Annotated in this window: 56 protein-coding genes (1 of these 56 cut by a window edge); 16 read left to right on the forward strand and 40 right to left on the reverse strand. The window is 68.1% G+C overall.

The genetic code is table 11. The features are described 5' to 3' along the window. From A9X00_RS20755 to fadD5, 7 genes are all read right to left on the reverse strand, one after another. A partial coding sequence (locus A9X00_RS20755) for a virulence factor Mce family protein (RefSeq protein WP_156772211.1) occupies window positions 1-1,644 on the reverse strand: 1,644 nt, incomplete at its 3' end. Next, entirely contained in the window at window positions 1,641-3,230 is a 1,590-nt protein-coding gene (locus A9X00_RS20760) for a virulence factor Mce family protein (RefSeq protein ID WP_067157737.1), read from the reverse strand. The genes A9X00_RS20755 and A9X00_RS20760, both read right to left, overlap by 4 nt. Then, on the reverse strand, window positions 3,227-4,267 hold the full coding sequence (locus A9X00_RS20765; protein WP_067157740.1) for a virulence factor Mce family protein: 1,041 nt from the start codon (window positions 4,265-4,267) through the stop codon (window positions 3,227-3,229). The genes A9X00_RS20760 and A9X00_RS20765 overlap by 4 nt, the downstream gene beginning before the upstream one ends. Further along, window positions 4,264-5,610 (reverse strand): MCE family protein, encoded by a 1,347-nt coding sequence (locus A9X00_RS20770; RefSeq protein ID WP_067157743.1) that lies wholly within the window; start codon window positions 5,608-5,610, stop codon window positions 4,264-4,266. The genes A9X00_RS20765 and A9X00_RS20770 overlap by 4 nt, the downstream gene beginning before the upstream one ends. A gap of 2 nt (window positions 5,611-5,612) precedes the next feature. Beyond that, window positions 5,613-6,482, reverse strand: coding sequence for an ABC transporter permease (locus A9X00_RS20775; protein ID WP_067157746.1), 870 nt, complete (start codon window positions 6,480-6,482; stop codon window positions 5,613-5,615). Window position 6,483: 1 nt separating this feature from the next. Continuing rightward, on the reverse strand, window positions 6,484-7,290 hold the full coding sequence (locus A9X00_RS20780; protein ID WP_067157750.1) for an ABC transporter permease: 807 nt from the start codon (window positions 7,288-7,290) through the stop codon (window positions 6,484-6,486). Between the two features lie 247 nt (window positions 7,291-7,537). Then, complete coding sequence (fadD5, locus tag A9X00_RS20785) at window positions 7,538-9,175, reverse strand: fatty-acid--CoA ligase FadD5 (protein WP_067157753.1); 1,638 nt, start codon at window positions 9,173-9,175, stop codon at window positions 7,538-7,540. A gap of 161 nt (window positions 9,176-9,336) precedes the next feature. Between fadD5 and A9X00_RS20790 the strand changes: the two genes are divergently transcribed. Next, a complete protein-coding gene (locus A9X00_RS20790; RefSeq protein WP_197515223.1) occupies window positions 9,337-10,017 on the forward strand; it encodes a GntR family transcriptional regulator in 681 nt (226 codons plus the stop codon). Window positions 10,018-10,235: 218 nt separating this feature from the next. On the opposite strand, the gene A9X00_RS20795 is transcribed toward A9X00_RS20790, so the two are convergent. From A9X00_RS20795 to A9X00_RS20860, 14 genes are all read right to left on the reverse strand, one after another. Next, the gene (locus A9X00_RS20795; protein WP_067157759.1) at window positions 10,236-10,670 is read right to left on the reverse strand and encodes an SRPBCC family protein; all 435 of its coding nucleotides are present in this window, start codon (window positions 10,668-10,670) and stop codon (window positions 10,236-10,238) included. 29 nt (window positions 10,671-10,699) lie between these two features. Further along, window positions 10,700-11,152 (reverse strand): thioesterase family protein, encoded by a 453-nt coding sequence (locus A9X00_RS20800; RefSeq protein ID WP_067157762.1) that lies wholly within the window; start codon window positions 11,150-11,152, stop codon window positions 10,700-10,702. Window positions 11,153-11,156: 4 nt separating this feature from the next. Then, window positions 11,157-12,464, reverse strand: coding sequence for a hydroxyacid-oxoacid transhydrogenase (locus tag A9X00_RS20805; RefSeq protein WP_067157765.1), 1,308 nt, complete (start codon window positions 12,462-12,464; stop codon window positions 11,157-11,159). 19 nt (window positions 12,465-12,483) lie between these two features. Continuing rightward, window positions 12,484-13,428 carry an alpha/beta hydrolase gene (locus A9X00_RS20810; protein ID WP_067157768.1) on the reverse strand — a complete coding sequence of 315 codons (945 nt, stop codon included), beginning with the start codon at window positions 13,426-13,428 and terminating at the stop codon, window positions 12,484-12,486. Next, window positions 13,425-14,900 (reverse strand): NAD(P)/FAD-dependent oxidoreductase, encoded by a 1,476-nt coding sequence (locus A9X00_RS20815; protein ID WP_067157771.1) that lies wholly within the window; start codon window positions 14,898-14,900, stop codon window positions 13,425-13,427. Before A9X00_RS20815 ends, A9X00_RS20810 begins: the two co-directional genes overlap by 4 nt. Beyond that, window positions 14,882-15,610 (reverse strand): SDR family NAD(P)-dependent oxidoreductase, encoded by a 729-nt coding sequence (locus A9X00_RS20820; protein ID WP_082975414.1) that lies wholly within the window; start codon window positions 15,608-15,610, stop codon window positions 14,882-14,884. The genes A9X00_RS20815 and A9X00_RS20820 overlap by 19 nt, the downstream gene beginning before the upstream one ends. Then, window positions 15,607-15,999: a nuclear transport factor 2 family protein gene (locus A9X00_RS20825; protein ID WP_067157774.1), complete on the reverse strand. Its 393-nt coding sequence runs from the start codon at window positions 15,997-15,999 to the stop codon at window positions 15,607-15,609. Before A9X00_RS20825 ends, A9X00_RS20820 begins: the two co-directional genes overlap by 4 nt. Then, on the reverse strand, window positions 15,996-16,733 hold the full coding sequence (locus A9X00_RS20830; RefSeq protein WP_067157776.1) for an HpcH/HpaI aldolase/citrate lyase family protein: 738 nt from the start codon (window positions 16,731-16,733) through the stop codon (window positions 15,996-15,998). Before A9X00_RS20830 ends, A9X00_RS20825 begins: the two co-directional genes overlap by 4 nt. Then, window positions 16,730-17,698: a zinc-binding dehydrogenase gene (locus A9X00_RS20835; protein ID WP_067157780.1), complete on the reverse strand. Its 969-nt coding sequence runs from the start codon at window positions 17,696-17,698 to the stop codon at window positions 16,730-16,732. The genes A9X00_RS20830 and A9X00_RS20835 overlap by 4 nt, the downstream gene beginning before the upstream one ends. Before the next feature lies 1 nt (window position 17,699). After that, window positions 17,700-18,908, reverse strand: coding sequence for a cytochrome P450 (locus A9X00_RS20840; protein ID WP_067157784.1), 1,209 nt, complete (start codon window positions 18,906-18,908; stop codon window positions 17,700-17,702). Continuing rightward, window positions 18,905-19,609, reverse strand: coding sequence for an NIPSNAP family protein (locus tag A9X00_RS20845; RefSeq protein ID WP_067157786.1), 705 nt, complete (start codon window positions 19,607-19,609; stop codon window positions 18,905-18,907). Before A9X00_RS20845 ends, A9X00_RS20840 begins: the two co-directional genes overlap by 4 nt. A 3-nt stretch (window positions 19,610-19,612) precedes the next feature. Next, a complete protein-coding gene (locus A9X00_RS20850; RefSeq protein WP_067157789.1) occupies window positions 19,613-20,170 on the reverse strand; it encodes a hypothetical protein in 558 nt (185 codons plus the stop codon). Window positions 20,171-20,260: 90 nt separating this feature from the next. Beyond that, the gene (locus A9X00_RS20855; protein ID WP_067157792.1) at window positions 20,261-21,430 is read right to left on the reverse strand and encodes a CaiB/BaiF CoA-transferase family protein; all 1,170 of its coding nucleotides are present in this window, start codon (window positions 21,428-21,430) and stop codon (window positions 20,261-20,263) included. Window positions 21,431-21,486: 56 nt separating this feature from the next. Beyond that, the gene (locus tag A9X00_RS20860) at window positions 21,487-22,401 is read right to left on the reverse strand and encodes an NAD(P)H-binding protein (protein ID WP_067157795.1); all 915 of its coding nucleotides are present in this window, start codon (window positions 22,399-22,401) and stop codon (window positions 21,487-21,489) included. 90 nt (window positions 22,402-22,491) lie between these two features. Between A9X00_RS20860 and A9X00_RS20865 the strand changes: the two genes are divergently transcribed. Beyond that, window positions 22,492-22,986: a helix-turn-helix domain-containing protein gene (locus tag A9X00_RS20865; RefSeq protein ID WP_067157798.1), complete on the forward strand. Its 495-nt coding sequence runs from the start codon at window positions 22,492-22,494 to the stop codon at window positions 22,984-22,986. Then, entirely contained in the window at window positions 22,983-23,657 is a 675-nt protein-coding gene (locus A9X00_RS20870; RefSeq protein ID WP_067157801.1) for a DUF427 domain-containing protein, read from the forward strand. The genes A9X00_RS20865 and A9X00_RS20870 overlap by 4 nt, the downstream gene beginning before the upstream one ends. Here A9X00_RS20870 and A9X00_RS20875 read toward each other — a convergent pair. After that, window positions 23,654-25,165: a LuxR family transcriptional regulator gene (locus A9X00_RS20875; protein WP_067157804.1), complete on the reverse strand. Its 1,512-nt coding sequence runs from the start codon at window positions 25,163-25,165 to the stop codon at window positions 23,654-23,656. The genes A9X00_RS20870 and A9X00_RS20875 overlap by 4 nt on opposite strands. Before the next feature lie 257 nt (window positions 25,166-25,422). Between A9X00_RS20875 and mdlC the strand changes: the two genes are divergently transcribed. After that, window positions 25,423-27,024, forward strand: a complete 1,602-nt coding sequence (mdlC, locus tag A9X00_RS20880) for a benzoylformate decarboxylase (RefSeq protein WP_067157818.1) — start codon at window positions 25,423-25,425, stop codon at window positions 27,022-27,024. Window positions 27,025-27,031: 7 nt separating this feature from the next. Here the strand turns inward: mdlC and A9X00_RS20885 are convergent, their stop codons facing one another. Genes A9X00_RS20885 through A9X00_RS20895 form a run of 3 tightly spaced genes read right to left on the reverse strand, consistent with a single transcriptional unit; the run spans window position 27,032 to window position 29,985 of the window. Further along, a complete protein-coding gene (locus tag A9X00_RS20885) occupies window positions 27,032-28,183 on the reverse strand; it encodes an acyl-CoA dehydrogenase family protein (RefSeq protein ID WP_067157821.1) in 1,152 nt (383 codons plus the stop codon). Continuing rightward, window positions 28,184-29,098: an LLM class F420-dependent oxidoreductase gene (locus A9X00_RS20890; RefSeq protein WP_067157823.1), complete on the reverse strand. Its 915-nt coding sequence runs from the start codon at window positions 29,096-29,098 to the stop codon at window positions 28,184-28,186. 5 nt (window positions 29,099-29,103) lie between these two features. Then, window positions 29,104-29,985, reverse strand: coding sequence for an acyl-CoA thioesterase II (locus tag A9X00_RS20895; RefSeq protein ID WP_067157827.1), 882 nt, complete (start codon window positions 29,983-29,985; stop codon window positions 29,104-29,106). Between the two features lie 96 nt (window positions 29,986-30,081). Between A9X00_RS20895 and A9X00_RS20900 the strand changes: the two genes are divergently transcribed. From A9X00_RS20900 to A9X00_RS20915, 4 genes are read left to right on the forward strand one after another with little or no spacing between them, the layout of a single operon-like run. Continuing rightward, complete coding sequence (locus tag A9X00_RS20900; protein ID WP_067157830.1) at window positions 30,082-30,573, forward strand: SRPBCC family protein; 492 nt, start codon at window positions 30,082-30,084, stop codon at window positions 30,571-30,573. A 33-nt stretch (window positions 30,574-30,606) separates the two neighbouring features. Continuing rightward, entirely contained in the window at window positions 30,607-31,425 is an 819-nt protein-coding gene (locus A9X00_RS20905; protein WP_067157833.1) for an SMP-30/gluconolactonase/LRE family protein, read from the forward strand. Window positions 31,426-31,442: 17 nt separating this feature from the next. Next, window positions 31,443-32,276 carry a thioesterase family protein gene (locus tag A9X00_RS20910; RefSeq protein WP_067157836.1) on the forward strand — a complete coding sequence of 278 codons (834 nt, stop codon included), beginning with the start codon at window positions 31,443-31,445 and terminating at the stop codon, window positions 32,274-32,276. Between the two features lie 31 nt (window positions 32,277-32,307). Beyond that, complete coding sequence (locus A9X00_RS20915; protein ID WP_067157839.1) at window positions 32,308-32,847, forward strand: TetR/AcrR family transcriptional regulator; 540 nt, start codon at window positions 32,308-32,310, stop codon at window positions 32,845-32,847. A gap of 82 nt (window positions 32,848-32,929) precedes the next feature. Here A9X00_RS20915 and A9X00_RS20920 read toward each other — a convergent pair whose 3' ends face one another. The 4 genes from A9X00_RS20920 to A9X00_RS20935 are packed head-to-tail and all read right to left on the reverse strand — an operon-like array spanning window position 32,930 to window position 36,531. Continuing rightward, entirely contained in the window at window positions 32,930-33,280 is a 351-nt protein-coding gene (locus A9X00_RS20920; RefSeq protein ID WP_067157841.1) for a hypothetical protein, read from the reverse strand. 34 nt (window positions 33,281-33,314) lie between these two features. Then, on the reverse strand, window positions 33,315-34,655 hold the full coding sequence (locus tag A9X00_RS20925; protein WP_067157844.1) for an FAD-binding oxidoreductase: 1,341 nt from the start codon (window positions 34,653-34,655) through the stop codon (window positions 33,315-33,317). Between the two features lie 16 nt (window positions 34,656-34,671). Continuing rightward, window positions 34,672-35,412: a glucose 1-dehydrogenase gene (locus A9X00_RS20930; protein ID WP_067157846.1), complete on the reverse strand. Its 741-nt coding sequence runs from the start codon at window positions 35,410-35,412 to the stop codon at window positions 34,672-34,674. A gap of 18 nt (window positions 35,413-35,430) precedes the next feature. Continuing rightward, complete coding sequence (locus A9X00_RS20935; RefSeq protein ID WP_067157849.1) at window positions 35,431-36,531, reverse strand: diacylglycerol kinase; 1,101 nt, start codon at window positions 36,529-36,531, stop codon at window positions 35,431-35,433. Window positions 36,532-36,625: 94 nt separating this feature from the next. Between A9X00_RS20935 and A9X00_RS20940 the strand changes: the two genes are divergently transcribed. Beyond that, window positions 36,626-37,522: an alpha/beta hydrolase gene (locus A9X00_RS20940; protein WP_067158082.1), complete on the forward strand. Its 897-nt coding sequence runs from the start codon at window positions 36,626-36,628 to the stop codon at window positions 37,520-37,522. A gap of 122 nt (window positions 37,523-37,644) precedes the next feature. Continuing rightward, window positions 37,645-39,138: a PE-PPE domain-containing protein gene (locus tag A9X00_RS20945; protein ID WP_067157852.1), complete on the forward strand. Its 1,494-nt coding sequence runs from the start codon at window positions 37,645-37,647 to the stop codon at window positions 39,136-39,138. Between the two features lie 3 nt (window positions 39,139-39,141). On the opposite strand, the gene A9X00_RS20950 is transcribed toward A9X00_RS20945, so the two are convergent. Beyond that, window positions 39,142-39,765, reverse strand: a complete 624-nt coding sequence (locus A9X00_RS20950) for a TetR/AcrR family transcriptional regulator (protein WP_067157854.1) — start codon at window positions 39,763-39,765, stop codon at window positions 39,142-39,144. Between the two features lie 137 nt (window positions 39,766-39,902). On the opposite strand from A9X00_RS20950, the gene A9X00_RS30870 reads away from it, so the two are divergent. Beyond that, window positions 39,903-40,028 (forward strand): hypothetical protein, encoded by a 126-nt coding sequence (locus A9X00_RS30870; RefSeq protein WP_108637325.1) that lies wholly within the window; start codon window positions 39,903-39,905, stop codon window positions 40,026-40,028. Here the strand turns inward: A9X00_RS30870 and A9X00_RS20955 are convergent. Genes A9X00_RS20955 through A9X00_RS20970 form a run of 4 tightly spaced genes read right to left on the reverse strand, consistent with a single transcriptional unit; the run spans window position 40,025 to window position 43,392 of the window. Beyond that, window positions 40,025-41,449 carry an NAD(P)(+) transhydrogenase (Re/Si-specific) subunit beta gene (locus A9X00_RS20955; RefSeq protein WP_067157857.1) on the reverse strand — a complete coding sequence of 475 codons (1,425 nt, stop codon included), beginning with the start codon at window positions 41,447-41,449 and terminating at the stop codon, window positions 40,025-40,027. The genes A9X00_RS30870 and A9X00_RS20955 overlap by 4 nt on opposite strands. Next, on the reverse strand, window positions 41,446-41,772 hold the full coding sequence (locus A9X00_RS20960) for an NAD(P) transhydrogenase subunit alpha (RefSeq protein WP_067005120.1): 327 nt from the start codon (window positions 41,770-41,772) through the stop codon (window positions 41,446-41,448). Before A9X00_RS20960 ends, A9X00_RS20955 begins: the two co-directional genes overlap by 4 nt. Further along, complete coding sequence (locus A9X00_RS20965; RefSeq protein WP_067157860.1) at window positions 41,773-42,873, reverse strand: Re/Si-specific NAD(P)(+) transhydrogenase subunit alpha; 1,101 nt, start codon at window positions 42,871-42,873, stop codon at window positions 41,773-41,775. Between the two features lie 57 nt (window positions 42,874-42,930). Then, entirely contained in the window at window positions 42,931-43,392 is a 462-nt protein-coding gene (locus A9X00_RS20970) for a nuclear transport factor 2 family protein (protein WP_067158085.1), read from the reverse strand. A gap of 139 nt (window positions 43,393-43,531) precedes the next feature. On the opposite strand from A9X00_RS20970, the gene A9X00_RS20975 reads away from it, so the two are divergent. From A9X00_RS20975 to A9X00_RS20995, 5 genes are all read left to right on the forward strand, one after another. Next, complete coding sequence (locus A9X00_RS20975; RefSeq protein WP_067158088.1) at window positions 43,532-44,752, forward strand: acyl-CoA dehydrogenase family protein; 1,221 nt, start codon at window positions 43,532-43,534, stop codon at window positions 44,750-44,752. After that, window positions 44,745-45,569: a tyrosine-protein phosphatase gene (locus A9X00_RS20980; RefSeq protein WP_067157862.1), complete on the forward strand. Its 825-nt coding sequence runs from the start codon at window positions 44,745-44,747 to the stop codon at window positions 45,567-45,569. The genes A9X00_RS20975 and A9X00_RS20980 overlap by 8 nt, the downstream gene beginning before the upstream one ends. Window positions 45,570-45,680: 111 nt before the next feature. Continuing rightward, window positions 45,681-47,336, forward strand: coding sequence for a PE-PPE domain-containing protein (locus A9X00_RS20985; protein ID WP_067157865.1), 1,656 nt, complete (start codon window positions 45,681-45,683; stop codon window positions 47,334-47,336). Window positions 47,337-47,493: 157 nt separating this feature from the next. Beyond that, window positions 47,494-49,224, forward strand: a complete 1,731-nt coding sequence (locus A9X00_RS20990; protein ID WP_067157868.1) for a PE-PPE domain-containing protein — start codon at window positions 47,494-47,496, stop codon at window positions 49,222-49,224. 65 nt (window positions 49,225-49,289) lie between these two features. After that, entirely contained in the window at window positions 49,290-51,017 is a 1,728-nt protein-coding gene (locus tag A9X00_RS20995; RefSeq protein ID WP_067157872.1) for a PE-PPE domain-containing protein, read from the forward strand. Here the strand turns inward: A9X00_RS20995 and A9X00_RS21000 are convergent. The 6 genes from A9X00_RS21000 to A9X00_RS21025 all read right to left on the reverse strand — a co-directional run. Further along, the gene (locus A9X00_RS21000; RefSeq protein WP_067157875.1) at window positions 51,014-51,982 is read right to left on the reverse strand and encodes an NADPH:quinone oxidoreductase family protein; all 969 of its coding nucleotides are present in this window, start codon (window positions 51,980-51,982) and stop codon (window positions 51,014-51,016) included. The genes A9X00_RS20995 and A9X00_RS21000 overlap by 4 nt on opposite strands. Window positions 51,983-51,986: 4 nt before the next feature. Further along, window positions 51,987-52,847: an SDR family oxidoreductase gene (locus A9X00_RS21005; RefSeq protein WP_067157878.1), complete on the reverse strand. Its 861-nt coding sequence runs from the start codon at window positions 52,845-52,847 to the stop codon at window positions 51,987-51,989. A 60-nt stretch (window positions 52,848-52,907) separates the two neighbouring features. After that, a complete protein-coding gene (locus A9X00_RS21010) occupies window positions 52,908-54,347 on the reverse strand; it encodes an aldehyde dehydrogenase family protein (protein ID WP_067157880.1) in 1,440 nt (479 codons plus the stop codon). A gap of 133 nt (window positions 54,348-54,480) precedes the next feature. Further along, window positions 54,481-55,413 carry a class I SAM-dependent methyltransferase gene (locus A9X00_RS21015; protein ID WP_197515224.1) on the reverse strand — a complete coding sequence of 311 codons (933 nt, stop codon included), beginning with the start codon at window positions 55,411-55,413 and terminating at the stop codon, window positions 54,481-54,483. A gap of 28 nt (window positions 55,414-55,441) precedes the next feature. After that, entirely contained in the window at window positions 55,442-56,383 is a 942-nt protein-coding gene (locus A9X00_RS21020) for a class I SAM-dependent methyltransferase (protein ID WP_067157886.1), read from the reverse strand. Between the two features lie 71 nt (window positions 56,384-56,454). Next, window positions 56,455-56,524, reverse strand: the 3' portion of a protein-coding gene (locus A9X00_RS21025) for a TetR/AcrR family transcriptional regulator (RefSeq protein WP_067157889.1). The gene runs 566 nt beyond the window's last position; the window shows 70 of its 636 coding nt (coding positions 567-636); its start codon lies off the right edge, out of view — the gene reads right to left on this strand; the stop codon is at window positions 56,455-56,457.

The following is a 56,524-nucleotide window of genomic DNA, read 5'->3' on the forward strand; positions in this document are numbered from 1 at the left end:
CCCGCGCCCGCCGCCGCCCCCCCCCCCGCCCCCCGCCCCACCGCCTAGACCGGCGGCCGCCGGCGGCCCGCCGGCGTTGGGGCCCGGCGCCGCGACCGGCGGGGGCGTCGGAGCGACCGGACCCGGGGCCACCTCCGGCCCCGGCGGCGGCGGCGGAATCGGCACCTGCGGCGGGTTCAGACCGATCACCGGCGAGGGGCCCTCGTCGTAGGCGTTCGGCGGCCCGGGCGGGGTCTGCAGGGTCGACTGCACGGGCGGAATGTTGGGCCCGCCCATGAGCTCGGCCAGCGACTCGGGCGTCATGAGCCCTTGCGTGATCGGTCCCACCTGCTGCCCCTGCATGCCGGGGGCCACGATCCACCCGTGTTCGGTGTTGCGGTGCGACGTCGGCGTATCCGGGGACCAGATGCCGGGGACGGTGGTGTCCTTATATCCGTTCGGCGGATGCAGGCGCGGCTCGGAGTAGGCCACGTCCTTGGGCAGCGTCTCGGCCGTGCTGGCTATGTTCAGGCCGAACGGCAGGTAGTTGAACTTGATCGCGTCGAGGATCGGCGCCAGGTACTGCGCGCACAACTCGGCGGACTCCTGGTAACCCAGCCGGCTGCCGGCCTGGATCGAGCTGCAGATGAACTGCATCGGGTTGGCGAAGTTGGTGATCGCCGGGACGGCCACCACCGACCCGTGCGTCGGGTGATAGATCTGGTTGATGTTCGCCGCGGCCGTCGGCAGGACGTGCAGCGCTGTCTCCAGCCCGTTCAGCGGATCCGGTTGCAGCAGCGCGTTCGTCGCCGTCGCCAGGTTGTTGACGTCGTGGGTCAGCACCTCGCGGTTCTGGTCCAGCCAGGGCCGCACCGTCTTGAGCAGGCCGTCGAACTGCTGTATGGCGTCGGCCAGGGCGCCGTCCGAGCTCGCGAGCCGCCCGGTGAAATCCGCCAGGTTCTCGTTCAGCGCGACGAACTGCCGGTCGTCCTGGTGCAGCGCGTTGACGAACAGGGCCAGGCTGCGCACCACCGCGAAGAAGTCGCCGCGACCCTCGTTGAGCGCGGTCAGCGCCTGCGACAGGCTGTTCAGCGTCGTGTTGAACTCCTTGCCCTTGCCGGCCAACCCGTTCGCGTAGGACTCGATGACCTCACCGAACGGACCCTTGGGCTGCTCTTGTGTGGGGCCCAGCTTGGAGATGATGTTGGTGATGCTGTTGCGCAGTTCGTCCCACTCCACCGGCACCTGGGTGCGGTCTTCGGGGATCACCGCGTTGTCGGCCAGCACCGGGCCGCCCTTGTAGGCCGGCTCCAGCTGGATCGCGCGCGAGGCCACCAGGGTGGGGTTGAGGATCACCGCCGACGCGCTGGCCGGCACCTTGTACTTGTTCTGGTAGTGGAAGGTGACCTTCATCTTGTCGCCGGCCGGCTCGATCTTGTCGATCGCGCCCACCCGCAGCCCCATGATCTGCACCTTGTCGCCGGCGTAGAGCGCGTTGGCGGCCGGGAAGTAGGCCACGACGGTGTTGTTCGTCAGCTTCTGGTACAGCCGCCAGCCGGCGTACCCGAGAACCAGGGCCAGCACGATCGCCAGCGAGCCGATGATCACCGACGTCCTCGACAGCCTCGGCAGCCGGATGTTGCGAACATCAAAGATGGTGCTCAATTCTGGCTACCTCCCGTGATGCCGCTGCCTCCCGTGCCGCCGGGGTTGATGAACGGCGCCGGCAGCTGGACCCCGGGCCCGGGGGGTGCCGGCGGTCCGGGCGGCAGGGCCGGCGCGAACGTCGACGGCGGCGGCGTCGGGCCGGCAGGTCCCAGGTTCTCGGTGCGCGCACCCGGCGGCGCCTGCGGCGGCAGCGGGACGGGGGTGCCGGGAACGTTGGGCGGCGGGTCACCCGGGCGCCCGGCGATGTTGATGCCCGGGGTGGGCGGCAGCCCGTCGGGATTGGGCGGCGACGTCAACACGTCGGTCGGCGCCGGGAAGCCGACCCCACCGAACGGACCGATGCCGGCACCCGCACAGGGCAACGGGTTCCACGGCCGCGGCAGACCCTCGTCGCCGACGGTGACGTTGCCGCCGGGGTTCGCCGGCGTGTACGAGCACGGCGAGCCGGGCGGGACGGCCGGACCCGGGTGGTCGGGCGTGCCCTCCAGCACCGGCGGCGCCGGCGGCGGCGCGCCGTTGGGCTGGCGGGTGCCGTTGGGGTCGGGCCACCGGAATTCCGGCAGACCCGCGCTGCGCCAGAAGTTCTCCGGGTCGATGCCGCGCTTCTTGAACGCGGCGTCGACGAACGGTTGCACGATCTGACCGGGGAACAGGTTGTGCAGCACCACCTTGAAGAACGGCCCCGACGCGATGGCCTCGTTGAGCGACGGGAGGAACTTGCCGACCTCGGTGAAACCGGCGGCGAGATCGTCCTTGCGCTGGACCAGGATGTCGCTGACGGTGCGCAGCTGCTCGAGCACGTGGTTCAGGTTGGGGTTGTCGTTGATGAACCCTTTGATCTGTTCGGAGAAGGCCGCGATGTTCGCGAGCAACGCGTTGATGGCCTGGCCGCGCTCGTTAAAGGCGGCCAGCAAGATCTTGGTGTTCACCAGTAGCCGGTCGACCTGGTCGGCGCGGTCACCCAGGATGCTGGCCACCTGGTTGGACTGGGCGAGCAGGTGCTTGATCTGCTCGTCGCGCTTGCCGATCGTGTCGGAGAACTTGGCCACCCCGTCGAGCGCGGCGCTCAGGTGCGGATAGGTCTGGTCGATGGTCTCCGACAGCACGTGCAACGACTGCTTGACCGTGTCGATGTCCCACCCGCTGGCGGCCTTCGTCACGTCGAAGAACGCGTCATAGATCTGATAGGGCGTGGTGCTTTGGCCGATCGGCAGCGAGTCACCGGGTCGCAGCTGCTTGTTGCCCCGGTTCTCGATCTCGAGGACCTTCTTGCCCAGGATGGTGTCGGTCTTGATCGCCAGCCGGCTCTCGGTGCCGATGCTCTCGGTGCCGATGTTGAACTTGATCAGGACGTGGTCGCCGTCGATGTCGAGGGCCTCCACCTTGCCGACGTCGAAGCCGGCGATGCGCACCTTGTCGCCCCGGGTCAGACCGCCGGAGTCGGTGAACTGCCCGTAGTAATGCGGCTTGGCCATCAACATGGGCACGCTCGTGAAGCTCTGCCCGACGCCGATGACCAGGAGCGTGACCAGGATGCCCATCACGCCGATGCGCATCCGGTTGGGGGGTTCCAGCGTTCTCATTGCGGCGTGCACCTGCCCGTCGGCTGGTTGAACAGCTTGACCGTCCGAATGGGGCCACCGGCCTGCAACCCGTTGATCTTGAGCGTGATGTCGCAGGCATAGAAGTTGACGAAGTCACCGTACGAACCGATGGTGCGCCCGATCATGTTCAGCGCAGTCGGCACCTTGTGGATGAAGTCGTTCAGCTGCTCGCGCTGATCGATGAGCGGCTGCTGAACGGCGTCCAGGTAGTTCAGCGTGCTGTGCAGCAGCCCCCGGTCCTCGGCCAGCAGGTCGGTCACCGTGCCCGCGGCGTTGCTGATGTGCGCGGTCCCGCCCGCCAGCTGCTCGCTGTGGCCCTTCAGCCCGGTGATCAGGACCTCCAGGTTGTTGACGGTCTGATCGAATTGCTGGCGATGCCGAACCGTGGTGTCCAGCACGATGTTCAGGTTCTTGACCACCTCGCCGATCGCCTGGTCACGCTCGCCGAGCTGGTTGGTCAGCTGCGCCGTCTGGTCGAGGATGTCGTTGATGGTGCCGCCCTGACCCTGGAACACAGTGACCAGCGCCGTCGCGATGGTGTTGACCTTCTGCGGGTCCAGCGCCCTAAACAGCGGCTTGAACCCACCGATCAGCGCGTCGAGGTCAAGGGCCGGCGACGTGCGCGACGCGGGGATGAATCCGCCCGGGGGCAGGACCCGGTCGGCGCCCTCGCCCTCGCCGCGCTTGAGCTCCAGGTACCGGTTTCCGATCAGGTCGAGGTAGCGGATCTGGGCCGTCGTCGACTGATACAGCGGGATCGAGCGGTCGACGTTGAAGTCCACCCGCGCCCGCCTGCCGCCGTCCACCAGCTTCACCGAGTCGACCTTGCCGATCTCCACCCCGGAGGCGCGCACGAACTGGCCCTGCCGCAGACCGCTGACGTTGGTGAACTCCGCCGAGTACTTGTTGGTGCGGTCGAACCGCATCTGGCCGAACACCACGACGATCATCACAGTGAAGACCAGCAGCACCAGCGAGAAGATGCTGAGTCGGACGATGGTACCGGTGATTTTCATGGGTTGATCGTGTTATCCCCTACCTGGCGGCCCCAGACGTACTCGATCGCATACGGCGAACCGGTGTCGAGGTGGTTGTACGGCGCGATGCTGTTGCCGGAGTCCATCACCAGCTCGGGTGCGGGCCAGAGGTCATGGGTGATGTGCTGCCAGCAGCCGGGCGCGCCCCCCGGTCCGCCGCGCCCATTCACCCGGGGCAGGTTCTCCGGCCAGATGTACGGGTTGGGCGCCCCACCGATCAGCGTGGCGATGTTGCCCAGGCCCGCCAGTCCCTGGGTGGGCAGCGCGAAGATCCCGATCAGGCCGACGAGGGTGATCGCCGACACCGGGTTGAGGAGCAGGCCCAGCCCGGAGAGCAGCTTCGTGTCGGCGTTGAGCGAATAGCCGTTGCCGCCGAGGAACGTCCGCGCGACGGGTTCGATGTCGTGGTAGTTGCGGACCGTGCAGAACAGCTCCGGGCTGTAGGTGTCCAGCAGCTCGGCCGTCGGCACCAGGTCCTTGGACCCGCGCGCCAGGTAGGGCCCGCCGCGCTCGAAGATGTCGGCCCCGGTGTTGCCGAACCCGGCGGCCGACAGCAGCGCCTGATCCAGGTCCTTCTGCTGCGCGTTGATCGAGCGCGCGGTGACCACCGACTTGTCCAGGAAGTCGATCAGGTCCGGCGCCGCGTTGGCGTAGGTGTCGCCCAGGTTGGCCAGCTGCTGGATGTCGCGCCGCGCCTGCGGCATCTGCGGGTTGACGTCGTCGAGGATCGCGTTGGCGTTCACGATCGACTGCCCGACCCGGTCGCCCAGCCCCGCCAGCGATTGCGCGGCGGCGCTCAGCGTCAGGTTCAGCTTCACCGGATCCACCTGCTGCGCGATCTCGGTGATGGTCTGGAACAGCGTGTTGATCTCCGTCGTCACCGAGCGGGCGTCAATCACGGTCTGCGGCGTGATCCGTTGCGGCGACGGGTTTTTCGGCGTCGTCAGCGACACGTATTTACCGCCGAACACCGTGGTCGCCTTGATGTCGGCGTTCACGTTGGCCGGGATCAGCTTCAGGTAGCGCGGGTAGACATCCAAGTTGAACTTGGCCGCCGGCTTGCCGTCCTTGACGGTCTCCGAGATGTTGGCAACCCGGCCGATCTCCACGCCGTTGTAGGTCACCTTGGAGCCCGGGTCCATGACCAGCCCGGCCCGGGACGCCACCATCGTCAGGTGTTCCTTCTTGGTGAAGTCCCCCCGGAACTGCCCGTACACCAGGACGAGTGCCACGGCGGCGACGACGAGCAGCGCGACCCCCGCCAACTTGTACGGCGGGTTGCGGGGCGGGTTGACCTTGCCGGGCGCGCCTAGGGTGGTCATGGCTACACCGTCAACGCGAAGTTGGGGTTGACGCCGTAGAGCGCCAACGCGGCGGCCAAAACGACAACCTGCACCGACACCAGCGAAAACCGCATCGACCGGCCGACGGCCTCGCCCACGCCGACGGGCCCGCCGCCGGCGTTGTACCCGTAGAAGCAGTGGGTGATCATCACGACGGCCGTGATGAGGATGGCCTCCACGAACGACCAGAACACGTCGTCGGGGCGCAGGAACGTCCGGAAGTAGTGCTCGTAGGTGCCGTGCGACTGCCCGTACAGCACGGTCGTGGTGATCTGCGGGGAGAGGAACGACATGATCATCGCCAGCGAATAGAGCGGGATGATCACCACCAGCCCGGCCATGATGCGGGTGGTCGCCAGGAACGAAATCGACTTGATGCCCATGACTTCCAGCGCGTCGATCTCCTCGCTGATCCGCATGGCACCCAGCTCCGCGGTGGCGCCCGCGCCGACCGTGGCGGCCATCGAGATGCCGGTGACGACGGGCGCGGCGATGCGCACGTTGATCAGCGCGGCGAAGAACCCGGTGAACGCCTCGACGCCGATGTTGCCCAGCGAGGCGAACCCCTGGATGGCGACCAGGGAGCTACCGGACAACGTCACGAACCCGACGATCGCGACGGTGCCGCCGACGACGGCCATCGCGCCGGTGCCCATGCCGATCTGGGCGATGAGTCGCAGCGTCTCCTTGCGGTAGTTGCGCAGCGCGTGCGGGATGTGCCCGAGGGCCACCACACCGAACCAGGCCATCTGCCCGACGTCGTCGAGTCCGCGGCCGAAGGCACCGCCGTACCGGTTGACGTTCTCGACGGCCCGCGGGAAGCGGGCGCGCAACACCGCACCGGTCGACATGTCAGCGCCCCGTTCCGAATCGGACGCCGATGGTGGTCAGCACGACATTGACCGCGTACAGCGCGACCACGCAAAGCACCACCGTTTCGTTGACGGCGGTGCCCAGGCCCTTGGAGCCGCCGCGCACGGTCAGCCCGCGGAAGCAGCCGACCAGGCCGGCGATCAGGCCGAACATGGCGGCCTTGACCGTCGCGATGACCACCTCCGGCAGGCCCGTGATGGTGGTCAGGGTCGCCAGATAGGCCCCGCCCGACACGTTCTGCAGGTACACCCCGAACAGGTAGCCGCCCACCAGGCCGACGGTGATGACGAGGCCGTTGAGCAGCGTCGCGACCAGGGTCGCGGCGATCACCCGGGGCACCACCAGCCGGTGGATCGGGTCGATGCCGAGCACCTCCATCGCGTCGATCTCCTCGCGGATGGTGCGCGCACCCAGGTCGGCGCAGATCGCGGTGGACCCGGCGCCGGCGACCACCAGCACCGTGGTCAGCGGGCCGAGCTGGGTGACCGCGCCGATGGCGGCGCCCGCGCCGGACAGGTCCGCGGCACCGAACTGGGCCAGCAGCACGTTGAGGGTGAAGATCAGCAGCACGGTCAGCGGGATCGACACAAAGATGGTCGGCAGGAAAGCCACCCGCATGATGAACCAGCACTGCAGGACGAACTCGCGCCATTGGAAGGGCCAGCGGAACAGCGCCTTACCGGTGAGAACACACATCCGGAAGAACCCGCCGATGAGCGTCAGCGGCGTCTCCAACTGGTCGCGCAGGTAGCCGACCAGGTGTGGACGATCCGTCGTCGAAGTCACCGGCTCCCCCTCACCTCGACCTCGCGTGCCCCGGGGCCCGCAGCGAAACGAGTCGCACGCGCCGCCCCCTCTCCGTCCCGCGGTCGGGGACACCCCCAGCGCACCCCGACCATGTGTCTGTGACCATCGGCTCCCTACCCGCAAGTAGTAACGGAGACCACAGGAATGTACCCGATGGCCTTGAGCGTGTGAACTGCATCCGCACAATTAACCCTTCGTCAACAGCGGGCAAACGTTACAGCTTCCGTCAACCTTCCCCTCGTGTGGTCAAATCCCTTGCCGCGGAACCACTTTCGGTCATATTGACGCCCCCGTAGCGAACCCGTAGCTCAGTCTTGAGCACCTTCCCGGCCGGATTGCGGGGCAGTGCATCGACGATCTCGAGCGCCTTCGGATGCTTGTACCGCGCGAGCCGCTCGGCCAGGAACTCCTCTAAGTCCTCCAGCCGCGGCGGGTCGCCGGTGACCGCCGCGACCGCGATCGGCACCTCGCCCCACTTGTCGTGGGCCCGGCCGATGACGGCGACCTCGGCGATCTGGGGATGGCCGGCGAGGACGTTCTCGACCTCCGCACAGTAGATGTTCTCGCCGCCGGAGATGATCATGTCCTTCTTGCGATCCACCACCCAGACGTAGCCGTCCTCGTCCATCCGGACGAGGTCCCCGGAGTGGAACCAACCGCCGGCGAAGGCCTCCGCGGTGGCCTGCGGATTGTTCCAGTAGCCGCTCATCAATGTCGGTGCGCGGTAGACGATTTCGCCGACCTCGCCGACGGGGACGTCGTTCATGTTCTCGTCGACCACGCGCGCGGCGACGGTGGGGATCACCTTGCCCACCGAGCCGCGCTTCCGGATCGCGTCCTCGCCGAGCAGCATGCAGGTGACGGGGGACATCTCGGTCTGTCCGAAGGCGGCCAGGATCTGCGTCCCGGGGAACGTCGCCGACATCTCCCGCAGCAGCGCGTCGGTCGCCGGGGCGGCCCCCCACGACATCACCCGCAACCTCAGATCCCGGGGTCGCGCCCGCTGTTCCGCGCACACCGCCTGCCACTGCGCCGGAACCAGGAACAGGCCGGTCACCTTCTCCGCCGCCAGCACGTCGAGCAGCTGGCCCGGGTCGAACGCACCCAGCGGGTAGATCACGGTGGGGACGCCGAGCAACATCGACGTCAGCATGTTGCCGATGCCCGCGATATGGAAGAACGGGACGCCGACGAAACCGACGTCGCTATTTATATCGGCGCCCATGGTGTACAGCCCGGTCATCGTCTGGCCGGTCAGGTTGGCATGGGTCAGCACCGCGCCCTTCGGCCGGCCGGTGGTGCCCGAGGTGTACATGATCAGCGCCGGCGAATCGTTCGGGATGTCGACCGGCTCGCGCTCATCACCCGGCTCGTCGATGAGGTCCTCGTAGCCGAACAACCCTTCGTCCGTCGACGCGCCGGCGACCACGATGGTGTCGAGCATCGGCTGGATGTCGCGCACCCCGGTGGCCACCGGGGCGAGCACCGCCTCGGTGAGCAGCACCCGGGCCTCGCAGTCGTCGACCAGGAAGGCGATCTCGGCCGACGTGAGCCGGAAGTTGAGCGGGACCGCGATGGCCCCGAGCGAGTTGACGGCCAGGACCGACTCCACGAATTCGGTGCGGTTGAGCATCAGGATCATGACCCGGTCGCCGAACCCGACGCCCCGGCGACTCAACGCGTCGGCCAGCGCGGTGACCCGGTTGTGCAGGCCCTGCCAGGTGACCGTGGTGCCCAGGAACCGCAGCGCCGTCGCGGTGGGTTGCATCAGCGCGTGCCGCTCCAGTTGGTTGACCCAGTTCTGCCGCCGGGCCAGGTAGGGCTGCTCGGTGGCCTGGGTCAGATTGGCCAATTGCGCGGTCAACTGCTGTCTCCCCTTTACCTCACGCACCGCTTGCGACAGGTTGATATTTGATAAAACATGGTGTTACGTGGGTCACATTATGGCTTTAGTGCCGCTCTGACAAGACCAGAACAAGACCCGCCCAGCCCGCGAAACCCCTGGCAGCCCGCGTGAACGCACCGATGTCGATCCAGCCGAGGCCCCGGCGACCGCTGCGCCGGGCGCAGCTGTCCGACGAGGTTGCGGCCCACCTGCGCGCGGCGATCATGTCCGGGGCGTTGCGCCCGGGCACGTTCATCCGCCTCGACGAGACCGCGGCCGAGCTCGGGGTCAGCGTCACGCCGGTGCGCGAGGCCCTGCTGAAGCTGCGCGGTGAGGGCATGGTGCAGCTGGAACCGCACCGCGGCCACGTCGTGCTGCCGCTGAGCCGCCAAGACATCCGGGACATCTTCTGGCTGCAGGAGACGATCGCCCGGGAGCTGGCCGCCGCCGCCACCGACCACATCACCGACGCCCAGATCGACGAGCTGCACCGCATCAACAACTCGCTCGAAGCGGCCGTCGGCGCCGGCGAGCCCGCCACCATCGCGGGCCTCGAGTTCGCTTTTCACCGCGTCTTCAACCAGGCCAGCGGCCGGATCAAGCTGGCCTGGTTCCTGCTCAACGCCGCGCGCTACATGCCGACCGAGGTATACGCGGCGGATCCCGAATGGGGCGCGGCCACGGTCGCCCACCACCGGGAGCTGATCGCGGCGCTGCGCCGACGCGACGCGGACGCCGTGATCGAGCACACCGTCTGGCAGTTCACCGACGCGGCTGCCCGGCTCACCGTGATGCTGAACCGCGCGGGAAGCTTCGACTGAGTCGGCTGACAAATGTCCGCCCCGCAACGGTCAGTGTGAGCTGACGGTTTTCGGTGTGTATTGGCGGCGCGATTCCGGCGATTTTCCCGCCCAGGAGTAACACCCAAAGCCCTCAATGCACACTCAAGTGACCGTGCGGCGCGCTCGCGACGCGAGCGCTACCCCGTGGCGATCGCGAGGGCGGCGTAGCCGGGCGAAGCGGGTCGCCACGATCTAGCTCAGCCCAGCTGCTCGGCGCGCTGCTTGAGGTTCTCGGCGAGATGGTCGAGCACGTTGCCGGCCATCGACTTCACCATCGGCGCGGGGACCGGCAGCGTCGTCTCGACGTCCATGTCCACCGTCAGCAGGCTAGCCGCCCCGGTCTCCACCACACTGAACAGCTGCTCCTGCTTGGAGAACAGGTCGCCCTGCTGCAGGACGGTCTGGATCTGATTTTCGCCCGGGTAGTAGATCGCCTGGATGAACGTGGCCTGCATGCCCTGGTAATCGGCGTCCAGCCGCACCTGGCTGGGGCGCCCGTCGTCGTAGCGGGCGAGCACCCACAGGCCCTTGATCTCCTCGTTCCACTCCGGGTAGCGCTCGAAATCGGCGACGATGCCCATGATCGCCGCGGCGTTGGCGCTGACCTCGACGGTCTTGCTCAAAACTGGCACCCGCGAAGCATATCGGGCGACCCGCCGCGCTATTGATCCACGCAGGCCGTCGCCAGCAGCGAGCGGATGGTGTCGGGAATCGGCACCGGCTTGCGGCTGGTCCGGTCGACGTAGACGTGCACCCAGTGCCCCAGCGCGGTGATCGGTTGCGGTCCTTCGCCCGACCGGAACACGCCGAGCCGGTAGGTGACGCTGCTGCGGCCGAGGCGGGTCACCGCGAGGCCCACCGCGAGGCCTTCCGGGAAATGCCGTTCGGAGAAGTAGCGGCAGCCCGACTCGGCGACGATGCCCAGCGCGGGCGTCCCGAGCGGGTCGACGCGGACGCTGGTGTTGATCCACGCGTTGATCGCGGTGTCGAACAGCTGGTAGTACACCGCGTTGTTGAGGTGGCCGAACATGTCGTTGTCGGCCCACCGGGTTCCCACCGGCCATAAGACCGGGAAGTCGGCGCTGGTGAGGTTCTCCGGCGGAGTCGAGGCCATTGGTCTACCAGTACCGCATGGCCTGCCGGAACAGGTCCCCGAGAACCGGTTTGGTCATCTCCCGTGGGGCGTTCTGCAGCAGGCGCTGCTGGGGGTAGGCGCTCTCGGTCAGGGCCGCCGCGTCGTCCTCGGTGTAGCCCACCCCGCCCAGTCCGTTCGGCATGCCCACGGCGCGCATGATCCGGATGAGTTCGTCGGTGAGCACCTCGCCCGCGTCCTCGGCGCCGGCGCCCCGGGTCTCGGCGCCGAGCAGCCACGCCCCCTCCAGGTGCCGCTCCGGGTTCGCCTGCGCGGTGAAGCGGAACGACGACGGCGCGTTGAGGATGACGGCCATGCCGTGCGGCACCAGCGGCTCGTCGGGTGGGTAACCGGCGGGGCGGAAGTCACGGACCAGCCCCGCCACCGCGTAGGCCATGCCGTGCGGCGCGTGGACGCCGGCGTTGCCGAACGCGATGCCGGCAAGCGTTGCGGCCCACATCATTTGCTCGCGGGCCTCGCTGTCGGAGGCGTCGCGCGTCGCGCGTTCCAGATACCGTCCCAGCAGGCGCAGCGCCTCGCGGCAACCCAGGTCGCTCCACGGGTTGGCGCCCTGGCTCATCGGTCGCAGGCTGGGCCGCTCGGGTGCGCGCCGCCGCACGTAGGGCCGCGCGGTGTAGGACTCCAGGGCGTGGGACAGCACGTCGAGGCCCGCCGACGCGACGACCTCGGGCGGCAGGCTGGCGGTGCAGTCGGGGTCGACGAGGGCCTCGGTGGGGCGCAGCGCGTGAGATGCGATGCCCGTCTTGGCCTTCAGCGACACCAGGTCGAAGATCGCGATGCCGGTCACCTCGCTGCCGGTGCCCGCCGTCGTGGGACAGGCGATGTGCGGCTTGAGCGGGCCGGGAATGGGCTTGCCCTCGCCGATCGGCGCATTGACGTATGCGAGAAAGTCGGCGGGATGGGTGGCATACAGGTTGGCCGCCTTGCAGGTGTCGATCACGGAGCCGCCGCCCAGCGACACGTAGCCGTCGGGGTTGCACTCCTGCGCGAAGCGGGCCGCATCGGCAAACGACGCGTCGGTGGGCTCGACGTGCACGTCGGTGTAGGTGATGACGTCCAACCCGGCCGCGACGAGCGAGTCGCGGGTCGTGGCGAAGACGGGCAGCCCGGCGACGCCGGCGTCGGTGAACAACGCCACCCGACGCAGCCCGAGGGCGCGCGCCCTGTCGCCCACCTCCGCGAGGCAGCCGCGCCCGAAGGTCACTCGTGACGCGTCGACGGTGAAGGCCCCGTCGCAGTCCTCGGCGGGAATCGGGAATCCGCAGCACGCCATCCGTGCCATCCTAGGTCGATCAGGTTGACCACCCGCGCCGCAGGGCCTCGCCCTGCAGGGCGAACAACCGCTCGGAGTCCGACCAGTCCGGCAGCAGCGAATCGAAGCCGTGACAGGTCCGGGGGAACACGTGCAATTCGGCGGACACCCCGGCGCGCAGCAGCTGCAACGCGTAGTCCACGGCTTCGTCGCGAAAGGGATCGATCTCCGCACAGGTGATCAAAGCCGGTGGCAGGCCGGCGAATTGGCCGCGGCGGGCGGGCACCGCGGCCGACAGCCCGGCGGCGGGCCCAAGGTAATGGCGCCACATCAGCTCGGCGGCCTCGCTGTCGAAGGCTGGGCTGGTGCAGAACTCGGCCTTGGACGCGGTTTCCCGATCGTCCAGCACGGGCTGGTGCAGCAGCTGGAACGCGACCGCGGGCAGCGAACCGTCCGCGGCGCCGTGCGCCAGGCACGCCGCCAGGGTGGCGCCGGCGCTGCTGCCCCCGACGGCCAGGCGCGCCGGGTCGACGGCCAGTTCGGCCGCGGTCGCCGCCACCCAGCGCAGCACGGCGATCGCGTCGTCCAGCGCGGCCGGGTAGGGATGCTCCGGCGCCAACCGGTAGTCGACCGACACGACAGTGCAGCCGCCGCGGCTTGCCAGCTCGATGCACTGGCGGTGATCGGTGTCCAGGTTTCCCAGCGCGAAGCCGCCGGCGTGGCAGTAGACGATCACCGGCGCCGGATTCGCTTCGCCGCCATGGTAAATACGCACCGGCACGTAGCCGGAGTCCGTCGCCACCTTGTCGTCGACGATCCGCACGCCCCGGGCGTCGGTGCGCTCGGCGGCCTCCCGGCGGCGCTGGTTGAACGGCTCGCGGATGAGCCCGATCGAGGCGGCGGAAAAGTCGGTGCGCGTGGTCGCGACTGCCTGCAGAGCGGGATCCAGCCGCTCGAAGCCGTCCAACCCGACCGGTTCCGTCATCGAGCCGGCGCCTGGAAGGTGAAGTCGGCGGGCCTGAATCTGCGCGTCATCCCCCAGAAGCTACGCGCGCTGCGCGGCCACTGCGTCACCACGCGCCCGTTGGGGGCGCGGAAGTAGTTGCTGCACTGGGTGGTCCACACCGTGCCGACCATCCAGCGGTCGACCTTGGCGACGAACGCCGCCAGCGCGGCGGGCCGCACCGCGACGTACGTCTTGCCCCGGCGCCGCATGTGTTTCAGCGCGCGCACGATGTAGCGGGCCTGGGCTTCGAGCATGAAGATCACGCTGTTCGAACCGACGTTGGTGTTCGGTCCGTAGAGCATGAAGAAGTTGGGGAATCCGGGGACGGCCATGCCGAAATACGCGTGGGCCCCGTCGCGCCACACCTCGCGCAGCGTCGTGCCACCCTCGCCGGACACATCCAGCTCTCCCAGGTAGTCGGCCGCGGCGTAGCCCGTCGCGCACACCACGACGTCGACGTCGCGTTCGGTGCCGTCCTCGGTGACCAGGCTGCGCGCGCGCAGGCAGCGCGCCGGGCTGTCCAGCACCTCGACGTTCGGGCGGGTCAACGTGGGCAAGTAGTCCGAGGAGAACACCAGTCGCTTGCAGCCCATCGGATGATCCGGGGTGAGCTTGCGGCGCAATTCCTCGTCGGGGACGGTCTTTTCGAGCATGTCCAGCGCGATCGCCTTGAACTCCTCGGTCTTTTCGCTGCCGTGCTCGATCACCGAGATGTTGGACTCGCTGCGCAGCCACAGCCGCGTGCGGTACAGCCTCTTGGCGAACGGTATGTGGGCGAACAGCCAGCGTTCCCGTACGGTGTAGGGCCGGTCGGGCTTGGGCAGGATCCACGTCGGTGACCGCTGCACCGAGTACACCTTGTCGGCCACCTTGGCCAGCTCCGGAAGCAGTTGCGAGGCCGTCGATCCGGTGCCCAGCACCGCCACCCGGGTGCCCTCGAGCGGGACCGAATGGTCCCATCGGGACGAGTGCATCAGCGTGCCGGTGAACGGCTCCTCCTGCACCAGCTCCGGGAACAGGGGGCGGGTGAACAGCCCCACGGCGGACACCACGATGTTGAAGTGGTGCGTTTCGCCGGCGGCCGTGGTCAGGCACCACCGCTGGGCGTCCTCTTCCCAACGCGCCGAGACGATTTCGGTGCGCAACCTCAGGTGTGGGCGCAGGCCGTACTTGTCGGCGCACCGCTGGAAATACTCCAGGATCTCGGGCTGCGCCGGCCACAGCCGCGACCAGTCCGAGTTCAGGTCGAACGAGTAGGAGTAGAGGTGCGACTTGACGTCACACGCCAGCCCCGGATAGGTGTTGATCAGCCAGGTGCCGCCGACGTCGTCCTCGCGGTCGAAGATGGTGAAGTCGTGGAAGCCGGCTTGGGCCAACAGGATTCCCAGCGCCATGCCGCCGGGTCCGGCACCGATGATGCCGACCGACAGGCTCATTGGATCTGCAGGCATTGCCCACCGTCGACGACAAGTTCGGCGCCCGTGATGAACGAGGCTTCCTCGGAGACCAGAAACGCCACCGCGTCGGCGATCTCGGTCGGTTGGCCGATCCGCCCGAACGCCGACGACGCGGCCAGCCGCAGCTGGGTGGCGTCGTCGAGCATCGGGGTCGCGACGGGCCCGGGAAACACCGCGTTGACGCGGATGCCGAACGGGGCCAATTCGGCCGCGGCGTTTTGGGTCAGGCCCCGCAGCGCCCATTTGGAGGAGCCGTAGGCGGCGTGCCGGGGGAAGGGGCGGATCGCCCCGGTGCTGCAGATGTTGACGATGGACGCGTTCGTGGCCGCGCGCAGCTGAGGGAGCGTCGCCTGGATGCCGAGGAAGGCGCCGAAACAGTTGATCCGCCAGGCGCTTTCGAAGCCCTCGGCGGTCTCGTCGGCCAACGAGGCGCGGTGCAGCGCGCCGGCGTTGTTGACGAGCGCCGTCAGCGACCCGAAGCGCTCGACGGCCGTGCGGACGGCCGCCTCCCACTGCTCGGGCGAAGTGACGTCGAGCGGGATCCCGATCACCTCGTCGTCACCCAATTCGTCGACCGCGGCGGCGAGTTCGTCGGCGCGCCGATCGCAGGCGGCCACCGCATGGCCGGCCGAGCGCAGCCGCTTGGCCATGGCCCAGCCCTGTCCGCCGGCGGCGCCGGTCACCAGTGCGACGCGTCGGCTCACGATGACGACACCTCGGGGCTGTCGGACAGGCCGCGGCTGGTGACGAATTGGCACCGGCGGCGCGAAAAGCGCCAGCGGCCGTCGGCGCGGACCAGCTCATCGTCGTACAAGGCGGGCCGCAGGTGCAGGTCACCCGCCCTGACGAACAGCACCTGCGACCGGGCCGTCGCGGTGTCGCCATTCACGTCGATGCGCGAGACCCCGGTCAGGTGCAGGCCGCGCGGCGCGTCCCGGAACATATTGCGGATCGCGTCATGCCCGTCGAAAGACTTTCCATAGACCAGGAATTGGGCGTCCGCGGTGAAGAGTTGGACGCATTCATCCCCATCGCCGGCATCCAGCGCCAGCGCGTAGGCGGCAATGAGTTCGCGTATTGCGGTCTCGGTCACTGTTCGCGAGCCTCGCGCAGGTGTTCGGCCGCGCCGCGCCGCAGGGCCTGCGATTCCGCGGTCAGGGTGATCATCCGGATTCCCAGCCTTGCCATGGCGTGACCCGTCTTGCCGTCCCCGGCGTGGATGCCGGTGATGAGGCCCGCCTCGGTGGCGGCGCGATGTATTTGGACTATCGCGTCCAGCACGGCCGGATGCTTGGTCGCACCAACAATATCCACGCCCATCGACAGGGCCAGGTCGGCGGGCCCGATGTACAGCCCGGCCAGCCCTTCGACGGCGCAGATCTCGTCGAGGCCGGACAGCGCCGCAGCGGTCTCGATCATCGCGAACACGCTCACCCGGGACTCCAGCGCGGCGGTGTCGTGGCCCAGGCTGGCGCGCAGCGGGCCGAAGCTGCGGACGCCCGCCGGCGGGTAGCGGGTGGCCGCCACCGCAGCGGCCGCCTCGTCCGCCGACTCGATCATCGCGATGACGACAGCGTCGGCCCCCGCATCGGCGACCCGCCCGATCGGCGCCGCGTCGGCGTTGGGCAGCCGCACCGCCGTGCCGATCGGCACGTGCTCGAGGCGCCGCAGCATGCCGGCGATGTCCGCGTCGTCGATGTAGCCATGCTGGGCGTCGAAGCCGACGTAATCGTAACCGGCCCTGGCGAATTCCTCCGGACCGAGCGCCGTGGGTCCCGTGATCCAGCCGCCCCAGATGGGGGCTCGGTCGCCGTCGAAGACGCTCACTCGGCGATCGCGATCTTGATCCGCTCGGGCGCGGGCCGGCAGGCCAGGTCGAAGGCGCCCTGCACGTCGTCCACGCCGAAGGTGTGGGTGAGGTAGGTGCCGAGCAGCTCGGGATGCTCGTCGGCGAACTTGGCCGCGGTGTCCAGGACCCGCCGCCGGTCCAGGGTCACACCGGATTTCAGCGTCAGGTTGTTGCGCAGCATCAGGCGCATGCTGATCGGGTAGGCCTCGTCGTCGGCCACGCCGAAATAGAACACAGTGCCGCCGGGCGCGGTGGCCTCGATGGCGTGCACGAGGGTGGCCACCTGGTGCCCGACGGCTTCGATGACGACGTCGGCGCGGTCGCCGGGGGCCAGCTGGCTCACCCAGCGGTCGCTGGTCGCGTGCACCGGGTCGTCGACGCCGAATGCCGTTGCGTGGCTTGTGCGGTCGACGGGGTCGACGCCGGTGACGCGCCGGGCGCCCGCGGCCTTGGCCACATAGGAGAACAGCAGGCCGATGGAGCCCTGGCCGATGATCGCGACATGCCGGCCGGCCAGGTCGGGCAGCTGTTCGCAGGCATAGAGCACGCACGCCAGCGGTTGCAGGCCGATCGCCTCCGCCGGGCTGAGCGCCGGGTCGTAGGGCGCCAGCATGCTGCCGTCGCTGATCACGCGTTCCATCAGGCCGTCGAACCCGGATGCCCAGCCCACCACCCGGTCGCCGGGGCGATGATCCGGGTGACGGCTGGCGATCACCTCGCCGGCCACCTCGTGGATCGGGAACCCGTCCTTTTCGGCGGCGCTTGGCCCGTCGTCGCCGGGCAGCCGGCCCCTGTTGCCGCGGAAGGCCGGCAGGTCACTGCCGCAGACGCCGGCGGCCGAAAATCGTAGCAGGACTTGGCCTTCGGTCAGCTGATCCGGCGTCTTGTCGGGGATCGACGTCCGCTCGAACTGGTAGGGGGCGATGATCCGGTAGGACCACACGTCAGACCTCCACCGGGATCTTGTTGTATCCCCACTGGAAGCTGGACGGCAGCCGGGTGGCGGCGTCGCCCCGGATCGCGAAGTCGGGCACGCGGCGCAGCCATTCGGTCAGCAGCACATCGATTTCCAGCCGGGCCAGGTGGTAGCCGATGCAGAAGTGCTGGCCGCGGCCGAACGCCAGGGCACGGCGGATCGGCCGGTTCCACACGAATTCGTCGGGGTTCTCGTACTCCCGCTCGTCGCGGTTCGCGGACGCGAGCAGGGTGATGACGCGCTGGCCGGGCCGGATGGTCTGGCCGTGAATTGTGTACGGCTTGCGGGCCGTTCGGGCGAACCACTGCGCTGGTGCGCAATAGCGGATCATCTCCTCGCGCGCGATCGGCACGTTTGTGGTCGGGTCGGCGCAGACCGCGGCCATCTGGTCGGGCCGCTGGCTGAGCTCCCACAGTCCGTGGGCGACGATCTTGGGCACCGTCTCCGTCCCGCCGATGAAGATGCACAGCATCTGGGTGGCGACCTCGACGTCGGACAGCGAACTTCCGTCGGGCAGGCGGTAGCCCAGCAGGCCGTCGACGACCGGGAGCGCGTCCCCGGACCCGGACCGGCGGCCCTCGACCACGGGTGTCAGGAATTCGAGGTAGTTGGGCCGCGCCTGCGCGGTGTCGACGCCCTCGCCGGGCTCGGCCAAACTGCCGGCGTTGACCGCGGCCAGCACCTGGGGTGCGAGATCGTCGGGCAGGCCCAGCAATCCGCACACCATCGAAGCGGCGACGATGCCGCCGTACTCCTGGGTCAGGTCGAACAAGCCCCGTGGCAGCAGCTCGTCGAGGCGCTCGTTGGCCAGCGTGCGGATCCGGGCCTCCAGCCCGGCGACCGACCTCGGACGCAGCGGCTGGAAGTGCGCGCGCCGGATCTCGGCGTACAGGTCGGTGTCGAAGACGGCATGAAACGGCAGCGGGTGCAGTGGCGGGTCGTCGAGCGGCCCGTCGTTGTGCCGAGCCAGCACCGACGCCGGGGGCAACGTGCCTTCCGTCGCGACGAACGTTCCGTCGTTGACCTCGAGCACCTGCCAGATGTCCTCGAAGCGCGACAGCGCGTAGGTGTCCCACTGCGGCATGTAGTAGACCGGGTGCTCGTCGCGCAGGATCCGGTAGTACGGCAACGGGTTTGCCATCACTTCCGCGTCGAACGGGTCGTACGAAAAGCTCACTGCAGTGGCGAGGGGGGTAGGGCCTGCAGTATCGAGTCCTCCCAGCCGTCGCGCAGCGCCGGCGCCACGCTCATCCAGGTGACGAGCTCGGCGGGTGGGGTCTCCTTGAACGACGGGTAATGGTTGGCGAAGCACTCCCAGCCGCCGTCCAGCACCCAGTAGTGGATGACCTCGTTGTAGCGGAAGGTCGTCGTGAACGAACCCAGCCACCGCTTGCCGGTGCGCTCCGACCAGGGGACGTAGAGCCGCTCGAGCTCGCGGATGTAGTCGTCCTGGCGCCCCGGCTTGGTCTGCATGATCTCCTGAATGACCAGCGCCGCACCGAAATTCGACTCGCGCAGCTGGGCCAGCGTTTTGTTGCTCGGCCCCGGGTACATGATCCGCCCCTCGCCCGAGGCGCCGATGCCGGCCAGGAATTCCGACCATTTGCCGGCCGCGACCTCATGGCTGCCGCCGCGCGCCTGGGCGGCGGCGATCCTGGCGTAGTCGGTGAATCCGTCGATCTCCCAGATGATCGTGACCTGTGGCCAGTGGCCGTTGTACGCGGTGGTCTCCCAGATGGCGAACAGCCGTGCGCCGAGCTCGTCCATCATCGGCTGGTAAGTGCCGGTGAACGTTTCGGTAAAGGCGTCGCTGCGCCCTGATCCCAGTGAGATCGTCTCGTGCAGGTAGAGCAGGGTGTGGCCGTAGTACTTTTTCATGGGCTAATAGAGCCGCGAGTTGGCTGCCATGTCGCAGAGCAGCGGCTCGGTGGGATCGACTGAATCGCAGGGCAATCCCGCCGCCGCAAGCGCGTAGCCCTTGAATCGGCGCGCCGCCGCGCTGAGCACGTGTTGCGTCCGGGTCATCGCACGGTCGACGCCCAGGGGCCAGCCGTCGCCCCACAGCGCGACCTCGGTCCACCGGTCGTCCAGCGACTCGAGCACCTTTTCCCGCACGCCCGCGTCGGCGGCGAACGCCTCGGCGCTGACCGCCAGGCTCTGGCTTCTCGACGCGGCGAGGGCCGGCCGCGCCTCGCCGTCGAATGCCTGCACGCCGAGGATCCGCAGGGAGTGCGCATCGCCGCCGTGTGGCAGCAGCGCGGTCACCTCCCAACCGGCCATCACCCGGTCGTAGAGCCACCCCCCGGCCGATTGCACGACGTCGGCGGCGCTGGCCGCGAAGACGTCCAGCCGATACCGCAAGCACTCGCCGTCCGCGCGGATCGTTCGTGCGGGGCCGACCCGGCGGTGGTGGCTGATGTCGAACGTTGGAGTGACCATCGTTGGTGTTTCCTGGGGCGCTCGTCGTGGGCTGCTGTCACCGGACAGCGTGACACTTCGAGCGAAATTTGTAAAGGCGCCCGGCGGGCTTCAGGACCCCCGCCGGGCCTTGAGCTCGGCCAGAACCTCGTCGGTGTGCTGACCCAGTTCCGGCGCCACGGAGCGCGGCGCCCACGGCGTGCCGTGGAAGTCCGCCGGCGTGGCAACCATGGTGACGGCGGCTTGTCCGTCCGGCACGTCGACCAGGCCGCCCGCGGCGTGGAACTGCTCGTCGGCGACCACGTCCTCGAGCGCGTTGACCGGCGACCAGAAGAAATCCGGTTCGCCCGCGAAGACCTCCGCCCACTCGTCGAGCGACTTGGTCGCGAAGATCCGGTCCAGCTCGGCGACCAGCGCCACGGCGTTGACGGCGCGGGCCCCGGCGTCGGCGAATCGGGGATCGTCCAGCCACTCGGGTCGGCCGACGGCGCGGCACAGCGGCGGCCAGTGCCGCTCGACGTCGAGCCCGACGATCCAGAACCGCCGCCCGTCGCCCGCCGCGTAGTTGTTCATGGCGGGGTTGCCCATCTGCTCGCGTTGCCCGACCGCGATCGGTTGGCCGGTCAGCAGGTAGGTGTTGAGGTCGAAGCTCACGGTGTAGGCGCCCTGGCGGTACAGCGAGGTGGTCACCAGTTGGCCCGCGCCGGTGCGGTCGCGGGCGACCAGGGCCGCGCACACGGCTGCGGCCAGGGTCATGCCGGCCGAGTGGTCGCCCATGCCGCCCCGCTGGAACGGCGGGGTGTCGCCGGGCCGGGTGAGCAGGTGAGCCAGGCCGGCGCGCGCCCAGAACGCCGCGATGTCGTAGGCGGCGCGGTCGGCGTCGGGCCCGGTCTCGCCGTACCCGGTGATCAGGCCGTAGACGAGGCGGGCGTTGCGCTCGGACAGCGTCGCGTAATCCAGGCCTAGGCGCCGCAACGCGCCCGGGCGCACATTGGTGATGAAAACGTCCGCGTCGGAAAGCAATTCGAGCGCGGTGTCGCGATCGGCCGCGGCGGTGAGGTCCAAGACGACGCTGCGCTTGGATCGGTTGTCCATTTCGAACGGCGGGTTGACCCCGAGATCGCAGCCCAGCATCCGGCCGAACATGCGACCCGGGTCACCGGCCGGCGGCTCGATCTTGATCACGTCGGCGCCCCAGTCGGCCAGGATCCCGGCGGCGGCCGGTCCGGCCACCCAGACCCCGAGTTCGACGACTTTGATGCCTTCCACCGGTCCGGCCATGGGTAAGTTCCTACCCTGTCGCCAACCGGACCGCACGCATCCCCGTGCCGGGAGCGTCAGCTCGCGAGCCGCTGGTACGCGAACGGGCCGTCGTGGTCGAACTCGGCGCGGTTGGCGTTGACGTAATCGGCGATGGTCATCGGCTTGTGGCCGCTGATGACCTCGACAAGGTTGTTCTCGCCGGCGAAAATCCCGTCCTGATAGTCCTGGGCGACGCTGCTGATGTGCTGGACGAAGAAGTCCGTCCGGCCCTGGGCGGTGAGGGCGGCCGCAAAGGCGGGGATGTCGACCGGCTCGTAGTGCACCGGGATCCCGAGCGTGTCGGCGATTTCCCCGGCGATGCCGTAGTGGTCGAGCTCGTGGTCGCCGACGAGCGGGTAGACCTGGCGGTCGTGTGGCGCAGGATTTTGCAGGATCGCCGCGATCACCCGAGCTTGGTCGAGCCCGGAGATCGGGGCGTGTCGTCCGGTGCCGAACGGAAGCCGCAGGACGCCCTGGTTGTCGCCGCGCTGCCATTGCCATTTCAGCCATTCGGCGAAGAACGTCGGCCGCAGGTGGGTGGTCTTGAAAGCGGCGCGATCGAGCAGTCGCTCGGCCAGCCAATGCTGCTGGGCTGCATTGCTTTTCGCGTCTCGTCGAGCGGATATCTGCGACATGTTGACCACGGCGCCGACGCCGGCCTCGCTGGCGGCCTGGGCAAAGATCGCGGTGGCGGGAAGCAGAGTGCCCGGGGCGATCGGGTAGCAGAAGTACGCGGCGTCGACACCGGCCATGGCCGAGCTGACGGAGCGGAAGTCCAGCAGGTCGCCCTCGACGATCTCGGCGCCGAGGGCGGCCAGTGCGTCGGACCGGTGGTCAACGCGGTGCACGAAGGCGCGGACCCGGTGGCCCGCATCGAGCAGGATTTTCACGCTCGGCGCCCCGGTGTTGCCTGTGGCGGCGGTGACGAGGAACAGCTGATCCGATGGCATCCTTTGCCTCCATTGCTGAGTAACGATAACGTTAGTAAGATGTAAGCACGTGCTGCTGGATAACGCAAGCGTTAGTCAAGGGGATTTCCGATGGAGTTCGAGAAGCGACTGCAAGACCGGCAGCGGTGGTCGATCGGCGAGGCCTGTTCGATGTCGAAGGTTCTCGAGTTGCTCAGCACCAAGACCGCCTTCCAGGTCGTTCGCGAATTGTTCTTCGGCACAACGCGCTTCGAGGACTTCGTGGAGCGGATCGGAACGTCGGCACCGGCGGCGTCGCGGGCGCTCAAACAGCTCGAGGCGGCGGGGATCGTTTCTCGCGTCCCCTATCGGGAACCGGGAAGCCGCGCCCGCGACGAGTACCGGTTGACCGAGGCCGGCGAGGACTTGCTGCCCGTGTTCATGTCCCTCGTGCAGTGGGGCGACGCCTATCTGCAGGACGGCCCGGCGCCCCTGTCGTTCGTCGACGCCGACACCGGCCGAGCAGTGCGGGTGCACGTCACCACCGACGCCGAGGCGCCCGGGAAGCGGTCGGCGGACATTCAGATACGGCGCACCGCCGGCGCGCGGTCTAGCCTCGCACCATGAGTCTGGTCGCCGGACGTGGTCCGCTGAGCACAGATCCGGCCGGGAGGTTCTCTGCGCCGATCCCCGCCGGCGTCGTCTACGTCGAGCCACACCCCCGGCGCGTGCAGGCGTTCGTCAACGGACGCGCGGTGATCGACACCGAAAAGGCCCTGATGGTGCATCGGCCGGGCCGCCCGCTCAGCTACGCGTTTCCGGCCCAAGCTGTCGGCGACCTGCCGAACGAGCCGGAGCCCGAGGCGCCGGGCTTCGTCCAGGTGCCCTGGGACGCGGTCGACACCTGGCTGGAGGAGGGGCGCAGGCTGGTGCACTACCCGCCGAATCCGTATCACCGGGTGGACTGCCGCCCGACGACGCGCCGCCTGCGCGTCACGGTCGACGGCACGACGCTGGTGGACACGGACGACACGGTGATCCTGTTCGAGACCGCGCTCGAGCCTCGCCTTTACGTCGACCCCAAACACGTGCGCACCGATCTGCTGCGGCGATCCGAGACGTCGAGCTACTGCAACTACAAGGGCTTCGCGACGTACTGGTCGGCGGGCCCGATCGACGACGTCGCGTGGAGCTACGAGGACCCGCCGCCCGAAAGCCTGCCCATCAAGAGCTTTTTCAGCTTCGACGCCGCGCGCGCCGATGTCGTCGCCGAGCTGCCGCTCAGCCACCGCCCCTAATCGCCCGACTCGTCTTTCAGCGCCCGCCCCAGTTGACGTCTCGCGGTGACTCCCAGTTTGGTGAACACCTTGCGCAGGTGGTACGCGACGGTATTCGAGCTGATGTACAACTGCGCGCCGATCTCGGCGTTCGTGGCTCCCCGCGCCGCCAATGCGGCGACCTGAACTTCCCTCGGCGTCAGCCCCGAAGAGTCTGCCGGGGAATGCCTTTCGCGCACACGCTCACCGGTCGCCTCCAGCTCCAGCCGAGCCCGCTCCCGAAAGGCTTCCATACCGATGGCGGCGAACATCTCGTAGGACGGTCGCAGCTGCGCGCGGGCATCGAGTGGGCGTCGCTCCCGGCGCAGCCATTCCCCGTAGACGAGTCGCGCACGGGCGGCGGCCGGACGAAGGTTCGTGCGGTCCAGCCGCTCGACTCCCTCGCGGTAGAGACCTTCGGCGGCCGCGTCACCACTGGCGAGCGCCCTCGAGCACGCCAAAGCCCCTAGCGCCCAGTCGGTATCGGCTGCATGGGCACTTTCGGTCAGCATGTGCAGGGCCCGGTTCGCGACGTTCGCCTGCCCACAACGCGTTGCCGCCTCTATCAACTCCGGCAGCAGGAAGTTCGCCCACAGCTCCTGGGGATGCTCGCTGCCCTCTCGGGCCGCGGCGAAGGCGTCCTCATACCGTCCGAGCCCATTGCACAACACCGCCGTTGCCAACTCAATCGAGGCCAAGCCCATCCCCTCGCCCCGCGCAACCGCATAGTGCCTGCCGGCGCGCATTAGCCGCCGGGCCTCGGCCTGGTCGCCCCGCCACGCCGCAAGAGGAAGCGCGGCGTAGGGAAACATCATCGTCGCCGTCGAGCCGGCGACCGAGTCCGCCTCGGCGATCAACCGCCGAGCCGTCGCGAAGTCACCGGTCCAAACGAGCGCCGCCGCATGCGACTGCAGCGCGACGGCCAGCGCACGCTCATCGCCTGCCTCCCGGGCCAGAGCGACCTGCCGAGCCGGGAGCAGCTGCCACGCCCGATGGTCCCAGGCGATGATTGCGGCGTGGCAGGCAAGCCAGAGCCATCGCGTCCCGTCGTGGTGGCGTGTTTCGTCCATGCGACAGAACGCGTCTACGGCCCGTCGGACCAGCCTCACTCCCCCAGCGCCATCGAGGACGACGGCCGTCAATCCATCCAACATGACATCGGTTGGGCGGGCGGGTTCCTCCGGGCGGGGCGCGGCCGCGCCGGCCACCGCCACTTCCAGAACACCGCGAGCCCCGGCCAGGCGGCCGGCGAAAAGGACCGTCGAGAGCGCTTCCAGATACAGCTCGCGCGCCAACCGGATATCGCGCGCCGTATAGGCGTTGGCCAGCTCAAGCAAGGCCGCGGCTGCGTCGCTGCCGAACTTGCAGGTGAACATCATCTCGCCGCGCAACACGGAAGGTAAGGCCTCGGCCTGCTCTATCACTGGCGCGTGCTGAGCAGGGTTCATCGGTGCGCTTGCCAAGGTGGCGATGACCGCGCGCTGCCGCATCCGCTGGGTGCGCTGACGAGGCCGCAATCGATGACTTCGCGCCCGCCCCAGTTCCGGGCGTAAATCACGTGGGAAGTGTATCGGCTGGACATCCCCCATGCGCGGGTCCGATTTGGTGCGACGGAACTTCACGGCGCCATGGCCGTCAACCGCACTCGACTACCAGGTGTTGAGGATTCAGCGGCCACCACGCCAAGTCACCATCGAGGTGAGGCATCGCCTGCGGGCATCGGCCTGATGGGAAGGAATGAGTTGCCATGACCACCGTCCGCACCGCGATTCTCGATCTGCTCCGCGCGCACAATTTGACGACCTGGTTTGGAAACCCGGGCTCTTCGGAATTGGCTCTGCTGCAAGACTTCCCAAACGATTTCCGCTATCTGCTGGGACTCCAAGAGATGGTGCCCGTCGGTATGGCCGACGCATACGCGCAAGTTACCGGCCGGCCGGCGCTGGTCAATCTCCACACCGCCCCGGGGATGGGGAATGCCCAGGGACAGCTGTACAACGCGTTCGTCAACAAAACGCCTTTGATCGTCACGGCGGGGAATCAGCGCCGGACGATGCAAAATCAATACTGCCTGCTGACCAACATCGAACCCACCTCGGTCCCGAAGCCATTCGTGAAATGGGCGGCCGAACCCGCCCTCGCCAGCGAGGCTCCTGCCGTATTGGCTCGCGCCATCCACCTGGCGACTACGCCGCCGACGGGCCCGGTGTTCGTTTCGCTTCCGATGGACGACATGCCAATCGAGCTCGACGAAGCGCAGGCGGGTGACGTCGCCACCATCCGAGACCGTTCGGTCACCTCCGTGTCGGGGTTCTCCGCCGAAGTCGCCGAGCAGCTCGTTACGCGGTTGGACGTCGCGCGATCACCGGCGTTGATCGTCGGTGGTGACGTCGAGCGCTACGGCGCGTGGGAGGCGGTAGTCGGATTGGCCGAGCGCACACAATCGCCGGTGTGGACGGCACCGCTGACCGGATGGAGCGGCTTCCCGGAGGACCACGCGCTGTATCAGGGCATACTGCCGCCCGGCGCCGGTTGGATCTCACGCATGCTTGCCGGACATGATTTCTTGTTGGTGATCGGTGCCCCGGTATTTCGGTACTACCCGCGGGTTCCCGGCCCGTACCTGCCCGAAGGCGCGACCTTGGTCCAGATCACCAATGATCCCGACGAAGCCGCCCGCGCCCCCGTCGGCGACGCCATCGTCGCCGACCTGGCCAGCGCTGCCCAGGCACTTCTCGCCGCGGCGAAGTCGACCAAGCGGGGTGCCCCCGCCCCGCGCGCAGCGATTCCGGACCTGCGACAAGCGCAAGCTCCCTTGGAGCCCGAGGCGCTTTGGACGGCGGTCGGCGTGGCCGCACCCGCGGAGACGCTGTGGGTCAGCGAAGCAGGTAGCAATGAGGTCGCGATCACGAACAGCATCCGGCCCGGCCGCCCGTTGTCGCACCTGTCGGCGGCCGGGGGCGGCCTCGGTTACGGGCTGCCCGCTGCAGTCGGGGCGCAATTGGCGGCCCCGGATCGCCCGGTCGTCGCTCTGATGGGCGACGGCTCAATGCATTACGCGATTACCGCATTGTGGACCGCGGCCCAGTACGAGATACCGGTCACCATCGTTGTTGCCTCGAACGGCGAATACGGAGTGGTCAAAGAATTCGGTGTGTGGGAGAAGACCCCCGCCGTTCCCGGCCTTGACCTGCCGGGGCTGGATGTCGTGGCCACCGCGGCCAGCTACGGTGTCGACGCGCACGAAGCCCAAACGACCGACGACATTGTCGAGATGGTGCGGGCCGGCATCGCCGATCGCCGTCGGCCCACCCTTATCAACGCCCGGACCACTCCAGTCCGGGCGTAGGCCTGTGCTAGCCGCCGTAGCTAGGACGCCCGAGCTTCAGGGAGTGCTGGGCGATCATGTTGCGGAACACCTCGAGGGTGCCGCCGTAGATGCCGAGCGGCAGCGCGAGCCGGTAAAGGTGTTCCGTCGCACCGTCGCTCGCGGCGCCATGGGCATCGGCGGGCAGCGCGGAGGCCGGGCCCAGGATGTCCATCAGATCCGGGGAGATGTCGCGCATGGTCTGCGCGATCGCGACGCGCCCGAACATCCCGGGCGCGGACAGCGCCGCCTCCATGCGCGCGACGGCCCGCCCGAGCCGGTACTTCACCGACTCGTCGTCCACCTCCGCAACGAGCGCCGCGACCGTGTCGACAACCTCGGCCATGATGTCGCCGTGCGCCGACATCGCCGCAACGTATTGCAGGCCATGGTCTTCCGGGTCGACCATGCCGTGCTCGGAGTCCAGCGCCGAGCGCATCACCGTCCAGCCGGCGTTGACCTCGCCGATGCGGTACAGGTCATCGACGCGCACGTCGCTGTAGTAGACGATGTTGGTGCGGTCGCCGTCCAGGGTGCGGAGGGCCTGAATCTCGATGCCCGGCGTATCGAGCGGCACGAGAAACATGGTGAGGTTCTTGTGTTTCGGTGCCTGCGGGTCGGTGTTGGTCAGCAGGAAGACATAGCGGGCGTTCTGCCCGTTCGAGGTGAACATCTTGGAGCCGTTAATGATCCACGCATCCCCGTCCCGTACCGCGCGGGTCTTGCAGGTGGCGACGTCGGAGCCGCCCTCGGGCTCGGTGTAGCCCAGGCACAGCCGGATCTCGCCGGACAGCACGCCGGGCAGGACCTTGTCGGTGAGCTCCGCCGCGCCGAACTGCTGCACCAGCCGCGCGACGACGGACGTGGTCCCCCAGTGATACCAGGGCGTGTGCGCCCGGGCGATCTCGAGGTGAAAGATGCGCCGGCGAACCGGGCTAAATCCGCCCTCGGACTCCTGCCGCCAGTCCGACGCCAGGTAGCCGGCTTCGCCCAGCGCCAGATGCACCTGCTCGTCGAAGTTTTCCCCGAACTCGCGCTGGCGCCGCAGCACTTCGTCAGTGACGTGCTTGGCGATGAAGGCCCGGGTTTCCTCAAGGAACTCCTGGTCCTCGGCGCTGAGCTCGACGGCTGAGAAGTCCATTTACATCGCGTCGATCACGAGCGTGCGGAACCGATCGAGGGTCTCGATCGCGTGCGCGATGCTGTCGCCCGGCAGGTGGACGCCGACCCACGTGACGCCCACGGCCGCAAGCTTTTCCAGGCCGCCGAGGTAGGCGTCCGCGTTGAAGTCGTCGGTCGCGGGGCTGCCGCCCTCGAAGTTGCTGAAGGTGATGTCGATCGCCGACCAGTCCCTGCCCGCCGCATCACAACGGCGCCGCAGGTCGTCAATGCCCTCGGTGAGGCGCTCGACCGAGTCGATGACCGCGGTCCCGGCGGTCTGGGCCAACTGCGGCGGGGCGGGAAACGGGCACCAGCCGTCGCCGTACTGGGCGACGCGCTGGCGGGCGGTGGTGGTGTTGCCGCCGACCCAGATCGGCGGACAGGCGACCGGCCTGGGGTGCGCGGTGATGCCGCGCGCGCTGAAATGCCTTCCCTCGAACGAGATATCGTCGTCGGTCCAGATCGCCCGGATCACCTGCAGCGCCTCGTCGAACAGCTCGGCGCGCTCGTCGTAGCTCACGCCCAGCGCCGCGAATTCCCGTTTCAGATAGCCGACGCCGACCGCGAGCGTGAAGCGGCCACCCGAGAGCAGGTCGAGCGTGGCGCCGGACTTGGCCACCACGAACGGGTTTCGGTACGGCAGCACCACGATGTTGGGAATCAGGCGCAGCGTCGTCGTCCTGGCCGCCGCGAAACCCAATGCGACAAAGGGATCCAACGCGTCGTGACCCCCGGCCTCCAGCCAGCGCTGCGACGGCGCGGGGTGGTCGGTGAAGCCGAAGCCATGCATGCCGGCCGCCTCGGTGGCCGCGGCCACCTTGCCGATGCCTTCGCCGCTGACCAGCTCCGGGTTGTACGGATGGCTGTGCATCGGGTGGGTGATGGTGAAGCGCATGGCGGTCAGAATCGTGCGCGGGAATCGATCGACGTGTCGCTGGTGCGCAACGGACGGATCAGCGCCTCCTGGGCGAAGGAGGCCAGCAGCTCACCCTCCTCGCTGTGTACCGTGCCGCGCACGTACGACATCCCCGCGCCGACCTGGGTGCTCTCGTGGGTGTAGAGCAGCCACCCCGCCCAGCGCACGGGTTCGTGGAACGCGACCGAGATGCTCATCGGCGCGGTGGACACGGTGAGGTGCGCCTGGCTGGTGCCGATGCCCGGGTGCGCCCGCATGGTCGTGGAGATGCCCAGGTGCCCGGTGAAGTAGGCGACGAGGGCCTTGGCGAGGTCGTCCCGGGTCGGGATCGGGTCGTAGTGCAGCCACGCGTACAGCTCGGGCGGCCCGACCTCGTCGGGGCTGTTGACGTCGACGACGTCGACGAGGCGCAGCTCGCGCCCGATCATCGGCATCGGCGAGTGATTGGCGTCCGCGGGCGGGGCCACGTCGGGGCGGGGCAGGTGGTGGCGGATGACGTCGCCGGTCGGGACGTCGGCCAGCACGGTGATGCTCAGGCAGCGCCGGCCGTTCTGGTGCACGGCTACGACGGCGGTGGCGGTGGACCGGCCTTCGGCCACGACGTCGAGGACGAGTTCAATCGGCGGGCCGACCGTCACGGCGCGGGAGAACACCGCGTGCGCCGAGCGCACCGACTTGTCGGGGAATCGTTTGGCCACCGCGACGATCGCCTGGGCGAGCACCTGGGTGCCCTCCACGACCTGCCGCTCGTCGCCGACGGCGATCCCGGTGTCGCCGGTGAAGCGATCCGGCCCGTCGGCCTGCACGTCGAACAGGTCCAGCAGACCCTGCACCGTCCACTCGGTCTGCTCAGATTCTGTGGTCAAATCCGGTCCACCTCCGCGCTCTCAACTCAGGGCTCAGCGTGACACTTTGCGTAGGATTTGTAAAGCTTGGCTAACTGACGCAGGGAGGCAAGACAATTGGGAATCGTGACGAGCACCTCGGAGACCGCCTTCACCCATTCCGCCGAGGCGGTGTACGACTTCGTCACCAATCCGGCCAACTGGACGAAGACCTATCCCGGCAGCGCGCACATCGGCAAGTTGCCGGAGCTTCCGCTGAAGGTCGGTGACACCTGGGAGGAGGCCGGCCCCGACGGCGACCGCATCTTCAGCTGGCAGCTGGCCATCGCCGACCGGCCCACGCTGTTCGTGTTCAACTCGGTGGGTCGGCTCGGGCACGACCGCCGGGGCGAGGGCGGGATGGAGGGCCGGATCACCGTCACGTACCGGTTCACCAGGCCGGGCCAGGACGTCACGCTGTTCGCCCGGACCATGACGATCGAGGCGTCCAAGCACGCGCCCTTGCCCGACGCGCTCTTCCAGCAGGCCAACCCGGCGCGGATCGACGCCTACCACGCGGCCGTGGCGCGCGAGCTGGGCGAGATTGACACCGAAGCACGTCGTACGTGACACTTTTCCGGTGTTTTGTAAAGGCGTGAGCGGATGATCCCGGAGCCGTTGGCCAAGGGGTTCTGCTTCGGTGAGGGCCCACGCTGGTTCGAAGGGCTGCTGTGGTTCTCCGACATGCTGGGCGAGGCCGTGCACACCGTCGACCTGCGGGGCTCGGTGACCACGGTGGCGCTGCCCGGGCGCTCCCCGTCGGGCCTTGGGTTTCGGCCCGACGGGTCCCTGCTGATCGCCTCGACCGAGGACCGGCAGGTGTTGCGCTACGACGGCGAAACCGTCGAGGCCGTCGCCGACCTGGCCCCCCTGACGCCGGTCAACCTGGGCGACATGGTCGTCGACGACGCCGGGCGCGCCTACATCGGATGCCAGGCGTTCTCCGGCGGCGCGATCATCCGCCTCGACACCGACGACGAACCCAGTGTCGTCGCCGAAGACCTCGACTTTCCCAACGGCATGGTGATCACGCCGGACCGAAAGACGCTGATCGTCGCCGAATCGACGGGCCGGCGGCTGACCGCGTTCACCATCGGCGACGACGGCGGGCTGAACGACCGCCGGATCTTCGCCGACGGCCTCGACGGCCCGCCCGACGGCATCGCGCTGGACGCCGAGGGCGGGGTGTGGGCGTCCATGACGCTGGCGCACCAGTTCGAGCGGATCACCGAGGGCGGCGCCGTGACCGACCGCATCGACATGGGCGAGCGGGTGGCGATCGCGTGCGCGTTCGGCGGTCCCGCGCGCCGCACGCTGTTCCTGCTGTCGAGCACCGACGCCTATCCGCAGCGACTGATCGGCACCCGGCTCTCCCAGGTGGACGCGGTAACGGTCGACGCCCCCGGCGCGGGCCTACCCTGACACCCGGAAGGCAGACGATGACCGACTCCTATTACGAGCTGATCGATGACGCCGACCCGCGGGGCGAGAAGTTCGCGGCGACCGATCTGGCGCGCGGCACCTGGTCGGCCGCCATCCAGCACGGCGGCCCCGTGTCGGCGCTGTTGGTCCGGGCGCTGGAACGCTGCGACCAGCGCGACGACACCCGGCTCGGCCGGGTCGTCATCGACCTGCTGGGCGGGGTGCCGGCCGAGGGCGACCTGTGGGTCAGCTCGCAGATGCAGCGGGGCGGCAAACAAATCGAGCTCGTCACCGCCGAGATGCTGGCACCCGGGCCCGACGGGGAACCCCGGCCGGTGGCGCGCGCCAGCGGCTGGCGGCTGCAACAGCTGGACACCCACGCGGTGGCCCACGCCGCGACTCCGCTGCCCCGGCCGCGGGCCGAGGCCCGCGATCGCAACCTCAAGGCGAGGGACTGGGATCGCAACTACGTGCACAGCCTGGACTGGCTGTGGCTGACCGAACCGCTGAGCGAGGGCCCCGGCGAATCCTGGATCAAGCCGACCGTCGACCTCGTCAAGGGTGAGGCCATGACCCCGCTCGAGCGGCTGTTCGCGGTGGCCGACTGCGCCAACGGCATCGGCAGCAAGCTGGACATCACCAAGTGGACGTTCCTCAACACCGACCTCGCGGTGCACGTGTTCCGGGTCCCCGACGGGGATTGGATCGGCATTCGCGCGGAGACCAGCTACGGGCCGGACGGTATCGGGACGACGGTGGGGACACTCTTCGACGAGGGGGGCGCGGTCGGCGCCATTCAACAATGCGTGCTGGTGCGAGGGCGCCCTGGCCGGGAAGCGAAAAAACAGTGACACACTCGCGATACTTCGTAAGGTTTCAGTTATGAGCCACCCGGCCCCCGCCGCGGACATCGACACCTCGACGCGTCAGCGCATCCTCGACGCCACCGCCGAGGTGCTGGGCCGCAACGGCAAGACCAAGCTCAGCCTGTCCGAGGTGGCCGCCCAGGCGGGCGTCTCGCGGCCCACGCTGTACCGCTGGTTCGCCTCCAAAGAGGAACTGCTGTCGGCGTTTTCGCAATACGAGCGGCAGAGCTTCGAGAGCGGCCTGATCCGGGCCACCGCAGGGCTGAAGGGAGCCGACAAGCTCGACGCCGTGCTGCGCTTCATCGTCGAGTACCAGCATTCGTACTCCGGAGTGCGGATGGTCGACGTCGAACCCGAGCACACCATCGCCCAGTTCGGCCGCGTCATCCCGCAGATGCGCGACGGCCTGCAACGACACCTCTCCGGGCCCAACGCGGCGGTGCGCGCCGCGACCGTCATCCGGATCGCGATCTCGCACTACATCGTGCGAAGCGACGACGCCGATCAGTTCCTGGAGCAACTGCGCCACGCCGTCGGGATCAAGGGCGGCTCCTGATCACATCCCCCGCGAGCGCGCGTGTTTGTACGGCGACACGCTGTATTACCCGTACAACTGCGCACCCTCGCGGACGAGAGGATCAGTCGAGCCGCACCACGACCTTGACGCGGCCCTTCTCGTCGCGGCTGGCGAGCGCGTGCCCGGTGCGGTCGGCGCCGTCGAAGTTCAGCAGTGTGATCGGCCCGCCCTCGCCGAGGAAGTTTCGCCACCACGTCTTGCTGTCGGGCGACATGACGTTGATGACGATGCCGTCGCCGGTGCGGCGGTACCCGACCGGGGTCTGGATCGTCCTACCCGTACGCCTGCCGACATAGCGAATTTTGATCAACCCGCGCCGTACCAGTGGCCCCACGACGGGTGCGTCGATCAAGGCATCAAAGACATTGTTGATGATTCCGGCAATGGGCGCGTCGAAGATTCCGAATGCCATGAACGCCAGCGTATGTCAGACGGCGTGATAAGGATCAGTCGAACAGCACAGCCGCGTTCAGGTAGCCGGTCGGATCCAGCGCGGCCTTGACCGCCCGCATCGCGGCGATGTCGGCGGGCTCGCGCGACATGCCCAGGTACGGCCGCTTGCGAGTGCCGACGCCGTGCTCGGAGCTGACGTTGCCCCCGCACCGCGCGATGAGATCCATCATCGGCGCATACAGCGCCTGCTCGCGTTCCGGCGGGCAACGCAGCACGTTGAGGTGCAGGTTGCCCTCGCCGATGTGGCCGAACAGCACGGGCAGCGCGTCGGGCGCATGGACCGCGACCAAATCGACCGCCTCCCCGGCGAATTCACCGACGGTCGACAGCGGCACCGACACGTCGAACTTCAGCGGCGGCCCGTACACGCCTAGCACGTCGGCGAGCGACTCCCGCACGCGCCACAACCGTTGCTGCGCAGCGACATCCACGCCGACGGCGGGCTCACTGGCCAGGCGCGCGCCCTCGAGCAGGTCGGCGAGCCGCTCCGTCTGGTCGTGGTCGGCGGCCAGCTCCACCAGCAGCAGCCAGTCGCCCTGCACGGGCGCACCGACGCCGAGGTGTTCGGCGGTCAGCGCCGCGGCCCGGCCGTCGATCAGCTCCAGCGCCGCGATCCCGTCCACGTCCCGAAACGTGCGGCCGGCATCGACCAGCGCCTCGAGTTCGGCGAAGCCGCAGACCGCCGTCACCCGATGCGCCGGCGTCGGGTGCAACCGCAGATCCAGCGCGGTGATCACGCCGAGGGTGCCCTCGGCACCGACGAACAGCGCCGGCAGGTCGTACCCCGTGTTGTCGCGGCGCACCTCGCTGTGGCGGCGCATCAGTGAACCGTCGGGCAGCGCCACCTGCAGGCCGAGGACCTGCTCGCCCATGTTGCCGTAGCGGACGGTGCGCAGGCCGCCGGCGTTCGTCGAGGCCATGCCGCCGACGGTGGCGGTGTCCCGGGCGGCCAGATCCACACCGAACACCAAACCGGCTGCGGCAGCGGCGTTTTGGACGACGGCCAGGGCGGCCCCGGCGCCGGCCGAGAGGCGCCGCTCGACGGTGTCCACCTCGCCGAGCGCGCCAAGCCGTTCGGTGGAAAGCAACACGTCGTCGTGCTCGGGGACGGTCCCGGCCACCAGCGAGGTGCGTCCGCCCTGCACCGTCACGTGCGCGCCCGCGTCGCGGCACACCCGCAGCACCTCGGCGACCTCCTCGGCCGTGCCCGGCCGCACCAGCGCGCTGGCCCGCCCCCGGTAGCGCCCGGTGTGATCGACGCTGCGGCCGGCCAGCACGTCTACGTCGGTGACAACGTGCGTGGACCCGACAACGTCAGCCAAACTGCGCAGCATCCCGCGGTTATAGCACCTAGAACTCTTTGTGGTTCACGTCGGTTATCAGCCCGCCGTCCATGACGAATTCGCTGCCGGTGGCGTACGACGACTCGTCGCTCGCCAGGAACAGCACGAACGTTGCGACCTCGCGGACTTGACCCGGACGGCCCAGCGGGATGGTGACCATGTCTTCCGGCAGGTGCGCGGTCATCGGTGTGCGGATGAAACCGGGGTGGATCGAATTCACCCGGATGTTCAACGGCGCCAACTCCAACGCCGCCGACTTGGCCAGCCCGCGCACGCCCCACTTGGACGCGACGTACGGGTGCACCATGGGCGCGCCGCGCAGGCCCTCGATCGACGACACGTTGATGATGGAGCCACCCCCGGCCTCGGTCATCGGCTCGACGGCCGCCCGCATGCCCAGGAAGGTGCCGGTCAGGTTGACGTCGATCACCTTCTGCCACTTGTCCAGCCTGAAATCCTTCAACGGCCCCAGCGCGACCGTGCCCGCGTTGTTGACCAGCACGTTCAGCTTGCCGAACTCGCCGACGGCGGTCGCGACGGCGGCGTCCCACTGGTCGGGCTGGGTGACGTCGAGGTGCACGTAGCGCGCGGAGTCGCCGAGCTCGTCAGCGAGTGCCTTGCCCTGGTCGTCCAGGATGTCGCCGATAACCACCTTGGCGCCTTCCTCGACGAGCAGCCGCGCATCTTCGGCGCCCATGCCGCCGGCGGCGCCACTGATCAGCGCTACCTTGTCGTCAACCCGTCCCATTAACCAGTCCTTTCGAATTTACTGAACTACCAAGTCTTTTGGCGCATAAAGGCCCTTACCGGTCACCAGCGGCAGATCCAGCGTCGTCCGGATGCCCGGCGGCGCCGCGATCACCGCCGGGATCGCGTTGACGATGCGGCCGGCGGCACCCGCGATCGCGGCGTGGTTGTGGTCGCCCTTGCGGCTGCTCGGAATGATGTCGACCGCGTAGGACGGCTCGCCGGTGATCTCGACGCGATACGAGCCGTCGCCCGCGGCGGGCTGCGGCAGGTCGGGGCGGAGGTCGGGCCGCAGCCGGGTGACGTGCTCGATGACGATGGCGGGGTGGCCGTCGACCATGCCGCGGATCTCGAACTGCAGCACGGCCAGCGTCCCCTTGGCGACGTGCCCCACAGCGATGTCGAAGTCCTCGGGTGCCGGCTCACGCTGGTAGGACTCGGTGATCTCGTCGACCTCGATGCCGAGTCCGGCCGCCAGCTGACGGATCGCCGTCCCCCACGCGATGCTGAGGATGCCCGGTTGCAGCAGCATCGGAATTTCGTCCAGGGGTTTGGCGAACCCCATGTAGTCCATCACCTCGACGCCGTTGTAGCTGGCGTAGTCGTGAATCTCCATGCAGCGCACCTGTTCGATGCGCTGGCAGGTCCCGGCCAGCGCGAACGGGATCAGGTCGTTGGCGAATCCCGGGTCCACGCCGCTGATGAAGATGCTCGAATTTCCTTGCCGGGCAGCATCTTCCACCCGGGCGATGTATTTGTCGGGCATGACGCCCCAGGGGTACTGCAGCAATCCGGGTGAGGATCCGACAACGTTGACGCCCGCGGCCAGGATGCGCATGACGTCGGCCATCGCGTCGGGCAGCCGGGTATCGCCCATGGCGCAATAGACGACGCACTCGGGCTTGGCGGCCAGGATGGCGTCGAGGTCCGAAACGGCGGCGACGCCCGTGACGGCGCCGGCGTCCAGGCCGACGCCGCACAGTTGTCCGGCGTCCTTGCCCACCTTCTCCGGCGTCGACACGCACACGCCCGTCAGTTCGAACTGGGGGTTGGTGATCAGCTCGGCCAGGGCAAGCCCTCCGACATTTCCGGTACCGACATGCGCGACGCGGATGGCCATGAGAGTCTCCGTCCCTCGAACGCTCGAAACGTTTCTAGACAGTAGTCCACAACTTCTGCGGCGCCTACGGCGCCGGGGCAGAATGGAAACGCTCATGGCGCAACGTGAGGACGTCCAATTCAGGTCCGGTGCCGACTGGATCAGTGCGTGGCTCTACCGGCCGGAGGGCGGTGGCGCCGCGCCGCTGCTGGTGATGGCGCACGGCCTGGGCGCGGTGCGGACCATGAGGCTGGACGCTTGTGCCGAACGATTCAGCGCCGCAGGTTACGCCTGCCTGGTGTTCGACTACCGCAACTTCGGCGACAGCGAAGGCCGGCCGCGACAGCTGCTCGACATCGGCATGCAGCTCGCGGACTGGGCGGCGGCGGTCGCCCACGCCCACACTCTCGACGGCGTCGATCACGATCGAATCGGCGTGTGGGGCACCTCTTTTGGCGGCGGACACGTCATCGCGACGGCGGCCCGGGTGCCGGGCATCAAGGCCGCCGTGGCCCAATGCCCGTTTACCGACGGCATCGCGTCGGCGCGCACGCTGAGCCCGATGATCTTCGGCCGGATCGGCGTCCTGGCCGCGCGGGACCTCATCGCGGCCCGGCTCGGCAGGTCGCCGGTGATGGTTCCCGCGGCGGGCCAGCCGGGTGAGGTTGCCTTGATGAACGCGCCCGACGTGTATCCCGGCTATATGCGGCTGGTCCCCGAGGGCCAGACCGTGCCCAACGAGGTCGCCGCCCGGTTCGCGTTGAAGGTCGCCGCCTACCGCCCCGGCCGGCTGGCCGCGAAGGTCGCCTGCCCCATCCTGTTCTGCGTCTGCGAGGCCGACTCGGTGGCTCCGCCGGTGCCGACGCTGCGCTATGCGGCGAAGGCGCCGCGCGGGGAGGTTCGGATGTATCAAGAGGGGCATTTCGAGATCTATGTCGGCGACGCCTTCGAGCGCGTCGTCGCGGATCAGCTCGCGTTTCTCGACAGGCACCTGAAACGTGTGAACGCTTAGAACTTGCGCAAAACGCCAAACTTACTGGCGGGACAGATTTACCCTCGGTCAATACCTAATACCCACGGTTGCGGATAAGTCCCGTTGGGCCGGGATGTGGTCCGTGGGGAAAGGACGGGGAGATGTCCGATTTAATTACTGTCCCTGAGACCTTGGCTTCAACGGCCGCCCATGTGCAAAGCATTGGTTCGGCGATCAACGCGGCCGGCGGCAATGCCGCGGCACCCACGACCGGTTTGCTGGCGGCGGCCGAGGACGAGGTGTCGGCCGCCATCGCGAAGCTATTCGGTGCGTACGGCACGGAATACCAGGCGCTCCTCGCGCAGGCCGCGGGTTTTCACAGCCAATTCACCCAGGCATTGGCGGCGGCGGCCGCCGCCTACGCGCAAGCCGAGGCGACCAACGCGGCCGTCGTCTCCGGGGTCTCGAACACACTGTTCGGCCAGACGGGGATCGGCGGCGGCGCGTCCACCGGTGGCGTCCCGCTGTCCGTGGTGCAACTGGCTCCGGGGGACCCGCTGTTCGCGTTGATCATGGGCGGCACCAACAATCCGGATCCCGACCCGTTCTATCTCAACAGTGTCTTCAAGGCGTACATACAGCCGAACTTTCCTGGCGTGACATCTCCGCCGATACCCGTCTTCACGCCCGAGCAGTTCTGGCCGGTGACGCCGAACCTCGGGAACATGACGTTCGGGCAGTCCGTCGCCAAGGGCGTCACGTTGCTGAACAACGCGATCACTTCGACGCTCAGCAACCCGAACAACAGCGCCGTCGTGTTCGGCTATTCACAGAGCGCGACGATCGCCACCAACGAAATCAGGAACCTGATGGCGGCCGGCTCCCCCTATCAGGGGCACTTGAACTTCGTGCTGATCGGCGATCCCAACAACCCCGTGGGGGGCATCCTCGAGCGCTTCCCCGGCTTCTACATCCCGTTCCTGGACGTGGCCTTCAACGGCGCGACCCCGCCAAATTCGCCGTACCCGACCTCGATTTACACGTACCAATACGACGGCATCGCCAACGCCCCGCAATACCCGCTCAACCTCGTCTCGGACCTCAACGCGTTCATGGGCTACTTCTTCGTCCACGGCTCCTACCCCGACCTGACGGCCACCCAGGTCGGCACCGCCGTCCAGCTGCCGACCTCACCCGACTACACCGGCAGCACGAAGTACTACATGTTCATGACCCAGAACCTGCCGCTGCTGGAGCCGATCCGCGCCATTCCCTATGCGGGCCCACCGATCGCCGACATCTTCCAGCCCGACCTGCGGGTGCTCGTCGACCTGGGCTACGGCGACTACGGACCCGGCGCCAACTACGCGAACATTCCGACCCCGGCCGGATTGTTCGACCTACCGAACCCGTTCGTGGTCATCCCCGACCTCGCACTGGGCGCGGTGCAGGGCCCCTACGGCGCGGTGGTCGAGATCGGGGTGGAGGCCGGACTGCTGTCGCCGTCGTACTTCCCGGACACCTACCCGTGGGTCCCGTCCATCAACCCCGGCCTGAACGTCTCGTTCGGCCAGTCCAGCACGACGCTGCTGTCCCTGTTGAGTGGGGCGACCGGCAACGTGCTTCATCTGATCCCGCCGCCCAATTTCGGCTGACGGCTACGGGCCCAGCGGGGACTTCTGCCTGACCGACTCGTCGCGGATCAGGCCCCGCAGCAGCGCCGTGCTGAACTCCGCGGCGATCTCCTTGGCGCTGCGCCGCCCACTCGGGCGAAGCCAGCGATAGCTGTTCAGCGTCATCCCGATGTAGCCCAGCGCCACCACGTGCGAGTCGCACTCGAAGAACTCGCCGCTGGCAATGCCGCGGTCGATGAGCCCGTGCACGTGCTCGTAGACCTGGGCCTCCTTCTCGCGGACCTCGGCGACCTGCTCGGAGGTGAACCACTCGGTGATGTAGGGCTGCTCCTGGAAGTAAACGGCGGCGCGCTCCGGATTGGCCGCGATCCCCGTCAACAGGCGCACCGTGTACTGATAGAGCGCCTCGCGTGCCGTCAATGACGGGTCGTCGTGCACGGCGGCCAGGGTGCCCTCGGCGGCCTGGCGGTAGATGTCGAACAGGATCAGCGACTTGCTGGCGTAGTAGTGGTACACGGTCGCCTTGTTCAGCCCGATCACGTCGGCGACATCGTCCATCCGGGTGCCGTGATAACCGCGCGCGGCGAACAGTTTGGTCGCGACGGCCAGCAACTCCTCGCGGCGGGTGAGCCCGTTCTCGGATGGCATCTGTCTCTGAGTGCTCTCTATCGTTCACTGCTATCAATCAACTGGTTGGACAGTTTAAGGCCAGCGCCGCCTGTCGCACCGCCGCCTCTGCGACTACGATGGTGTGTCGAACTGGTCGCGAGTCGAGAGGTGGGGACATGGATCCGAGTCCGGACTATGACATGAGCGACGAGATCGAGTTCTTCTTCAAGTACGTGCCGTGGGGTCTGCGCGGGGTCGTCGATGGCAACGGATACCCGCCGCCGGCCTACCCGCCCGTCTAGAGCGCCTTCAGCTCCTCGGCGACCTCGGTCACCGACTTCTTCGCGTCCCCGAACAACATCGTCGTGCCGTCGGCATAGAACAGCGGGTTGTCGATACCCGCGAATCCCGAGTTCATCGACCGCTTCAGCACGATCACCGACTTCGCCTTGTCCACGTTGAGGATCGGCATGCCGTAGATCGGGCTCGACTGTTCGTTGCGGGCCGCCGGGTTGGTGACATCGTTGGCGCCGATGACGATCGCGACGTCGGTGCGCGCGAACTCGTCGTTGATGTCGTCCATGTCCTTCATGGCGTCGTAGTCCACCTCGGCCTCGGCCAGCAGCACGTTCATGTGCCCGGGCATGCGCCCGGCGACCGGGTGGATCGCGTACTTCACCGCGACACCCTTGTCCTCGAGCAGCGAGGCCATGTCCTTGACGGCGTGCTGGGCCTGCGCGACGGCCAGGCCGTAGCCCGGCACCACGATCACCTGGTTGGCGTAGGCCATCTGGATGGCCGCGTCGGCGGCCGACGTCGCCTTGACATGCTTGTCGCCGCCGCCCTCACCGCTGGGCGCCACCCCGCCGCCGCCGAAACCGCCCGCGACGATGGCCGGAATGGAGCGGTTCATGGCCTTGGCCATCAGGTTGGTCAGGATCGAGCCGGACGCGCCGACGATCATGCCCGCGACGATCATCGCGGTGTTGTTCAGCGCCAGACCGGCCGCGGCAGCCGACAGCCCCGTCATCGCGTTGAGCAGGGAGATGACCACCGGCATGTCGGCGCCACCGATGGGCAGCACGACCATCAGGCCGAGCACCCCGGCGGCGGCCAGCAGGCCGATCATCCACCACAGCGCCACCCCACCGGTGCCGGGATGCGCGCCCAGGCCGATGACCACCGCGGCGGCGACCGCGGCGGCCAGCAGCAGCAGGTTGATCGGTTGCTGGGCCTTCCCGAAACCGATCGGTGATCCGGAGATAATCTCCTGCAGCTTGCCGAAGGCGATGATCGAGCCCCAGAACGAGATCGACCCGATGATCGCGGCGAACAACGACGCGACCACGATGTGCACGGTCGGCGACTCGCCGTGCTGGAACGCCGAAAAGCCTTTGGTCTCAATGAATTCCGAGAGCGCGATGAGCGCGACGGTGCCGCCGCCGACGCCGTTGAAGAACGCCACCAGCTGCGGCATGGCGGTCATCTTGGTGTAGCGGGCCGGCGGGACGCCGAGCACGACACCCACGACGAGCCCGAGGATGATCAGCACCCACTGGTCGGTGTGGCGGATCTTGATCAGCGTCGCCGTCACGGCCAGGGCCATGCCCACCGCGGCGATCAGGTTGCCGCGCACGGCGGTCTTGGGCCCGGTCAGGCCCATCAAGCCGTAGATGAACAGCGAGAACGAGATGATGTAGAGGACGGTCACCAGGTAGTTCATTTGGCGGCCTCGTCAACTTTGGCGGGCACTGGCTTCTTCTTGCCCTTGAACATGCCCAGCATCCGGTCGGTGACGATGAAGCCGCCGATGACGTTGAGCGTGCCGAACACCACCGCGACGAACAGGATGATCTGCACCGCGAGCGACGGGTGCTCGACCTCCCCGAACACCACCAGCGCGCCGAGCACCACGATCCCGTGGATCGCGTTGGTGCCCGACATCAGCGGCGTGTGCAGCGTGTTGGGCACCTTGGAGATCACCGCGAACCCGACGAACCCGGACAGCACCAGGATCGCCAGGTTGGCCAACAGCTCGTCGTACATCTAGGAGTCCTCCCCGCGGGTCACACACGAGTCCGCGATGACCTCGTCGTCGAAGTCCGGCGCCAACTTCCCGTCCTTGATCAGCAGGTCCAGCAGCGCCGTGATGTTCTTGCTGTACAGCTCGCTGGCGTGCTCCGGCATGGTCGCGGGCAGGTTCAGCGGCGACGCGATGGTGACGTCGTGCTTGACGACGGTGCGCCCCGGCTCGGTCAGCTCGCAGTTGCCGCCGGTCTCACCGGCGAGGTCGACGATCACGCTGCCGGGCTTCATCGCCTCCACCGCCGCCGCGGTGACCAGTCGCGGCGCCGGGCGGCCCGGCACCAGCGCGGTGGTGATCACCACGTCGAACCCGGCGATCGCGTCTTCCAGCGCCTTCTGCTGCTGGGCGCGCTCCTCGTCGGTCAGCTCGCGGGCGTATCCGCCCTCACCGGCGGCATCGATGCCGACGTCCAGCCACTGCGCCCCCACCGAGCGCACCTGGTCGGCCACCTCCGGACGGACGTCGTAGCCGGTGGTGCGCGCGCCCAGCCGCTTGGCCGTCGCGAGCGCCTGCAGGCCGGCGACCCCGACGCCGAGCACCAGCACCGTCGCGGGCTTCACGGTTCCCGCCGCGGTGGTCAGCATCGGGAAGAACCGGGTCGATTCCGAGGCCGCCAGCAGGACGGCCTTGTACCCGGCCACGTTGGCCTGCGACGACAGGGCGTCCATCACCTGGGCGCGCGAGATGCGCGGGATCGCCTCCAGAGCGAACGCCTGCACGCCGGCCTGCTTGAGCGCACCGATCGCGTTGTCGGCGTTGCGCGGCGCCAGGAACCCGATCAGCGTCTGGCCGCTGTGCAGCCGGCCGACCTCGTCGGCCGTCGGCGGCGCGACCTTGACGACGACGTCGGCCGCCCAGGCGTCCCCGATGCTGGCCCCCGCCTCGGTGTAGAGCGCGTCGGGCAGCAGCGCGCCCTCGCCCGCACCGGACTCGACGACCACCGCCAAACCGCTACTGACCAGCGACGCGACCGCCTTCGGCACCAGCGCGACGCGCCGCTCGTCGGTCCCCGACTCGGCGACCACCCCCACCTTGAGCGTGTTGGTCTGCGCATCTGTCATGGCGCGTACATCTACTTCCCTTACGTCTTCGGCTTGCCGGAGACACCCTATCGGCCGTCACCAAAGCGGGATATCCTGCCCGTGCTCCGAGGCCGGGCGGGGCCCGAAGTAGCGGCGCTCCGACTCCTCGATCGGCACGTCGTTGATGCTGGCCTCGCGGCGCGCCATCAGTCCCGACGGGCTGAACTCCCACAGCTCGTTGCCGTAGCTGCGGTACCACTGGCCCGTGTGGTCGTGGCACTCGTACTGGAACCGCACGGCGATGCGGTTGTCGTGGAAGTCCCACAGGCTCTTGCGCAGCGAGTAGTCGAGTTCGCGCTCCCACTTGCGGGTCAAGAACGCCACGATCTCGGCGCGGCCGACGACGTGCTCGTCGCGGTTTCGCCACTGCGAGTCGGGCGTGTACGCCAGGCTCACCTTCTCGGGATCGCGGGTGTTCCAGGCGTCCTCGGCCGCCTGAACTTTCTGCAGGGCCGTCTCGCGGGTGAATGGCGGGAACGGGGGCTTGGCGTCTGTCATGACTTTCATCGTGCGCCGAGCCTGTAAATCCGCAGGCCTCTACTCGTACTTTCTCTGCAGATTTACAGGCTCGACGGTCTGATGCCCTGAAATTTGGTGCCCCAGCACGTGTCCTATCGTGACGGTCATGGACTTCGCGATGTCGGCCAAAGCCAGCGATTACCACAAGCGATTGTCCGACTTCATGATCGAGTACGTCTTCCCGGCCGAGGCCGAATACGACAAATACCGTCACGAGGCCGGCCCCAATGACCACACGGTTCCGCCGGTCATCGAGGAACTGAAGACCCAGGCCAAACAGCAGGGCCTGTGGAACCTGTTCCTGCCGGCCGAGTCGGGGCTGACCAACCTGGAGTACGCCCCGCTGGCCGAGCTGACCGGCTGGAGCCTCGAGATCGCGCCCGAGTCGCTGAACTGCGCGGCGCCCGACACCGGCAACATGGAGACCCTGCACCTGTTCGCCACCGAGGAGCAGCGCAAGCAGTGGCTGGAGCCCTTGCTGGCCGGGGAGATTCGCAGCGCCTTCTCGATGACCGAGCCCGCGGTCGCCAGCAGCGACGCCCGCAACATCGAGACGTCGATCGAGCGCGACGGTGGCGACTACGTCATCAACGGGCGCAAGTGGTGGACGTCCGGGGCGGCCGACCCGCGCTGCAAGATCCTCATCGTGATGGGCCGCACCAACCCCGACGCGGCCAGCCACCAACAGCAGTCGATGGTGCTGGTGCCGATCGATACGCCCGGCGTGACGGTGATCCGCTCGACGACGGTCTTCGGCTACCAGGACCAGCCCGGGCACTGCGAGATCAGCTACGACAACGTCCGGGTGCCGGTCACCAACCTGCTCGGCGAAGAGGGCGCGGGCTTCGCAATCGCCCAGGCGCGGCTGGGGCCGGGCCGCATCCACCACTGCATGCGCGCGCTGGGCGGAGCCGAACGCGCGCTGGCCCTGATGGCCGACCGCGCGCGCAACCGGGTGGCGTTCGGCCGTCCGCTGGCCGAGCAGTGCGTGGTGCGTGAGGCAATTGCCAAGTCCCGCAACGAGATTGACCAGGCCCGCCTGCTGTGCGAGAAGGCGGCGTGGACGATCGACCAGCACGGCAACAAGGCCGCGCATCTGCTGGTCTCGCAGATCAAGGCGGTCGCCCCGCAGGTGGCCTGCAACGTGATCGACCGCGCCATCCAGGTGCACGGGGCCGCGGGCGTCAGCGACGACACCGTGCTGGCCCGGATGTACGCGTGGCATCGCGCGATGCGGATCTTCGACGGACCCGACGAGGTGCATATGCGCACCATCGCGCGCTACGAGCTCGGCGGGGAGCAATCCGCGCTCGCCGCGGCGGTGACTCGGCATGGCTGAGGCGGCCGTGCGAGAACTGTCCGGCGCGTGGAACTTTCGTGACGTAGCGGACGGTGTCGACGGGCTGCGGCCCGGGCGGGTGTTTCGGTCCGGCGAGCTGAGTCGCCTCGACGACGACGGCCGGGCGACACTGCGCCGGCTGGGCATCACCGACGTCGCCGACCTGCGCGCGGCGCGCGAGGTGGCCCGGCGCGGGCCGGGGCTGGTGCCCGACGCCGTCGAGATCCACCTGCTGCCGGTTCCCGACCTGTCCGACGCCGAAGCCGAAGCGGCGGCGCCGCACGAGGAGGCGTTCCAGCGGCTGTTGCGGGGCGAATCCGACGGTTCCGAGGAGTCGGTGAACGAGACCGCCGTGCGCTTCATGACCGACGAGTACCGCCAATTCCCGACGCGCAACGGGGCGCAGCGCGCGCTGCACCGCGTCGTCACCCTGCTGGCCGCCGGGCGCCCGGTGCTCACCCACTGCTTCGCGGGCAAGGACCGCACCGGCTTCGTGATCGCGACGGTGCTGGAAGCGATCGGCGTCGATCGCGATGCCATCGTCGCCGACTTCCTGCGCAGCAACGACGCCGTGCCCCAGCTTCGGGCGCACATCTACGAGATGATCGAGCAGCGCGGGGACACCGAACTGACGCCGGAGGTGGTGACCTTCACCGAAGCGCGGCTGTCGGATGGCGTCCTCGGTGTGCGTCCGGAATACCTGGCGGCCGCCCGCCAGACCATCGACGCCGAATTCGGTTCGCTCGGCGGCTATCTGAGCGACGCGGGCATCACCGAGTCCGATCTGGACCGTCTGCGCAGTCAACTGCTCGACTGAGCCCGGCGCCGTCGGCGCAAATGCCGGACAGGATGGCGGGATCGCCCTAGGCTGACGGGGTCCGCCTGCAGCGGTCGAGTCGCGCCTTTTGTCGGGGAAGGATTCGGGCCGATGACGTATGTGATTGCCGAGCCGCAGATGATGGCGTCGATCGCGGCGGAAATCGAAGGAATCGGTTCGACATTCAGCGCCGCCACCGCCGCCGCGGCGGCCCCGACGTCGGGTCTGGCGGCGGCCGCCGGCGACGAGGTGTCGGCGGCCATCGCCGATGTGTTCGGCGCGTTCGGCCAGGAGTATCAGGCCGTCGTGGCGCGGCTGGAGGCCTACCACAGTCAGTTCCAGCAGACGCTGGCGTCGGCCGGGTTCGCCTATGCCGAGGCGGAGGCCGCCGTCGCCGCGACCCTCGGCCTGGGAGCTCCCGCGGCGCCGGTGCCCGCGGCCACGATTCCCCCGTTCCCGGCGAACTTGGTGTCGATATTCATCGGCGGCACCGGGACACCCATACCGTCGCCGTCGTTCGTCACCCGGGCCAACAACCTCTACGTCCGTTCGCTGACCACCCTGGAAGCGCTGTACACGCCCGAGCAGTTGTACCCACTGACCGGTGTCAAGAGCCTGCCCCTGAATCAGTCGGTGTCCGAGGGCGTGACGATCCTCGACAACACGCTGTACGACACCATCCACAATCAGGGGCAATCGGTAACGGTTTTCGGCATTTCGCAGAGCGCCATCATCTCCTCGCTGGAGATGCAGAACCTCGCCAACGGCACCTCTCTATTCGGTGCGAACCCTCCACCCGTCAACATGCTCAACTTCGTGCTGACCGGCAACGAGGTCAACCCGAACGGCGGCATGCTGTCGCGGTTCCCGAACCTGTCGCTGCCCGCCCTGGGTCTCGACTTCTATCCCGCTATGAACGCCAACACGCCCTACCACGTGGCGAACTACACGCTGGAGTACGACGGGTTCGCCGACTTCCCGCGGTATCCGATCAACATCGTTTCCGACCTGAACGCGGTCGCGGGAATCGTGTTCGTGCACACTACATATCTGGATCTCACGCCGACTCAGGTCAACAACGCGATTCAATTGCCGACGTCTCCGGGCTACACCGGAAACACCACTTATTACATGATTCCCACCGCTGACCTGCCGCTGCTGAAGCCGCTGGATGCCATACCGGTCATCGGCAAGCCGTTGGTCGACCTGATCCAACCCGACATGAAGGTGTTGGTCAATTTGGGCTACGGTCCCGATCCCACCCTCGGGTACTCGACGAGCCCCGCGGACGTGCCGACGCCGTTCGGCTTGTTCCCGGATGCCAACCCCGCCACCGTGTTCAACGCGCTGGCGACCGGGACCCAGCAGGGCATCCACGACTTCTCGGTCGACCTGCAGCAGATCGCGTCGCAGCCGACCGTCGTGCCGCAGTTCGCCCTGCCGTCTTCGCCGCCGGACCCGACGACGACGCTGGCGAACTTCCCGTCGCCGCAACGGGTCTTCGACACCGTCAACAAGATCATCACGACCGACTACGCCGTCGCGCTTCCGACAGTCGACATCGGCTACTCCCTCGCCACCGAACTGCCCTTCTACGACACGGAGCTTTTCCTGAGTCAGCTCGGGCAGGGCAACCTCATCAACGCGATCGGTTATCCGATCGCCGCCGACGTCGGGCTGGGGACGGTGGCCGGCGGGGTGGAATTGCTGACTATCGTTTCGGCGCTCGCGAGCAACGTCAAGGACATTCAGAGCCTCATTCCCTAACGCGCGCAATGAATGCGGAAGGCCAAAAACGCCGGCGCAAAACGCCAACAAGAATGCGCTGTCGCTCCTAAGCTAGCTGGGTGCCGGTTCCAGCGATGCGCCTGGTCATCGGGTTGGTCGCGTCGTCGGAATCCTTGTGTCCGGAAGGGAAGAACCGATGACGAGCTTGATCACGCAGCCCCAGATCCTGACGACGGCCGCGGCGGACGCGTCGGCAATTGGTTCGGCGATCGAGGAGGCCAAGGCGGCGGCCGCGGGCCCCACAACGAGTCTGGCCGCGGCGGCCCAAGACGAAGTGTCGGCAATCACCGCACAGTTCTTCGGCTCGTTCGGACAGGAATACCAGGCGCTGCTGCAGCAAGCGTCCGCGTTCCACGGACAGTTCGTCGCCGCGCTGGGCGCCGCCGGAAATGCCTACGCGCAAGCCGAAGCCCAGATCGCCGGGACGCTCGGGCTGACGGGCGCGGCGAGCGGCGTGCCGTTCACGGCGCTGACGCAGGCGGCCGACCCGACCGTCAAGGCCATCCTGGTCATGACCGGCACCGGCACCGCCAACCCGCCGCAGAGCTACGTCGACAATGTCAGCAGCCGCTACCTCACCGCTTTCACCAGTGCCCTCACGCTGCCCGTGACGACGGCGGAGGGGTTGTATCCCTTCAGCGGCGTCAAAGACCTGACGCTGGACATCTCCCTGGCTCGCGGCGTCACCGCGCTGGACAACATCATCACCCAGCAGATCACGCCCTTCGCTGTCGGCGGCGGTGGGCCGACCAATAGCGTTTCGATACTGGGCTACTCGCAGAGTGCGATCATCTCCTCGCTGGAGATGCCGAAACTCCTCGCCGAGGGCTATGTGGGTTCACTCAACCCGGCGACGAACCAGGTGTACTTCACGCTGCTCGGTGACCCGGCCAATCCCAACGGCGGCCTGATTGCGCGCTTCCCGGGGCTGAGCTTCCCGAGCCTGGGCGTCACCTTCGGCACCTCGACGCCGAGCAATGACTTCCCGACCACCATTTGGAGCCTCGAATACGACGGCTTCGCCGACTTCCCGCGCTATCCGATCGATATCTTCTCCGACCTCAATGCCCTCGCCGGCATCGTGTTCATCCACGGAAGCTATCCGCACCTGACGCAGGCGACGATCAATACGGCGGTGACGCTGGGTCAGTCCGGGGCGCCCTCCATGACGACCTACAACATGATCCCCACCGAGAACCTGCCGCTGCTGACGCCGCTGCGTTTGCTGCCCGTCATCGGAAACCCGTTGGCGGACCTGATCCAGCCGGACCTCAAGCTCCTCGTCAACTGGGGCTACGGCGACCCGAACTTCGGCTGGTCGACCAGCCCGGCCGACGTCCAGACCCCGTTCGGGTTCCTGCCGCCGCTGAGCGCCACGACGGAGCTGGCCGCCCTGTTGCCCGGCGCCACCTCGCAGGGCGTCAGCGCCTTCACCAACGACCTGTCGAGCCTGGCCATTTCACTTCCGGGCGCCGCATCAACGGGCATCGCCCAGCTGGCGCTGCCACCGTCGGCGTCGCTCCCGACCACACCCACGGGCATCATCCAGGCCATCGAGTCCGCGAACACCAACATCGTCGGCACCCTGACGGGCGACTTCTCCACCGCCTACGCGACGCTGCTGCCCACCGCAGACATAGCCACCGCGGTCGTCGTCACCCTCCCGTCGTACGACCTCAACCTGTTCCTCGACGGCATCACGCAGGCGATCAACGGCGATCCGGTTGGCGGGCTCATGAATGCGTTCGGCCGGCCGATCGCCGCCGATGTCGGATTGGTCACGCTGGCGGGCGGTTTCGAGCTCATCAACTTCGTGAACGCGGGCGAGACGATCTTTACCGGGGTGCCGAACCCAGGTCCCCAGTGATCTAGCTGTGAGGGCGGCGCGGTGGCCGAATGACGGTCAGCGTCGGTGGTAAGGGGGAATAGCGGATGACTGGAGTGATCGCGCAGCCGCAGTTGCTGGCGGTGGCCGCGGCCGACGCATCGCATATCGGTGCGGCGATCGACGCCGCCAAGGCGGCCGCCGCCGGCCCGACGACCGGTCTCGTGGCCGCGGCTCAAGACGAGGTGTCGGCGATCACGGCGTCCCTATTCGGCAGTTACGGCCAGCAATACCAGGCGATACTGCAACGGGCGACCGCCTTCAGCGACGAGTTCGCCGCCGCGCTGGCCGCCGCCGGAAACGCCTACGCGCAAGCGGAAGCGGACATTTCGGCCACGCTCGCGTCGCTGACCGGCACCACCGGCGCAGCGAAGGCCACCACCGCGGTCAACGCGCTACCGGCTGACCCGCCCGTGGCCGTTTCGCTGATCTTGGGCGCCAGTGGGGTGCCGATGCCGTCGCCCGCCTACGTGAACGCGGCTTACGGCAAGTACATTTCGCCCTTTTTCACCACCACCAACCTGCAGCCGGTGTTCACGCCGGAGGGGCTATATCCGATCACCGGCATCAAGGATTTGACCCTCAACATATCCGTGGACCGCGGGCTAACGGCGTTGAACAACGCGATCATGCAGCAGCTCAACGCCGGAAACACCCCCATCAACGTTTTCGGCTACTCACAGGGCGCCATCCTGGCCGCGCTGGAGCTGCCCCAGCTCGCCGCCGCGCACGTGCCGACTTCGGCCGTGAACTTCGTGCTGGTCGGAAACGAGATGACACCCAACGGTGGGATGCTCGCGCGATTCCCGGGCCTTAACATCCCCAGCTTGGGCCTGCCGTTCTACGGCGGCATGGCGTCGAATACGGGCTACACCGTCATCAACAACACCCTCGAATACGACGGCTTCGCCGATTTCCCCCAATACCCGATCGATTTCCTGTCCGACTTGAACGCCGTGATGGGCATCGTGTACGTGCACGGCACGTACCTGACGATCCCGCAGTCCCAGGTTGATTCGGCGATTACCCTGTCGACGTCTCCGGGCTACAGCGGCGGTACCACCTACCGGATGATTCCCAACCCGCATCTGCCTCTGTTGGAACCGGTGCGTGCGATTCCCTACTTCGGGGACCCGCTCGCGGAGCTGCTCCAACCAGACCTGAGGTATCTCGTCAACTGGGGCTACGGCGACCCAGCATACGGCTGGTCGACGGGCCCGGCGGACGTCACTACCCCGTTCGGGCTGTTCCCGCCGCTCAGCGCCACCGCGGCCCTTCCCGGCGACCTGGTCAGCGGTACCCAGCAAGGGATTATCAACGCCGCCAACGCATTTCGGGCCGAAGGCCCCCCGATGCTGCCGAACCTGTCGCTGCCGGACATGTCGGGCTCGCCCGCCCCGATTTCGCTGCCCTCGCCCAGCACGCTGTTGTCCCCTGCCTCGCTCGACGGGTTCATCCACTCCCTCGAGGACGCCAACACGAATTTCGCGACCACCTTCGCCGGCGACGCGTCGACGGCCTACGCGACCCTGCTTCCGACGGCGGACATCGCGACCGCCCTCGTGACCACCCTCCCGTCGTACGACCTGAACCTATTCCTGAACGGGATATCGCAGGCGATCAACGGCGACCCCGTTCAGGGTCTCGTCAACGCGATCGGGCTGCCGATCGCCGGCGACATCGGCATGGGCACGGTGGCAGGGGGCGTCGAATTCTTGATCTTCGTCGACGCGCTCGGCACGATCGTGAACGGCACCCCGCATCCGGCGCCCTAGGGCTCGAGCACCAGCTTGCCGAGCACGCCGCCGTCGGCGAGGCTCTGGAGCGCGGCCTGCCCCTCCGACAACGGATAACGCTGCGGCGGAGGCGGTCTCAGCCCCAAGAAGACCAATTGGCTCAGACCCCAGGCGAACAGGGCGGCCGAACCGGGGACCCTGTTGAGGTACTCGCCCCACGCGACGCCCACCACGCTGACGTTGCGCAGCAGCAACCGGTTGACCTTCACGGTCGGAATGCTGCCGGCGGCGAAACCGATCACCAGCAGCTTGCCGTCGATCGCCAGGACCCGGACCGCATCGTCGAACGCCGGGCCGCCGATGGGGTCGACGACGATGTCCACCCCGCGGCCCTCGGTGTAGTCGCGCACCCGGTCGGCCCAGCCATCGGCCAGCGGCACCACCAGGTCGGCGCCCAGTGACCCGACATAGTCGGCGGCCGCCTCCCGGTGCACCACGGCCAGCACCTTTTTCGCGCCCATCGCCCGCGCCACCTGGATGGCCGCCGTGCCCACCCCGCCGGCGGCGCCCAGCACCAGGACGGTGTCGCCCGGCCGCATCGCGGCGCGACGGGATAACGCGAAGTACATGGTGTTGTAGTTCACCAGCAGCGAAACCGCTTCGGCGTCATCGAGTTCCGCGGGGCTGCGCATCACGTTGGGCACCGGGACGGCCACCTGCTCCGCGTAGGAACCCAAGATCCCGAAAGCCGAAACCCGCTCACCCACCCGGAAGCCCGAGCCTTCCGGCGCGGAACGCACCACGCCGGCGGCTTCCATGCCGGGGACGAACGGCGGGGGCAACTTCAGCTGGTACTCGCCCTTGGTCAGCAGCAAGTCTGGAAAGCACACCCCGGCGGCCCGGACGTCGATGACGACGTGGTCGCCGTCGGCGTTGACGTCGTCGATATCGGTGAAGACCATGCCGTCCGGACCGGACAGCTCTTGCACCACACAGGCTTTCATGGCCTTACAGCTTGAATCCGGCCTTTTGCGCTGCGGAGAGGTCCGTGATCTCGGCCCAGTGCGCGGCGACGTCCTGCACCGACGGCGGCTGGTCGAAGGTGACGCCCTCATTCTGGAACAGCGCGGTGCGCTGCACCTTGCCGCCACCGACGATGAAAACCGACCCGTTGTCGGCGCATTCCTCGGTGCACAGGTAGGCCATCACCGGCGCCACGAAATCCGGCGTGAGCTTCTCGAACACCTCGGGCGGCAGGATGTCCTGGGTCATCCTGGTCGCCGCGATCGGGGCGAGCGCGTTGGAGTGGATGTTGTACTTGGCCCCTTCCTGGGCCAGCGTGTTGATCAGGCCGACCAGGCCGAGCTTGGCCGCCCCATAGTTGGTCTGGCCGAAGTTGCCGAACAGCCCGCTGGTGGAGGTGGCGACGACGACGCGGCCGTAGCTCTGCTCGCGGAAGTGCGGCCAGGCGGCGCGAATGACGTTGTAGCCGCCGTACAGATGCACCTTGAGCACGGCGTCCCAGTTCTCGAACGTCATCTTGTGGAACGTGCCGTCGCGCAGGATCCCGGCGTTGCTCACCACACCGTGGATGGCGCCGAATTCGTCGAGCGCGGTCTTGATGATGTTCTCGGCGCCCTCGGGCTCGGCGACGCTGTCGTAGTTGGCGGCCGCCCGGCCCCCCGCCTCCTTGATCTCCTTGACCACCTCGTCGGCCATGTTGTGGCCGGCGCCGGTTCCGTCGCGGGCCCCGCCGAGGTCGTTGACGATGACGCTGGCGCCCTCCTTGGCGAGGGTCAGGGCATATTCACGCCCCAATCCGCCGCCGGCTCCGGTGACGACGATGACGCGATCCTGCACTCCTGGCATAAGGTTCCTCTCTGGTATGAAAAACTCGATCTAGCAAGTGATTTGGCGCCGATGACGGCGTCAGAACAGCCTCCGGGCCATCTTCATGGCACGCTCCGTGTACGGCGGGTAGATGAAGCTGGAAAGGTCGGGCCGGGTCGGCTTGGTCAGCACCGACTTGCGGTGGCTGAACTCCTCGAAGCCGTAGCGGCCGTGGTAGGCGCCCATGCCCGACGCGCCGACGCCGCCGAACGGCAGCTTGGCCGTCGACACCTGGAAGGCCAGGTGGTTGACCAGCATGCCGCCGGCGGGCACCTCCTTGATCACCCGCTCGCGGACGTCCTTCGCCTTGGTGAACAGGTAGGCGGACAACGGCTTTGGCCGCGAGTTGACGAAACGTATTGCCTCGTCCAGGGATTGGACCGTGATCACCGGCAGGATCGGCCCGAAGATCTCGTTCTGCATCAGCGGGCCGTCCGGGTCCGGGTCGACGACGACCGTCGGCTGGATCCGCAGCGTCGACGCGTCGCAGGCGCCCCCCTCGGTCACCTTGCCGTCGCCGTCCGAGAGGTAACCGCTGATCCGGTCGAACTGACGCTGGTTGACGATGCGAATTCCCTGCTGCTCCTTGGAGCGCATCTTCCTGATGGCCGCGCCGATCTTGTCGACGAGCTCGTCGCGGATCTTCGCGTCGGCCAACACGTAGTCGGGTGCGACGCAGGTCTGCCCGCCGTTGAGCAGCTTGATCCACGCGATCCGCTTGGCCGCGACGTCCACGTCGGCGTCGGCGGCCACGATCACCGGGCTCTTGCCGCCGAGCTCGAGCGTGCACGGTGTCAGGTGGCGGGCGGCCCCCTCGTAGACCTTGCGGCCGATCTCGGTGCCACCGGTGAACATCACGCGGTCCAGGCCCTGCGCGATGAGTTCCTGGCTCACCGCACCGTCGCCCTCCACGACCGCGATCGCCTCGCTGTCGAGGTAGCGCGGCACCAGCTCGGCCATCAACCGCGACGACGCGGCCGCGATTTCCGAGGGCTTGAGGATGACGGCGTTCCCCGCGGCGATCGCCCCGACCGCCGGACCCAGCGTCAGGTAGAACGGGTAATTCCAGGCGCCGATGATCAGCACGGTGCCGTAGGGCTCGTACTCGATCCAGCCGCGCCCGGGCCGCTGCGGCAGCTCCAGCCGTTCGTAGCGGCGGCGCGTCCACTTCCGCAGGTGCTTGGCCGCGTACTTCGCCTCAGCCGCGGTCGTCCCGATGTCGGCGATGAACGACTCGAATTTGTTGCGGTCCAGGTCCACGGCGAGGGCGGCGCTGATCGCCTCCTCGTTCTCCTCCATCAGCTTTTGCAGTTGCAGCAACTGCTGCCTGCGCCACTCGACGTCGCGGGTGCGCCCGGAGGCGAACGTCTTGCGGAGCCGGGCCACCGTCGCGGGGATGTCGACCGTCTGTGCTGGCGCGCCGTTCGTGGATTCCTTGGATTCCGACGCTTTCTGTGCAACCGATTCGGTGGTCATCATTGTCCTTCCCGAGCAGAGACGCCCGCTGCAGTGCGGGTGGCCGCTCGTCGGTGATAACCGCGATCCTAACCAAGCGGTTGGGAGCGCAGTAGGAAGGATCCGCCCCGACTGAGCGCGGCGCGCGGGGAAGCCGCTACAGCCGCTCGGCGATCACGAAGTCGGAGAACGCGTCCTTGTCGTCGGCCATCGGGACGTTCTCGATCAGGCGGCCTAGCCGGCGCATCGCGTCGATCGAGTGCTCGGCCGTCGCGCGCCAGCCGTGTTCGTTGAGCCACTCCGCGACATCCGCGCGGTGGTCGTCGCGGTACATCAGCTCCCCGACGTCGACGGTCTCCTCCAGGCCGATCTCGTCGGCCACCTTCCTGAAGCGTTCCCGCATCTGCTGGCGCCGCTCGTCGGCGTGGTTGGGTGCGGTTTCGGCCGAGACCCGGCTGCCGGCCGGGCTCAGCTCGCCGATCAGGGTGAAGAGCCGGTCCTGGGCCTCGGCGGGCAGGTACATCAGCAGCCCCTCCGCCAGCCACGCCGTGCGCTGCGTCGGGTCGAAGCCCGCGGCGCGCAGCGCGGCCGGCCAGTCCTGCCGCAGGTCGATGGCCACCTCGCGGCGATCCGCGGCGGGGGTGACGCCATTTTCGGCCAGGGTGGTGGATTTGTAGGCCAGCACCTCGGGCTGGTCGAGCTCATAGACCGTGGTGCCTGCCGGCCAGTCCAGCCGGTAGGCACGCGAGTCCAGACCCGACGCCAGGATGACGACCTGGCGGATGCCGGCGGCGACGGCGTCGGTGAAGTAGGTGTCGAAGAAGTGCGTCCGCACGGCTTGATAGCCGCGCATGTGGTGCAGGTGAGCCGCGGAATCCTCGTCGAGCGCCTCGACCTTGGCCGCGATCTCCGGGTCGAGCATCGCCTCCCACAAGACGCCGGCGCCGGCGTTGCTGACCAGCAGCCGCGCGTACGGGTCACGGATCAGCGGGTCGGGCCGTTCGGTTTCGACAGCCCGGGCGGCGGCGACCATGACCGCGGTGCTGCCGACGCTGGTCTTGATGTCCCAGGTGTCGTCGTGGGTGCGCAGTGAGCTCATCGCGTTGCTTACTCCTTAATCAGCTGTTCGATCCGCCGAGGCGCGCGCGCAGCAGCGTGCTGCGGACGGCCTCGTCGTCCAGGTCCTCGGGAACCGGGCGGCCCAATCGGGCCATCTCGTCGCGGTTGTTCACGGCGTCCACCTGCCAGCCGTGGTCGGTCAGCCAGGCAACGGGGTCCGTGCGGTCGGGCTCGTGGAAGGTCAGCGCCTGCACGTTGACGTCCAGGCCGAGCCGGTCGCGCATCCGCTGCCACCGGCCGGTGTTGCTGCGGGAGTTCAGGCCGAACACCTCGATGGCGACCTGGCTGCCGGGGGCGCTGAGCGCGTGGAACAATTCGAAGAGCCGGTCCTGGGCGTCGCTGGGCAGGTACGGCAGCAGGCCCTCGGCGAGCCAGGCGGTGGGTTGCGTGCGGTCGAAGCCGGCGGCCGTCAGGGCCGCGGGCCAGTCGTCGCGCAGATCCACCGGAACGGGCCGCCGGCTGGCGGTCGGCACCGCGCCGTGCTCCTCCAGGGTCCGGGTCTTGTACTCCAGCACCTTGGGCTGGTCGATCTCGTACACCGCGGTGCCCGACGGCCAGTCCAGCCGGTAGGCCCGCGAGTCCAGCCCGGCGGCCAGGATCACGACCTGCCGAATCCCGGCGTTGACCGCGTTGCCGAAGTAGTCGTCGAAGAAGTGGGTGCGCACGGCCTGGTAGTCGATGCCGAGCCGGTGCGCGCGTTGTCCCTGCGGATCGCCGTCGAGCCAGGCCAGCTCGGCGTCGGCCAGTCGGGCCCAGGCGTCACCGGCAGACGACACCAGCAGGCGGGCGAACTCGTCGCGGATCAGCGGGTCCGGCCCGGCCGTTGCCGCGGCGCGCGCCGCGGCCACACCCAGAGCGGTGGCGCCGACGAGTTCGGTGATGGCCCAGCTGTCACCGTCGGTCCGAAGGGAAGGCGGCAAGGAGGCGTCCACATCAGTCATGACCCAACCATGCTACCGAAGAAGTTAGTTAGCCTATGCGCTTTGTGCGCAACTTCACTGCGCCGGGCCGGTCAGCTCTCCGGCCGCCAGAGCGCGCCTTCCAACAGCCGGCGCAGCACGTCGCTGATCGCCAGAATCTCT

Origin of the sequence: Mycobacterium sp. 1245805.9 (assembly GCF_001672915.1) — a bacterium.
GTDB lineage: Bacteria > Actinomycetota > Actinomycetes > Mycobacteriales > Mycobacteriaceae > Mycobacterium.

Bases quoted from the DNA above. Each gene is read 5' to 3' on its own strand.
- A9X00_RS20760 (WP_067157737.1), bottom strand. From the start codon at position 3,230: ATGAGAACGCTGGAACCCCCCAACCGGATGCGCATCGGCGTGATGGGC.
- A9X00_RS20765 (WP_067157740.1), bottom strand. From the start codon at position 4,267: ATGAAAATCACCGGTACCATCGTCCGACTCAGCATCTTCTCGCTGGTG.
- A9X00_RS20770 (WP_067157743.1), bottom strand. From the start codon at position 5,610: ATGACCACCCTAGGCGCGCCCGGCAAGGTCAACCCGCCCCGCAACCCG.
- A9X00_RS20775 (WP_067157746.1), bottom strand. From the start codon at position 6,482: ATGTCGACCGGTGCGGTGTTGCGCGCCCGCTTCCCGCGGGCCGTCGAG.
- A9X00_RS20790 (WP_197515223.1), top strand. From the start codon at position 9,337: ATGTCGATCCAGCCGAGGCCCCGGCGACCGCTGCGCCGGGCGCAGCTG.
- A9X00_RS20800 (WP_067157762.1), bottom strand. From the start codon at position 11,152: ATGGCCTCGACTCCGCCGGAGAACCTCACCAGCGCCGACTTCCCGGTC.
- A9X00_RS20805 (WP_067157765.1), bottom strand. From the start codon at position 12,464: ATGGCGTGCTGCGGATTCCCGATTCCCGCCGAGGACTGCGACGGGGCC.
- A9X00_RS20810 (WP_067157768.1), bottom strand. From the start codon at position 13,428: ATGACGGAACCGGTCGGGTTGGACGGCTTCGAGCGGCTGGATCCCGCT.
- A9X00_RS20815 (WP_067157771.1), bottom strand. From the start codon at position 14,900: ATGCCTGCAGATCCAATGAGCCTGTCGGTCGGCATCATCGGTGCCGGA.
- A9X00_RS20845 (WP_067157786.1), bottom strand. From the start codon at position 19,609: ATGAAAAAGTACTACGGCCACACCCTGCTCTACCTGCACGAGACGATC.
- A9X00_RS20850 (WP_067157789.1), bottom strand. From the start codon at position 20,170: ATGGTCACTCCAACGTTCGACATCAGCCACCACCGCCGGGTCGGCCCC.
- A9X00_RS20855 (WP_067157792.1), bottom strand. From the start codon at position 21,430: ATGGCCGGACCGGTGGAAGGCATCAAAGTCGTCGAACTCGGGGTCTGG.
- A9X00_RS20860 (WP_067157795.1), bottom strand. From the start codon at position 22,401: ATGCCATCGGATCAGCTGTTCCTCGTCACCGCCGCCACAGGCAACACC.
- A9X00_RS20865 (WP_067157798.1), top strand. From the start codon at position 22,492: ATGGAGTTCGAGAAGCGACTGCAAGACCGGCAGCGGTGGTCGATCGGC.
- A9X00_RS20870 (WP_067157801.1), top strand. From the start codon at position 22,983: ATGAGTCTGGTCGCCGGACGTGGTCCGCTGAGCACAGATCCGGCCGGG.
- A9X00_RS20875 (WP_067157804.1), bottom strand. From the start codon at position 25,165: ATGCGGCAGCGCGCGGTCATCGCCACCTTGGCAAGCGCACCGATGAAC.
- mdlC (WP_067157818.1), top strand. From the start codon at position 25,423: ATGACCACCGTCCGCACCGCGATTCTCGATCTGCTCCGCGCGCACAAT.
- A9X00_RS20885 (WP_067157821.1), bottom strand. From the start codon at position 28,183: ATGGACTTCTCAGCCGTCGAGCTCAGCGCCGAGGACCAGGAGTTCCTT.
- A9X00_RS20890 (WP_067157823.1), bottom strand. From the start codon at position 29,098: ATGCGCTTCACCATCACCCACCCGATGCACAGCCATCCGTACAACCCG.
- A9X00_RS20905 (WP_067157833.1), top strand. From the start codon at position 30,607: ATGATCCCGGAGCCGTTGGCCAAGGGGTTCTGCTTCGGTGAGGGCCCA.
- A9X00_RS20910 (WP_067157836.1), top strand. From the start codon at position 31,443: ATGACCGACTCCTATTACGAGCTGATCGATGACGCCGACCCGCGGGGC.
- A9X00_RS20915 (WP_067157839.1), top strand. From the start codon at position 32,308: ATGAGCCACCCGGCCCCCGCCGCGGACATCGACACCTCGACGCGTCAG.
- A9X00_RS20920 (WP_067157841.1), bottom strand. From the start codon at position 33,280: ATGGCATTCGGAATCTTCGACGCGCCCATTGCCGGAATCATCAACAAT.
- A9X00_RS20925 (WP_067157844.1), bottom strand. From the start codon at position 34,655: ATGCTGCGCAGTTTGGCTGACGTTGTCGGGTCCACGCACGTTGTCACC.
- A9X00_RS20930 (WP_067157846.1), bottom strand. From the start codon at position 35,412: ATGGGACGGGTTGACGACAAGGTAGCGCTGATCAGTGGCGCCGCCGGC.
- A9X00_RS20935 (WP_067157849.1), bottom strand. From the start codon at position 36,531: ATGGCCATCCGCGTCGCGCATGTCGGTACCGGAAATGTCGGAGGGCTT.
- A9X00_RS20940 (WP_067158082.1), top strand. From the start codon at position 36,626: ATGGCGCAACGTGAGGACGTCCAATTCAGGTCCGGTGCCGACTGGATC.
- A9X00_RS20945 (WP_067157852.1), top strand. From the start codon at position 37,645: ATGTCCGATTTAATTACTGTCCCTGAGACCTTGGCTTCAACGGCCGCC.
- A9X00_RS20950 (WP_067157854.1), bottom strand. From the start codon at position 39,765: ATGCCATCCGAGAACGGGCTCACCCGCCGCGAGGAGTTGCTGGCCGTC.
- A9X00_RS30870 (WP_108637325.1), top strand. From the start codon at position 39,903: ATGGATCCGAGTCCGGACTATGACATGAGCGACGAGATCGAGTTCTTC.
- A9X00_RS20955 (WP_067157857.1), bottom strand. From the start codon at position 41,449: ATGAACTACCTGGTGACCGTCCTCTACATCATCTCGTTCTCGCTGTTC.
- A9X00_RS20960 (WP_067005120.1), bottom strand. From the start codon at position 41,772: ATGTACGACGAGCTGTTGGCCAACCTGGCGATCCTGGTGCTGTCCGGG.
- A9X00_RS20965 (WP_067157860.1), bottom strand. From the start codon at position 42,873: ATGACAGATGCGCAGACCAACACGCTCAAGGTGGGGGTGGTCGCCGAG.
- A9X00_RS20970 (WP_067158085.1), bottom strand. From the start codon at position 43,392: ATGACAGACGCCAAGCCCCCGTTCCCGCCATTCACCCGCGAGACGGCC.
- A9X00_RS20975 (WP_067158088.1), top strand. From the start codon at position 43,532: ATGTCGGCCAAAGCCAGCGATTACCACAAGCGATTGTCCGACTTCATG.
- A9X00_RS20980 (WP_067157862.1), top strand. From the start codon at position 44,745: ATGGCTGAGGCGGCCGTGCGAGAACTGTCCGGCGCGTGGAACTTTCGT.
- A9X00_RS20985 (WP_067157865.1), top strand. From the start codon at position 45,681: ATGACGTATGTGATTGCCGAGCCGCAGATGATGGCGTCGATCGCGGCG.
- A9X00_RS20990 (WP_067157868.1), top strand. From the start codon at position 47,494: ATGACGAGCTTGATCACGCAGCCCCAGATCCTGACGACGGCCGCGGCG.
- A9X00_RS20995 (WP_067157872.1), top strand. From the start codon at position 49,290: ATGACTGGAGTGATCGCGCAGCCGCAGTTGCTGGCGGTGGCCGCGGCC.
- A9X00_RS21000 (WP_067157875.1), bottom strand. From the start codon at position 51,982: ATGAAAGCCTGTGTGGTGCAAGAGCTGTCCGGTCCGGACGGCATGGTC.
- A9X00_RS21005 (WP_067157878.1), bottom strand. From the start codon at position 52,847: ATGCCAGGAGTGCAGGATCGCGTCATCGTCGTCACCGGAGCCGGCGGC.
- A9X00_RS21010 (WP_067157880.1), bottom strand. From the start codon at position 54,347: ATGATGACCACCGAATCGGTTGCACAGAAAGCGTCGGAATCCAAGGAA.
- A9X00_RS21020 (WP_067157886.1), bottom strand. From the start codon at position 56,383: ATGACTGATGTGGACGCCTCCTTGCCGCCTTCCCTTCGGACCGACGGT.